General features: G+C 64.3%; 57 protein-coding genes (2 of these 57 only partly in view). 35 read left to right on the top strand and 22 right to left on the bottom strand.

The features are described from left to right. From FJ949_RS13585 to FJ949_RS13610, 6 genes are all read left to right on the top strand, one after another. Positions 1–604: the 3' portion of a flagellar hook-associated family protein gene (locus tag FJ949_RS13585; RefSeq protein ID WP_140496231.1), read on the top strand. It extends 440 nt beyond the left edge of the window; the window shows 604 of its 1,044 coding nt (coding positions 441–1,044); its start codon lies off the left edge, out of view; the stop codon is at positions 602–604. A gap of 30 nt (positions 605–634) precedes the next feature. After that, positions 635–982, top strand: a complete 348-nt coding sequence (gene flaF / locus FJ949_RS13590; RefSeq protein WP_140496232.1) for a flagellar biosynthesis regulator FlaF — start codon at positions 635–637, stop codon at positions 980–982. Further along, positions 979–1,419, top strand: coding sequence for a flagellar biosynthesis repressor FlbT (gene flbT, locus FJ949_RS13595; RefSeq protein WP_140496233.1), 441 nt, complete (start codon positions 979–981; stop codon positions 1,417–1,419). Before flaF ends, flbT begins: the two co-directional genes overlap by 4 nt. Further along, positions 1,419–1,826, top strand: coding sequence for a flagellar hook assembly protein FlgD (gene flgD, locus FJ949_RS13600; protein ID WP_140496234.1), 408 nt, complete (start codon positions 1,419–1,421; stop codon positions 1,824–1,826). The genes flbT and flgD overlap by 1 nt, the downstream gene beginning before the upstream one ends. Positions 1,827–1,847: 21 nt before the next feature. Next, entirely contained in the window at positions 1,848–2,114 is a 267-nt protein-coding gene (gene fliQ, locus FJ949_RS13605) for a flagellar biosynthesis protein FliQ (protein WP_140496235.1), read from the top strand. A gap of 272 nt (positions 2,115–2,386) precedes the next feature. After that, on the top strand, positions 2,387–4,030 hold the full coding sequence (locus FJ949_RS13610; protein WP_140496236.1) for an MFS transporter: 1,644 nt from the start codon (positions 2,387–2,389) through the stop codon (positions 4,028–4,030). Positions 4,031–4,083: 53 nt separating this feature from the next. Here FJ949_RS13610 and FJ949_RS13615 read toward each other — a convergent pair whose 3' ends face one another. The 3 genes from FJ949_RS13615 to FJ949_RS13625 all read right to left on the bottom strand — a co-directional run bounded on the left by FJ949_RS13615 (position 4,084) and on the right by FJ949_RS13625 (position 7,144). Further along, the gene (locus tag FJ949_RS13615) at positions 4,084–4,821 is read right to left on the bottom strand and encodes a DUF4336 domain-containing protein (protein ID WP_140496237.1); all 738 of its coding nucleotides are present in this window, start codon (positions 4,819–4,821) and stop codon (positions 4,084–4,086) included. A 96-nt stretch (positions 4,822–4,917) separates the two neighbouring features. Next, positions 4,918–6,714: a chloride channel protein gene (locus FJ949_RS13620; RefSeq protein ID WP_140496238.1), complete on the bottom strand. Its 1,797-nt coding sequence runs from the start codon at positions 6,712–6,714 to the stop codon at positions 4,918–4,920. 130 nt (positions 6,715–6,844) lie between these two features. Continuing rightward, a complete protein-coding gene (locus FJ949_RS13625) occupies positions 6,845–7,144 on the bottom strand; it encodes a putative quinol monooxygenase (protein ID WP_140496239.1) in 300 nt (99 codons plus the stop codon). 113 nt (positions 7,145–7,257) lie between these two features. Here FJ949_RS13625 and flhA point away from each other — a divergent pair, with 113 nt between their 5' ends. Genes flhA through FJ949_RS13640 form a run of 3 tightly spaced genes read left to right on the top strand, consistent with a single transcriptional unit; the run spans position 7,258 to position 10,479 of the window. Beyond that, the gene (flhA, locus tag FJ949_RS13630; RefSeq protein ID WP_140496240.1) at positions 7,258–9,345 is read left to right on the top strand and encodes a flagellar biosynthesis protein FlhA; all 2,088 of its coding nucleotides are present in this window, start codon (positions 7,258–7,260) and stop codon (positions 9,343–9,345) included. Next, positions 9,342–10,094 (top strand): flagellar biosynthetic protein FliR, encoded by a 753-nt coding sequence (fliR, locus tag FJ949_RS13635; RefSeq protein WP_140496241.1) that lies wholly within the window; start codon positions 9,342–9,344, stop codon positions 10,092–10,094. The genes flhA and fliR overlap by 4 nt, the downstream gene beginning before the upstream one ends. A 1-nt stretch (position 10,095) precedes the next feature. Then, positions 10,096–10,479 (top strand): hypothetical protein, encoded by a 384-nt coding sequence (locus FJ949_RS13640; RefSeq protein WP_140496242.1) that lies wholly within the window; start codon positions 10,096–10,098, stop codon positions 10,477–10,479. Between the two features lie 175 nt (positions 10,480–10,654). On the opposite strand, the gene FJ949_RS13645 is transcribed toward FJ949_RS13640, so the two are convergent. Further along, positions 10,655–11,113 carry a nuclear transport factor 2 family protein gene (locus FJ949_RS13645; protein ID WP_140496243.1) on the bottom strand — a complete coding sequence of 153 codons (459 nt, stop codon included), beginning with the start codon at positions 11,111–11,113 and terminating at the stop codon, positions 10,655–10,657. A 90-nt stretch (positions 11,114–11,203) separates the two neighbouring features. Continuing rightward, positions 11,204–11,566 carry a hypothetical protein gene (locus FJ949_RS13650; protein ID WP_140496244.1) on the bottom strand — a complete coding sequence of 121 codons (363 nt, stop codon included), beginning with the start codon at positions 11,564–11,566 and terminating at the stop codon, positions 11,204–11,206. A gap of 80 nt (positions 11,567–11,646) precedes the next feature. On the opposite strand from FJ949_RS13650, the gene FJ949_RS13655 reads away from it, so the two are divergent. Both FJ949_RS13655 and FJ949_RS13660 read left to right on the top strand, forming a co-directional pair. Beyond that, positions 11,647–12,225: a TetR/AcrR family transcriptional regulator gene (locus FJ949_RS13655; RefSeq protein ID WP_140496245.1), complete on the top strand. Its 579-nt coding sequence runs from the start codon at positions 11,647–11,649 to the stop codon at positions 12,223–12,225. Between the two features lie 472 nt (positions 12,226–12,697). Further along, positions 12,698–13,492 (top strand): SDR family oxidoreductase, encoded by a 795-nt coding sequence (locus tag FJ949_RS13660; protein WP_140496246.1) that lies wholly within the window; start codon positions 12,698–12,700, stop codon positions 13,490–13,492. Between the two features lie 234 nt (positions 13,493–13,726). Here the strand turns inward: FJ949_RS13660 and FJ949_RS13670 are convergent, their stop codons facing one another. The 3 genes from FJ949_RS13670 to FJ949_RS13680 all read right to left on the bottom strand — a co-directional run bounded on the left by FJ949_RS13670 (position 13,727) and on the right by FJ949_RS13680 (position 16,407). Next, on the bottom strand, positions 13,727–14,662 hold the full coding sequence (locus tag FJ949_RS13670) for a DUF1194 domain-containing protein (RefSeq protein WP_318013624.1): 936 nt from the start codon (positions 14,660–14,662) through the stop codon (positions 13,727–13,729). After that, on the bottom strand, positions 14,656–15,297 hold the full coding sequence (locus tag FJ949_RS13675) for a hypothetical protein (RefSeq protein ID WP_224646435.1): 642 nt from the start codon (positions 15,295–15,297) through the stop codon (positions 14,656–14,658). Before FJ949_RS13675 ends, FJ949_RS13670 begins: the two co-directional genes overlap by 7 nt. Positions 15,298–15,408: 111 nt before the next feature. After that, positions 15,409–16,407 carry a DMT family transporter gene (locus FJ949_RS13680; RefSeq protein WP_140496248.1) on the bottom strand — a complete coding sequence of 333 codons (999 nt, stop codon included), beginning with the start codon at positions 16,405–16,407 and terminating at the stop codon, positions 15,409–15,411. Positions 16,408–16,558: 151 nt separating this feature from the next. Between FJ949_RS13680 and FJ949_RS13685 the strand changes: the two genes are divergently transcribed. The 5 genes from FJ949_RS13685 to FJ949_RS13705 all read left to right on the top strand — a co-directional run bounded on the left by FJ949_RS13685 (position 16,559) and on the right by FJ949_RS13705 (position 20,818). Continuing rightward, positions 16,559–18,532 (top strand): BTAD domain-containing putative transcriptional regulator, encoded by a 1,974-nt coding sequence (locus FJ949_RS13685; RefSeq protein WP_140496249.1) that lies wholly within the window; start codon positions 16,559–16,561, stop codon positions 18,530–18,532. Positions 18,533–18,706: 174 nt separating this feature from the next. Continuing rightward, positions 18,707–19,306 (top strand): rod-binding protein, encoded by a 600-nt coding sequence (locus FJ949_RS13690; protein WP_181172115.1) that lies wholly within the window; start codon positions 18,707–18,709, stop codon positions 19,304–19,306. A 13-nt stretch (positions 19,307–19,319) separates the two neighbouring features. After that, positions 19,320–19,745: a hypothetical protein gene (locus FJ949_RS13695; protein WP_140496250.1), complete on the top strand. Its 426-nt coding sequence runs from the start codon at positions 19,320–19,322 to the stop codon at positions 19,743–19,745. A 30-nt stretch (positions 19,746–19,775) separates the two neighbouring features. Beyond that, positions 19,776–20,297: a hypothetical protein gene (locus FJ949_RS13700; protein WP_140496251.1), complete on the top strand. Its 522-nt coding sequence runs from the start codon at positions 19,776–19,778 to the stop codon at positions 20,295–20,297. A gap of 236 nt (positions 20,298–20,533) precedes the next feature. Further along, the gene (locus FJ949_RS13705; protein ID WP_140496252.1) at positions 20,534–20,818 is read left to right on the top strand and encodes an SCP2 sterol-binding domain-containing protein; all 285 of its coding nucleotides are present in this window, start codon (positions 20,534–20,536) and stop codon (positions 20,816–20,818) included. Positions 20,819–20,901: 83 nt separating this feature from the next. Here FJ949_RS13705 and FJ949_RS13710 read toward each other — a convergent pair whose 3' ends face one another. Further along, on the bottom strand, positions 20,902–21,459 hold the full coding sequence (locus FJ949_RS13710; protein ID WP_224646477.1) for an N-acetyltransferase: 558 nt from the start codon (positions 21,457–21,459) through the stop codon (positions 20,902–20,904). Between the two features lie 266 nt (positions 21,460–21,725). Continuing rightward, positions 21,726–22,859, bottom strand: a complete 1,134-nt coding sequence (odc2, locus tag FJ949_RS13715; protein WP_140496253.1) for an ornithine/lysine decarboxylase — start codon at positions 22,857–22,859, stop codon at positions 21,726–21,728. A gap of 685 nt (positions 22,860–23,544) precedes the next feature. On the opposite strand from odc2, the gene FJ949_RS13720 reads away from it, so the two are divergent. The 3 genes from FJ949_RS13720 (at position 23,545) to FJ949_RS13730 (ending at position 26,361) form a co-directional block, all read left to right on the top strand. Continuing rightward, positions 23,545–24,444, top strand: a complete 900-nt coding sequence (locus FJ949_RS13720; RefSeq protein WP_140496254.1) for a LysR family transcriptional regulator — start codon at positions 23,545–23,547, stop codon at positions 24,442–24,444. 88 nt (positions 24,445–24,532) lie between these two features. Next, on the top strand, positions 24,533–25,201 hold the full coding sequence (locus FJ949_RS13725) for a DUF1007 family protein (protein WP_140496255.1): 669 nt from the start codon (positions 24,533–24,535) through the stop codon (positions 25,199–25,201). Next, positions 25,198–26,361: a nickel/cobalt transporter gene (locus tag FJ949_RS13730; protein WP_140496256.1), complete on the top strand. Its 1,164-nt coding sequence runs from the start codon at positions 25,198–25,200 to the stop codon at positions 26,359–26,361. The genes FJ949_RS13725 and FJ949_RS13730 overlap by 4 nt, the downstream gene beginning before the upstream one ends. Before the next feature lie 153 nt (positions 26,362–26,514). Here FJ949_RS13730 and denD read toward each other — a convergent pair whose 3' ends face one another. The 4 genes from denD to FJ949_RS13750 are packed head-to-tail and all read right to left on the bottom strand — an operon-like array spanning position 26,515 to position 29,517. Beyond that, on the bottom strand, positions 26,515–27,489 hold the full coding sequence (gene denD, locus FJ949_RS13735) for a D-erythronate dehydrogenase (RefSeq protein ID WP_140496257.1): 975 nt from the start codon (positions 27,487–27,489) through the stop codon (positions 26,515–26,517). Between the two features lie 12 nt (positions 27,490–27,501). Further along, positions 27,502–27,714 (bottom strand): SoxR reducing system RseC family protein, encoded by a 213-nt coding sequence (locus FJ949_RS13740; RefSeq protein WP_140496258.1) that lies wholly within the window; start codon positions 27,712–27,714, stop codon positions 27,502–27,504. Between the two features lie 60 nt (positions 27,715–27,774). Further along, positions 27,775–28,803 (bottom strand): cation diffusion facilitator family transporter, encoded by a 1,029-nt coding sequence (locus tag FJ949_RS13745; protein ID WP_140496259.1) that lies wholly within the window; start codon positions 28,801–28,803, stop codon positions 27,775–27,777. A gap of 27 nt (positions 28,804–28,830) precedes the next feature. After that, positions 28,831–29,517: a GNAT family protein gene (locus FJ949_RS13750; RefSeq protein WP_140496260.1), complete on the bottom strand. Its 687-nt coding sequence runs from the start codon at positions 29,515–29,517 to the stop codon at positions 28,831–28,833. Between the two features lie 83 nt (positions 29,518–29,600). On the opposite strand from FJ949_RS13750, the gene FJ949_RS13755 reads away from it, so the two are divergent. Beyond that, entirely contained in the window at positions 29,601–30,785 is a 1,185-nt protein-coding gene (locus FJ949_RS13755; RefSeq protein ID WP_140496261.1) for a pyridoxal phosphate-dependent aminotransferase, read from the top strand. A 148-nt stretch (positions 30,786–30,933) separates the two neighbouring features. Further along, positions 30,934–31,308, top strand: a complete 375-nt coding sequence (locus FJ949_RS13760) for a YciI family protein (RefSeq protein WP_140496262.1) — start codon at positions 30,934–30,936, stop codon at positions 31,306–31,308. Positions 31,309–31,395: 87 nt separating this feature from the next. Here the strand turns inward: FJ949_RS13760 and FJ949_RS13765 are convergent, their stop codons facing one another. From FJ949_RS13765 to FJ949_RS13775, 3 genes are all read right to left on the bottom strand, one after another. After that, positions 31,396–32,148 (bottom strand): SDR family oxidoreductase, encoded by a 753-nt coding sequence (locus FJ949_RS13765; protein WP_140496263.1) that lies wholly within the window; start codon positions 32,146–32,148, stop codon positions 31,396–31,398. A 480-nt stretch (positions 32,149–32,628) separates the two neighbouring features. Continuing rightward, entirely contained in the window at positions 32,629–33,369 is a 741-nt protein-coding gene (locus tag FJ949_RS13770; protein ID WP_140496264.1) for a tellurite resistance TerB family protein, read from the bottom strand. A 116-nt stretch (positions 33,370–33,485) separates the two neighbouring features. After that, positions 33,486–34,415 carry a rhodanese-related sulfurtransferase gene (locus FJ949_RS13775; RefSeq protein ID WP_140496265.1) on the bottom strand — a complete coding sequence of 310 codons (930 nt, stop codon included), beginning with the start codon at positions 34,413–34,415 and terminating at the stop codon, positions 33,486–33,488. Positions 34,416–34,602: 187 nt separating this feature from the next. Here FJ949_RS13775 and FJ949_RS13780 point away from each other — a divergent pair, with 187 nt between their 5' ends. Continuing rightward, positions 34,603–35,241 carry a 2-dehydro-3-deoxy-phosphogluconate aldolase gene (locus tag FJ949_RS13780; protein WP_140496266.1) on the top strand — a complete coding sequence of 213 codons (639 nt, stop codon included), beginning with the start codon at positions 34,603–34,605 and terminating at the stop codon, positions 35,239–35,241. Positions 35,242–35,252: 11 nt separating this feature from the next. Here FJ949_RS13780 and FJ949_RS13785 read toward each other — a convergent pair whose 3' ends face one another. After that, a complete protein-coding gene (locus tag FJ949_RS13785; RefSeq protein ID WP_140496267.1) occupies positions 35,253–36,011 on the bottom strand; it encodes an SDR family NAD(P)-dependent oxidoreductase in 759 nt (252 codons plus the stop codon). Between the two features lie 219 nt (positions 36,012–36,230). On the opposite strand from FJ949_RS13785, the gene FJ949_RS13790 reads away from it, so the two are divergent. Further along, entirely contained in the window at positions 36,231–37,124 is an 894-nt protein-coding gene (locus tag FJ949_RS13790; RefSeq protein WP_140496268.1) for an AraC family transcriptional regulator, read from the top strand. A gap of 86 nt (positions 37,125–37,210) precedes the next feature. Here FJ949_RS13790 and FJ949_RS30340 read toward each other — a convergent pair whose 3' ends face one another. The 3 genes from FJ949_RS30340 to FJ949_RS13800 form a co-directional block, all read right to left on the bottom strand. Continuing rightward, positions 37,211–37,387: a hypothetical protein gene (locus tag FJ949_RS30340; RefSeq protein WP_181165230.1), complete on the bottom strand. Its 177-nt coding sequence runs from the start codon at positions 37,385–37,387 to the stop codon at positions 37,211–37,213. A gap of 195 nt (positions 37,388–37,582) precedes the next feature. Continuing rightward, positions 37,583–39,409 carry a DUF882 domain-containing protein gene (locus FJ949_RS13795; RefSeq protein WP_181172116.1) on the bottom strand — a complete coding sequence of 609 codons (1,827 nt, stop codon included), beginning with the start codon at positions 39,407–39,409 and terminating at the stop codon, positions 37,583–37,585. 469 nt (positions 39,410–39,878) lie between these two features. Further along, entirely contained in the window at positions 39,879–41,414 is a 1,536-nt protein-coding gene (locus FJ949_RS13800) for a sigma-54 dependent transcriptional regulator (protein ID WP_140496269.1), read from the bottom strand. Between the two features lie 169 nt (positions 41,415–41,583). Between FJ949_RS13800 and FJ949_RS13805 the strand changes: the two genes are divergently transcribed. The 12 genes from FJ949_RS13805 to FJ949_RS13860 all read left to right on the top strand — a co-directional run bounded on the left by FJ949_RS13805 (position 41,584) and on the right by FJ949_RS13860 (position 55,776). Beyond that, complete coding sequence (locus tag FJ949_RS13805) at positions 41,584–43,422, top strand: M3 family oligoendopeptidase (RefSeq protein ID WP_181171971.1); 1,839 nt, start codon at positions 41,584–41,586, stop codon at positions 43,420–43,422. Positions 43,423–43,798: 376 nt separating this feature from the next. Continuing rightward, the gene (locus FJ949_RS13810) at positions 43,799–44,524 is read left to right on the top strand and encodes a proton-conducting membrane transporter (protein WP_140496270.1); all 726 of its coding nucleotides are present in this window, start codon (positions 43,799–43,801) and stop codon (positions 44,522–44,524) included. 193 nt (positions 44,525–44,717) lie between these two features. After that, positions 44,718–45,863 carry an aminodeoxychorismate synthase component I gene (locus FJ949_RS13815; RefSeq protein WP_140496271.1) on the top strand — a complete coding sequence of 382 codons (1,146 nt, stop codon included), beginning with the start codon at positions 44,718–44,720 and terminating at the stop codon, positions 45,861–45,863. Next, positions 45,812–46,474: an aminotransferase class IV family protein gene (locus FJ949_RS13820; RefSeq protein WP_140496272.1), complete on the top strand. Its 663-nt coding sequence runs from the start codon at positions 45,812–45,814 to the stop codon at positions 46,472–46,474. Before FJ949_RS13815 ends, FJ949_RS13820 begins: the two co-directional genes overlap by 52 nt. 3 nt (positions 46,475–46,477) lie before the next feature. Further along, entirely contained in the window at positions 46,478–47,401 is a 924-nt protein-coding gene (locus tag FJ949_RS13825) for a DUF3445 domain-containing protein (protein ID WP_140496273.1), read from the top strand. Between the two features lie 109 nt (positions 47,402–47,510). Further along, on the top strand, positions 47,511–48,956 hold the full coding sequence (locus FJ949_RS13830) for a homospermidine synthase (RefSeq protein WP_140496274.1): 1,446 nt from the start codon (positions 47,511–47,513) through the stop codon (positions 48,954–48,956). A gap of 186 nt (positions 48,957–49,142) precedes the next feature. Further along, positions 49,143–49,520, top strand: coding sequence for a hypothetical protein (locus FJ949_RS13835; protein WP_140496275.1), 378 nt, complete (start codon positions 49,143–49,145; stop codon positions 49,518–49,520). A gap of 203 nt (positions 49,521–49,723) precedes the next feature. Further along, positions 49,724–51,748 (top strand): bifunctional metallophosphatase/5'-nucleotidase, encoded by a 2,025-nt coding sequence (locus FJ949_RS13840; RefSeq protein WP_140496276.1) that lies wholly within the window; start codon positions 49,724–49,726, stop codon positions 51,746–51,748. Between the two features lie 134 nt (positions 51,749–51,882). Next, positions 51,883–52,947: a ferrochelatase gene (hemH, locus tag FJ949_RS13845; protein ID WP_140496277.1), complete on the top strand. Its 1,065-nt coding sequence runs from the start codon at positions 51,883–51,885 to the stop codon at positions 52,945–52,947. Between the two features lie 55 nt (positions 52,948–53,002). Next, positions 53,003–54,247: an FAD-binding oxidoreductase gene (locus tag FJ949_RS13850; RefSeq protein ID WP_140496278.1), complete on the top strand. Its 1,245-nt coding sequence runs from the start codon at positions 53,003–53,005 to the stop codon at positions 54,245–54,247. 89 nt (positions 54,248–54,336) lie between these two features. Next, the gene (locus tag FJ949_RS13855; protein WP_140496279.1) at positions 54,337–55,287 is read left to right on the top strand and encodes an SPFH domain-containing protein; all 951 of its coding nucleotides are present in this window, start codon (positions 54,337–54,339) and stop codon (positions 55,285–55,287) included. Between the two features lie 24 nt (positions 55,288–55,311). Further along, complete coding sequence (locus FJ949_RS13860; protein ID WP_140496280.1) at positions 55,312–55,776, top strand: NfeD family protein; 465 nt, start codon at positions 55,312–55,314, stop codon at positions 55,774–55,776. A 114-nt stretch (positions 55,777–55,890) separates the two neighbouring features. Here FJ949_RS13860 and FJ949_RS13865 read toward each other — a convergent pair whose 3' ends face one another. Beyond that, a protein-coding gene (locus FJ949_RS13865) for a KpsF/GutQ family sugar-phosphate isomerase (protein WP_140496281.1) crosses the window boundary here: on the bottom strand, positions 55,891–56,358 show its 3' portion. Its footprint extends 534 nt past the window's final position; only the last 468 of its 1,002 coding nucleotides appear in the window; its start codon lies beyond the right edge, outside the window — the gene reads right to left on this strand; the stop codon is at positions 55,891–55,893.

The following is a 56,358-nucleotide window of genomic DNA, read 5'->3' on the forward strand; positions in this document are numbered from 1 at the left end:
AGCGGCCGGATCACCCGCCAAGGCTGCCTTCGACGCCTCCTTTGTCGCCAATTTCGGTTTCACGCCGGATGACCCCGCCGCGGCAAACATCACCGCGGCCCAGATGGACGATTTCATCACCAACGACGTCGAGCCGCAGTTCTTCGGTTCGGGCTGGCAGGCCAACTGGTCGAACGCCACCGACCAGCAGATCGTCAGCCGCATCGCGCTCAACGAAACCACCGCGACCTCGACCAGCGCCAACAGCGACGGCATCAAGAAGCTCGCCATGGCGGCGGCCATGGTCTCCAGCCTGATGTCGACCAACATCAGCCAGGCGGCGAAGGACACCATCGTCGGCCGCTCGCAGTCGCTGGTCGGCGAAGCGCTGAGCGGCATCGGCCAGGTTCAGTCCGAAACCGGCATCGTCCAGAAGCGCGTGTCCGACGCCGTCGACCGCATGAAGACGCAGGTCGACCTGTTCGAGCGCCACATTCTCGATCTTGAAGCGGTCGACCCGGCCGAAGCCGCGACCCGCGTCGCCGACCTGACGCAGCACATCGAGACCTCCTTCGCATTGACGGCGCGGCTCCAGCAGCTCAGCCTGTTGAATTACCTGACCTGACAACTCTGAACCGGAACGGTAGAGCCAACGATGTACCAATTCTCCTACGCCGACATCCAGAGCACCTCTGTCGCCGACGCGAAGGACCGTGAACGGGAGCTGCTGACCCGCTCGATCGACATGCTGGCGGCGGCCGCCGCCCTTGGCCCCGCTTCGATGGAGGCAGTGGAGGCGCTGCATTTCACCAACCGCGTCTGGACCGCCTTTGTCGAGGATCTCGGCTCCAACGACAACGCGCTTCCCAAGGAACTGCGCGCCAACCTGATTTCGATCGGCCTTTGGCTGCTGCGCGAGGCGGAAGACATCCGCCAGGGCCGCACCCAGAATTTCGAGGGACTGATCGAGGTATCCCAGATCATCCGCGACGGCATTCAATGACCAACACGCTGAAGATATCGCTGAAGCCGAACGAGAAGATCTACATCAACGGTGCGGTCATCCGCGTCGACCGCAAGGTCACCGTCGAATTGATGAACGACGTGCAGTTCCTGCTCGAAAGCCATGTGATCCAGGCCGATGACGCCTCGACGCCGCTCAAGCAGCTGTATTTCATCCTCCAGGTGATGCTGATGAACCCGGCCGGCGCCGGCGAGGCGCGCGAAATGTTCCGCCGCTCCCTGCCGCTGCTGCTTGCAAGTTTCGAGGACGCCGAGATCGGCAGTGCGCTGAAACAGATCGACCGCATGGTCGGCGAGGACCACATCTACGAGGCGCTAAAGGCGATCCGGTCGCTCTATCCGCTCGAACGCCGCGCGCTGGGCGGCAATGACGACGTTCCGGGCGCCTCGCGTCCGCTGGCTGTGGGAGCACGCTGATGACCGTGGACATGACGACGACGATACCGGTTGGCGCCAATCAGGCCAGCCAGCAGACCTCCAAGACCGCTGTCGACTACCAGTCCTTCCTGAAGCTTCTGATCGCCGAGATGAAGAACCAGGATCCGACCAAGCCGATGGATTCGACACAGTACGTCGCCCAGCTCGCCACCTTCTCGCAGGTCGAGCAGTCTGTGCAGACCAATACCAAGCTGGACCAGATCATGCAGTCCTCGGCGCTGTCGCAGGCCGATGCGCTGATCGGGCGCTCGATAACGTCCGCCGACGGCAACACGACGGGCACCGTCGCGTCCGTGCGCCTTGCCAGCAGCGGCCTCATCGCCGTGCTGGGCAACGGCACCGAGATCGCGGTCGGCCCCGGCGTCTCGGTCAAGGCGGCAAGCTGACGGCTCCGGCGGGCCGATCCCATGAACGAGGCCGACGCACTCGACATCGTCCAGTACGCGGTGTGGACGGTGCTGACCGCATCCGCCCCGGTGGTGCTGGTCGCCATGGCGGTGGGTATCGGCATCGCCTTGATCCAGGCCCTGACACAGGTCCAGGAGATCACCTTGACCTTCGTGCCGAAGATCGTCGCCATCATGCTCGTGGCGGCACTGACCGGTCCCTTCATCGGCAGCCAGATATCGGCCTTCACCAACGTCGTCTTCGAGCGCATTGAAAACGGGTTCTAGCTGCTTGCGGCGAGCCCGCCCGTTCTGTCCCGACGACTTACCGGCAGCAGCCCGGCCCTCGCCGACGGCGGATCGTGTACGGCATAGGCTGCATCCGCGGCGCGGCATCGAAGCAAAGCCGCACGGCTGCGTGGTCCTCCTCTATCCCCTTGTTGGACCATGATCTTTTTTTCGAGACGGTCGCTCTTTGCGGCACGATGCCATAGTTTCGGCAAACCATCCGGGGAAACGGATCACCGCAACGATCGGCAAGCCATGGCAGGGCCTTTCCTATGATTGACGAAAAGCCGGAGAGCGAGAGCGTTTCAGCGCTGGCGCCGTTCCGGCACGGCATCTTCCGCGCCGTGTGGTCGGCCAGCCTCGTGTCGAATTTCGGCGGCCTCATCCAGGGCGTCGGCGCCGCCTGGATGATGACCACGATCGCCACCTCGCCCTATCAGGTCGCGCTGGTGCAGGCCTCGACCACCTTGCCGATCATGCTGTTCGCGCTCGTCGCCGGCGCCATCGCCGACAGCTTCGACCGGCGCAAGGTTATGCTGGTCGCCCAGACCTTCATGCTGGTCGTCTCGGTGCTTCTGACCCTGTTCACCTATTCCGGCTTGATGACGCCGTGGACGCTGCTTGCCTTCACCTTCCTGATCGACAGCGGCACGGCACTGAACAGCCCGTCCTGGCAAGCCTCCGTCGGCGACATCGTGCCCCGCAACAAAGTGCCGGCCGCCGTCGCGTTGAACTCGATGGGCTTCAACCTGACCCGCAGCGTCGGTCCGGCGATCGGCGGCATCATCGTCGCCGCAGCCGGGGCGGCGGCCGCCTTCGCGGCCAACGCGGTGAGCTATATCGGTCTCATCGTCGTGCTGGCGCGCTGGAAGCCGCAGGTTCAGCCATCGACGCTGCCGCGCGAATCGCTTGGCGCGGCCATGGGCGCAGGCCTGCGCTATGTCGCCATGTCGCCCAATATCGGCAAGGTGCTGGTCAGGGGCTCCGCCTTCGGCTTCAGCGCCGGCGCGGTGCTGGCGCTCCTGCCGCTGGTGGCACGCGACGTCGTCAAGGGCGACGCCCTGACCTACGGCATCATGCTGGGCGCCTTCGGCATCGGCGCGGTCGGCGGCGCGCTGATCAGCGTGCGGCTGCGCCAGCTTTTGTCCAGCGAGACCATGGTGCGCTCGGCCTTCGCCGGCTTCGCCGTCTGCGCCTTCAATGCCGCCGTCAGCCACGACGCCTGGCTGACATCGCTCGGCCTGCTGGTCGGCGGCGCGTGCTGGGTGATCGCGCTTTCGCACTTCAACGTCACCGTGCAGATGGCAACGCCGCGCTGGGTCGTCGGCCGGGTGCTGTCGGTCTATCAGACCGCGACCTTCGGCGGCATCGCGCTCGGCAGCTGGATCTGGGGCATCGTCGCCGACGCGCATGGCGCCGGGACAGCGCTGATTGCGGCGGCCATCGCCATGCTGGCTGGCGGCGCCATCGGCCTCGTGCTGCCGCTGCCGCAGCAGCAGGTGCTGAACCTCGATCCGCTCAACCGTTTCAAGGAGCCGCACCTCGCGCTCGACCTGAAACCGCGCAGCGGCCCCATCGCCATCATGATCGAATACATCATCCGCGACGAGGACGTGCCGGAGTTCCTGGCCACCATGGCCGAGCGCGGCCGCATCCGCCGTCGCGACGGTGCCCGCAACTGGACGCTGGCGCGCGATCTCGAAAATCCGGCGATCTGGATCGAGCACTACCACACGCCGACCTGGCTCGAATATGTCAGGCACAATGGCCGCATCACCCAAGCCGACGCCATGGTCGGCGAGCGCCTGCGGGCACTGCACAGCGGCGACGAGCCGCCGCGGGTGCGCCGCGTGATCGAGCGCCCGACAACCGCGGGCACGGCGCTGGTCATGGCAAAGGGGCCGATCGAGCATTAGGAGTGCAGGAAAGCGCGAAGACGTTTTCGTCCGGGCTTGCATCAGACAAAGCGTTAGAGCGGACCCAGCCAGCGGAACGCGCGCTTCAGTTCGGCGACGCCATCGTGTTCGTACCAACGGCCGTGCGCCATGATCACGCGTTCCGGATTCCATTCTATCATCTTTTCGACTGCCGCCTTGAGTTGCCCCCTGGGGAAGGTCAATCGCAAATCGCGCGGCGTCTTGCCATCCGGATCAACGACACCAGCCGCCCTGGCAAGCCAGCGCCACGGCCAGCCAAGCTTCCGCGGTTCGAAGTTCTCGATCACGTCTGTCAGGATCAATGTTCGGCTGACGGAATGGAAGAAAACCATCTCTGTCATGAAGCTGCCTTCCACCGGCAGCGACTTGAGGTCATCGTCCCACGGGTAGCCGCTCTCGGCACCAAGCTCGTTCGCCTCGAAATCGATCCTGTCGCCCGCCTGCTCGCGAATCCGCGGTGCCAGCCAGATGCCCGCATCCGCAAAGGCCCTGCGCCACATCGGAATCCACCAATAGTGGATCCGGTTCGGCCCGATGATGTAGCGGACCTTGCCCAATCCAGCGATCTCGGCCTCGAGGCTCTCTGTCAGCAAGGTGGGTGAATGGACGAACAAATCGCCATCGTTGACGCGGATGACGGTCATCCGCGTCGGAAACCGCATTTTCGGCCAAGGCATGCCGAAGCGGATGACCGGGCCATCCACGATCCAGATGTCCTTCGAAACCAGCTTTAACGTGTTGAGCGGCGGATATGGTGTGCGGTCGGCCATGGTCTGCTGATGTAGGGTGGAGAACAAGCTTGGCCACGGCAGCTTCGTCTTGCACGAGTTCAGCCGGGCCGGCTCGGCAGCCTACCTTCGCCCGACCTACCCTTCGCCCGACAAGTCCCGGCGCGCTTTTTCCAGCTCCTCGGCATAGCGCCGCATCAGATGGCCCTCGGTCAGCAGTCCGAGCACGATGTGGTCGGTGAAATCCTCGACCACGGCCAACTCCTCGGCGCCGGCCCGCTGGAAGGTCTCGGCGGCCGACTGCACGTTCATGCTCGGCACCAGGACGGCATCCTTGTATTGCGCGAGGTCGCGCACCGCCGTCTCGCCGTCGGACAGGTCGCTGTGCAGTTCGGCAACGATCAGCACGCCGACATATTGATCGCCGGCGTCGACGGCAATGACGCGCTGGGCCGAACCCAGCGGCACCTGCTTGCGGAAGGCCGCAAGCGTCGTGTCGGCATTGATGGTCTTGATGTCCTTGCGCATCATCGAGCCGACGGTCAGGCTGCGCATCCAGCCGACGTCATGGGCGCTGCGGATCGTCTCGCCGCGCAGATGAAAACGCCACGTCGAGAAGGAGTAGCCGAAGGTCTCGCGCACCAGGATCGCCGCCATGATCGAGGCCGCCAGGACGACGCCGGTTAGCGTCAGGTCGCGGGTCGATTCCAGCGCCAGGAACGTCATCGTCAGCGGCCCGCCGACGACGCCGACCGCCAGCGATGTCATGCCGACGACGGCAGCGACGGCGGGATCGATGCCGGTCGACGGCGAGATGAAAGCCATCACATCGGCGAATGCCTTGCCGAGCAGGGCGCCAAGAAACAGAGAAGCGAAGAACAGTCCGCCGCGAAACCCCGAACCCAGCGAGATCGCGGAAGCTGCCAGCTTCAGCACGAAGACGCTGGCCACCACGCTCAGCCCATAGTTCATGGCGAATTCGCGATGCAGCGCGCCGTGGCCGCTCGACAGCACCTGTGGCGTGACCAGCCCAAGCAGGCCGACGATGACGCCGCCGATGACGGGACGCAGCGAGGCGTCGACCGACAGTTTGGCAAAGGCGCGCTCGACCAGCGTCACCAGATGCATGATGGCGATCGAGGCGGCCCCGCCAAGAAGCCCAAGCAGCAGGAAGGGCACGTACTGGCTGGCCGTGAGTGCCGGCAGGCCCGCAAGCTCCAGCGGGAACGGCACGCCGCCGAACATCTCGGCGGTGAGCGAGGCGGAGATCGCCGCGGTCATGACAGGCACCACATTGGCGACCGAATAGATGCCGATGACCAGTTCGAAACCATAGAAAGCGCCGGTCAGCGGCGCGTCGAAAGCCGCCGCGATGGCGCCGGCCGCGCCGCAGCCGACCAGGATGCGGACATCGTTGCGGCGCAGCTTGAAAAGCCGCGCCAGCCGCGAAGCCAGGCCGGAACCGACCTGCGTATAGCCGGCTTCCAGCCCGACAGAGGCGCCGAAACCGCTGGAGATCATGGTCTGGCCGGCGATGATGAACGTATCGGTCAGCGACATGCGACCGCCATAGAGCGCGTTGGCCTCGATCGGGTCGACAGGCGTGCGGAATCTCCGCTTTCTCAGCCAGATCACCGTCAGCCCGAGCAGGATGCCGCCGATCGCCGGGATCAGGGCCTGCATGGGGTGGGCGAGGGAGAACATGCCGGAAAGCCGGCCGCCGGGCTGCACGCCGAACAACAGTCCGTGCAGGTCCTGCACGATCTGGCTCATCGCGGTGACCAGTATGCCCGCCATCACGCCGACGATGCCGGCAAGGACGACAACCGCGATGCCTCGCGCTTCGAGCAGCGGGATCGAATTGATGAGCACCGCGCGCAGCCGGCGAGCGTAGACTTGCGGTTGATTCCTGGGCGATTGGTTTTTGGTAAGCACCGGAGCGGCTCGCCGACATCAGCAAGGCATTGAAAACACTGCCGTGCTGATACGCCGAGCGGCACCGCATGGCAACCACAATGACGGCGCCCGCGCGCCCTTTGGAGGGAGCCCGTCCGGCCGCCGATGGTCAGGTCGGCTTCGGGTCGCCGGCCTCGTAGAGCACGAGATTGCGCTCGCCGATGCCGAGCGACGGCCAGCTTGCGCGCCAGTCCACAAGGTGTGGCGCGGCGAAATGCGCATCGAGCGCCGCCCTGTCATTCCAGACTTCCGTGACCCGGATCAACCCGGCATCGAGGACATCCTGCGCATAGGAGTATGCGAGGCAACCGGGCTCGGCACGGCTGGCAACAACCATGCGTTCCATCGCTGGCCTTGCCTGTTCGAGCTTGTCGGGTGGCAGACGAACCGTGCCGATGACCAGCAGCATGAGATTTCCTTTCGATGGTTGGGCAGGCCACTCTCCCACCCTCGCGCAAGCTTGGCCAGCTACCCTCGCCGGGCTGTCGCATGCTCGGCAGCCCACGGTTTTCGAGGACTAGAATGGCGATAAGCGAAAGCATCCAGCCCGGCGCCGTGGCCAAGAACGGTCGCGACGTCTTCTTCGCGCTGGGCATCGTCATCATCCTGGCCGTGCTGTTCCTGCCGATCCCGGCCTTTCTCATCGACGTCGGCCTTGCCTTCTCGATCGCCCTTTCGGTGCTGATCCTGATGGTGGCACTGTGGATCCAGCGGCCGCTCGACTTCTCCTCGTTTCCGACCGTGCTGCTCATCGCCACCATGCTGCGGCTATCGCTCAACATCGCCACCACGCGCATGATCCTGTCGCACGGCAATGAAGGCACGCACGCCGCCGGCTACGTCATCGCCGGCTTCTCCAAACTGGTGATGGCCAGCGATTTCGTCATCGGCCTGATCGTCTTCATGATCCTGATCGTGGTGAACTTCATCGTCATCACCAAGGGCGCCACCCGTATCGCCGAGGTCGGCGCCCGTTTCACCCTCGACGCCATCCCCGGCAAGCAGATGTCGATCGACGCCGACCTCTCCGCCGGCATGATCGACGACAAGACAGCGCAGTTGCGCCGCCGCGAGCTGGAAGAGGAATCCTCCTTCTTCGGCTCGATGGACGGCGCCTCGAAATTCGTCCGCGGCGACGCCATCGCCGGCCTCATCATCACCGCCATCAACATCGTCGGCGGCATCGCCATCGGCTATATCAGGCACGGCATGGGCATGGGCGAGGCCGCCGACGTGTTCATCAAGCTGTCGGTCGGCGACGGTCTGGTCACCCAGATCCCGGCGCTCATCGTCTCGCTCGCCGCCGGCCTGCTGGTTTCCAAGGGCGGTACACGCGGTTCGACGAACCAGGCCGTGTTCGGCCAGCTCGGCGCGCATCCGCGAGCGCTATATGTGGCGGCGGCGCTGCTGGTGCTGCTCGGCCTGATGCCCGGCCTGCCGTTCTTCCCCTTCTTCGCGCTCGCCGGCGGCATGGCCGGCCTCGGCTATGTCATTCCGATGCGCCACAACCGGGCCATGGCCGAGGCCGAGGCGCTGAAGAACCAGGAGAAGGCGACCAAGGCCGAGGAAGAGAAGAACTCGGTCAAGGCCTCGCTCGCCACCGCCGAGATCGAGCTTCTGATCGGCAAGCAGCTTTCGACCCGGCTGCTGGTCTCGCATCAGGAGCTGGTCTTCCGCATGGCCAAGATGCGCAAGAAGTTCGCCCAGCAATATGGCTTCGTCGTGCCCGAAGTGCGCGTCGCCGACGATTTCGCCATCCCGCCGAAAAGCTATCAGATCAAGGTGCACGGAACGGTGGTCGCCGAATATTCGATGCGCGTCGGGGAGATCATGGTGCTGCTCGGCAACCGCGACGTTCCCGAAATTCCGGGCGAGGAGATCCGCGAGCCGGCCTTCGGCATGCGTGCCTATTCCGTCATGGAAACATTCGCCGAGGATCTGAAGCGCGAGAACTACACCTTTGCCGACAACATGTCGGTGCTGCTCACCCATCTCTCCGAGGTCATCCGCAACAACCTGCCGCAGCTTCTGTCCTACAAGGACATGAAGGCGCTGCTCGAGCGCCAGGATCAGGAATACCGCAAGCTCGCCGACGAGATCTGCACCACGCACATCTCCTATCCCGGCCTGCAGGCAGTGTTGAAGCTGCTGCTGGCCGAGCGTGTCTCGATCCGCAACCTGCACCTGATCATCGAGGCCATCGCCGAGATCGCGCCGCATGTGCGCCGCACCGAGCAGATCGTCGAGCATGTCCGCATCCGCATGGCGCAGCAGATCTGCGGCGATCTTTCGGAGGGCGGCGTGCTCAAGGTGTTGCGTCTCGGCAACCGCTGGGACCTCGCCTTCCACCAGAGCCTCAAGCGCGACGCCAAGGGCGAGGTGCGCGAGTTCGATATCGATCCGCGCCAGCTGGAAGAATTCGGCCAGGACGCCACCAAGGCGATCAAGAAATTCCTCGAAGCCGGCGAGCGTTTCGTCCTCGTCACCGCGCCCGACGCGCGCCCCTATGTGCGCATGATCATCGAGCGGCTGTTCACCACGCTGCCGGTGCTCTCGCATGTCGAAATCGCCAAGGGCGTCGAGATCAGGGTGCTCGGGACCATATCGTGAGCGTTCTCTCGCAAGCGGTCGTCATCGCGGCGTTCCTCGCCTTCTGCCGCATCGGCGCCTGCTTCATGCTGATGCCCGGCCTGTCCAGCGCCCGCATCCCGGTGCAGGTCAGGCTGTTCGTTGCGGTCGCCGCCACCGGCGGCCTGCTCGCCTTCCTGTGGGACAAGATCTTTCCCTTCGTCGATCCGCGTCCGCAGATCCTGGTGCCGATGATCGTTTCCGAACTCCTGGTCGGCGGCCTGATCGGCGCCATGACCAGGCTCTACATGGAAGCCCTGCGCTTCATGGGGTCGGCCATCGCCATGCTGATCGGCTATGGCGGCTCGGGCGGGCCAGCGATCGAGGAGCCCGAACCGCAGGCGGCGCTCGCCGCCATGATCTCGTTCTCGGCACTGCTGCTGCTGTTCGTCTTCGACTTCGACCATGAGATCATACGCGCGCTGGTGACGTCCTATACGGTCGCGCCGGTCAACGTCTTCTTCAACCCGCAGGCGGCACTGGTCGATGTCGCCGACACGGTGTCGGACACCTTCTTCCTGGTCATCCGCCTCGGCAGCCCTTTCGTCGCCTATGCCATTCTCGTCAACCTGACGATCGGCTTCGTCAACAAGCTGACGCCGCAGATCCCGATCTATTTCATCTCTCAGCCCTTCGTCATCGCCGGCGGCATGCTCATCTTCTATTTCGCCGTCGGCTCCATGCTGTCGCTGTTCGTCGACGGCTTTGTCGACCTGACGCTGGCGAGGTGACATGAGCACGCGCAAGGACCGCCTGAAGAAGCTGGTCAAGGTTCAGGAACAGTTGAAGGCGCTGCACGAGACGCGCCACGCCACCCTCCTCGCCGCCGCAAATGCCGCCGAAGCCGAGGCCAAGGAACTGGTCGAGCATTTCGACAAGGACAATTCCCTCTCCGGCCTTTTCCCCGATCTCTACCACCGCCGCATCGCCCAGGCCGTCGTGCGCCAGGAGGCGAACCTCGAAAGCGCCAGGAAGGAGGCCGGCCTCGTCGCGTCGGCAACCGCGCGCACCAACATGGTCGAGCGCGCCTACAAGGACGTGCGCAACCGCGACGAACGCGAACGCTCCGACCGCGAGCGCCTCGATCTGATCGCGCAGAAGCGGGGACAGGAGTAGAGGAGGAGGTCTGGACGCAAAGCAAGCCTTCGCAGCGGAATCCTGACTGACCGCTTTGCGCCTCGTACGGGCTATGGATGCAATTTCGCGTCTACCCAGAAGCCGCCCGTACAGCCTGTCGAAGAATGTGCCGAGCCTCCGCATTGCGGAGGATCGTAAAAAGGCGACGTTTCAGCTAACTTGTTATCTGCTCGGCGGCAGCTTCCTCGAGGCCAGCTGCCGCTTGGACGGCAAGACCGCGAGCCGCTGCCTGTGAATCGTAAAATTCCTCCAGCGCATGGACCCTGCCCCACCGCAGGGTAAACACGTGGAGACCTCGGTTGATGTACGACGTGTCGCCGTTGAGCAGGGTCGCGGTGCCATCCCACTGGGCAAACACAGTGGTATGCCACGGCCAGCCCTCCACCCAGATGTGATTGACCCTGAGACGGAGGGTGGGCAGAACACGGCCGAGGCGTTCAAACCAGCGGCGCAGGGCTTCCTTGTCGTGGCGCTCTCCACCAAGCGCGTGGGCGCCGCCAACCCGATGATGGACATGCGGCGCGAGTGCTTTCACCGCCGCATCCCAGCGATGATTGTTGACGTCATCGAAGCTCTTTCGGATCGATTTCTCGACAAAATAGCTATATAGCATATCACTCTCCTCCAACTCATTCGGTAGCGCGATCGAAGGTACCTGTGGCGAGCTGTTCGGACGCAGCCGACGCCACGCAGGGTCTGCGCGTCAGCGCATTGTCGCGTCGGCTCGCAGGTATGTGTCGGTCTCGGTCGAGATCGTGACCTCCTCGCCCGACCTTGAGAACGCGTAAAGCGAATCCTGGTGGCCCGGCATGGAAAAGGCCACGGAGTCGCCGTCAGCAAGGCCCATGACGAAGCGCAGCGGATCACCTCCGATCTTCGGCGCGAAGGTGGCGGTGACCTCCAGCAGGCCGCCGTTGACCGGGACGTAGTAGACCACCATGTCGAGCTGTCCCTCGTGCAGGCTGGCAGCTTCGATCGGGCGTCCGATGGTCGCTTCCTCGGCAAAAGCCGGTTTCGCAAGAAACATCGCGGCCAGAACGGACGCACTCAGGGTTTTGCGGATCATCTCATATCTCCTTTTTTGGATTGCGTTCGACCTCTATATAATGTATAGATTACGAATGCAATCTAAAAAAGGAGATGGCGATGCGCGTAAGTCGCACTCAGGCCGCGGAAAACCGCGAAACCGTGATCAATGTGGCAAGCCGCCTTTTTCGGGAGCGAGGTTTTGACGGCATTGGCCTCAAGGATCTGATGAAGGGCGCCGGGCTGACCCAGGGCGCCTTTTACAAGCAGTTCGAGTCAAAGGACGACCTGGCGGCGCAGGCATCCAGGCGCGCGATGGAAAGCGCCACCGACAAGTGGTCGGCCGCGACCGCGGCAAACCCTGGGAAACCGCTCGACGGGGTGATCTCATTCTACCTCAGTATGGATCATCGCGCGGAAAAGATGGACGGCTGCCCGGTCGTCGCGCTCGGCTCGGATGCGGCCAGGCAAGGCGCCGAGGTGAAGGCCTCATTCGAGGCCGGCATCAAGGAGTACCTCGAGATGCTCGGCAGTTGGGTTGGCGAGGACGACAGCGAAAAGGCCGGCGACAAGGCAATGGCCGTTCTCTCGACAATGGTCGGCGCGGTCATGCTCTCGCGGGTGGTCAACGACCCCGACCTCGCGCAGGCTTTTCTGGATGCGGCGGCCGATCAGGTTCGCGAGACAGTCGCCATCTGAACCATGCGGGCAGCGGCGCCTGATCCATCGCTCACCGCTCGGACCGAACCGCCGCGCGCGACTGCGAGGAAGTAACGGATAGTCGTCCCAGCCGGTCGATCATGGAGAAGTTCGCGTCGTCACGTGAAGCCTCCGGTGCGATTTCGCACCACCGTAATGCGTATCTTCCGACTGCATGGCGCGCCTGGGCATGCCTACCTCTTGGCGTGAGGCAGCGGCGATGCGTCCGCCCGAAGGAGAAGCGCGATGAGCTATTCCACCATGAGATTTGGGGCTGTTGGCCAGGCATTGGCCCGTATGTTCGGCCGCCAGGAAATGGCGGTGTGCGTGGCAAGCACCCGGCTCGGCGCCCTTCGGCACTAACATCGGAACGCCTGCGCGCGCTCGCGCGGCTCATCTAGCTGAGCGGCATCAGCTGACCTCCGGGCCATCTGTCCGGTCGTCCGGCCATTTATAATCGGAGATCAAGGGCATGAACATCGAACTCAAGGGCCGCAAGGCCATCGTCACCGGATCGACCGCCGGCATCGGCCGCGCGATCGCCGAAGGGCTCGCGCGCGCAGGCTCCGCCGTCGTCGTCAATGGACGTACGGAAGAGCGGGTCGCCGCGACGCTCCGGGAACTGCGCGCGCTGCTGCCTGACGCCGACCTCACCGGCATTGCCGCCGATCTCGCGACGGCCGAGGGCTCGGCGGCGCTCGCGGCGCAGGCGCCGGATGCCGACATCCTCGTCAACAATGTTGGCACTGCACGTCCCAATGGCTTCTTCGAGCAGGACGACGCCGCATGGCTCGACCTCTTCCAGCTCAACGTGATGAGCGGCGTGCGCGCCGCGCGCCACTATATGCCGGGTATGGTCGAGCGCGGGTGGGGACGGGTCGTCTTCATCAGCAGCGAGTCCGCGCTCGCTATCCCCAAGGAGATGATCGACTACGGCATGACCAAGACCGCGTTGCTGGCCGTGTCGCGCGGGCTGGCCGAACTTGTCGGTGGCACCGGCGTCACGGTCAACGCTGTCCTGCCGGGGCCGACCGACTCCGAGATTCTCGGCGGCTGGATGAAGGCCACCGCGAAGGAGCAGGGCATCACGCAAACGGACGCCGAGCATAATTTCCTGAAATCGCTGCGTCCGACCACGCTCATCAACCGGTTCGCGACAACCGAGGAAGTCGCGAACATGGTCGTCTACACCTGCTCCGAGCAGGCCTCGGCGACCACCGGCGCCGCACTGCGCGTCGACGGTGGTGTGCTCCGCTCGATCGGATGAGCCGCGTCCCACCGCCGCGGTGGCATGAGGGTCGCCGCGGCTGAGCCGGCCTCAAATCGGCGCCGGCTCGGGTGACTCATATCGGCGGCGATTATCGGATCGTCGGAGCCGCCTGGGGTGCCCCGATCAACCGGGCCGAGGTCAAGATCGACGAGCGGCCGTGGATAGATGCCAGGAGCCGCCGTCTGCTCTCGGCCCCTACGCGGACGTGCAGCAATGCGCCACTGTCCGGAATTACGGTTGAGAAGAGCGCCCGTCCGCCGGTTGCGGGAATTGCCCTTCGTTGTTCATGCTTACTTCCGTGACCAGCTTGCGGCGAAGCGCCGTGCTGTAGTCGTTTGGCCCTTTTGGCGTCATGACGAAGGCCTGGGAACCGCCAATGACCGATTTGGCAAAATAAGATGCCAGCGGATTGCCGGGATCGTCGTCTTCGGTGGGAATGGCGATCGCGTTGATCGTATATCCCTTGGCAATGGCGTTCAGCCTGCTCGGCTGAACAGGAAGTCCGTCGTTGTTCTCACCATTGGAGGAGATATCGATGACCTTCTTGGCGGCATTTCCAGGAAACTGGTCCAACAGAAGACTGCCAATGTCGATAGCCGAGGAAACCGATGTTCCGGATCGCCCTCGACGGATGACGCCGGTATCCCCTTTCCTGCTGATCTCCGCCGCCGCCGCTCTTGCATCTTCCAGTCCGCAGATGCTTGTCCACGGCAGTATGGTGCGTGCGTGTCCGGGGCTCGACCATTCAAAGTAGGCCACGCCGATGCAGCCGACGTAATTCCGGCCGATGGCGGCGATGATCTCGGGCGAAGTGAGTGCCGCGGCATGTCCCTCGCGTTGCAGATCGGCGATCTTTGGATCAATCGATGCCGAGAAGTCGACCGCGAACACGATGGCGACGTCGACATTCGCTGCATGCGCCGGGAGATTCCAGAACGCAGAAGCTGCAAGTATCCCCGCCAGCCTCAGGAGTGAATTGGCTCGGCTTGCCAGCCCCCTTCCCGATGTCTTTGTCGGCGAAAAAAGATTGCCCCGGCCTATCGACTGCACCCGCCCGCGAAAGGAGACCGCTCCAGAAGAGGGACCGGCGTCCTGATACATATCTGTAAACATGCCCATTCTCCATCTCGACAACCGATCGTTGTCAAAGCCGCCCATTTTCAACATGTGGAAATTTGACGAGGGACCTTGGACCCAACGCCGAACAGCAGCAGATCGGCCTTGGTCCACAAAAGATAACAGCCGAGTAACGTCAGCGGCATGATGAGTGCCGCGAAGGACTCGCCCGACCAGACCACCGGCAAAGCCTGGCCGAGGGCGACGGTTGTCGCCACCACTGCCGGCAACCTGCTGGCGAGCACCGCACTGCGGAACGGATCGGGCCAGGCGGTCGGCCACACCGGAACCGGCCTGCCCGGCCTGTGAAAGGTGCTGCCGAACTTGCCGAGCGCATGCAGCAGGCCGGAGGTCGCCGCAAGCAGCGGGTCGCCGAGCAGCAAGAGCGCGATGCCGAGCCCGATTGCGCCTAATCCCGAGAGGAAGTCGCCCAGACGATTGAGGGTGGGATCGGGAACATCCGGCTTTGCCCAAGCCCGGTGGTAGGCTTCGCCGCCGCAGAAAAAGACGAGGTTAGCCAAGGTGAGCGCAACAGTGCCATGGCTGCCTGCGAAATAGTCCGTCACCGCCGCGATGACAGCGCTTTCCTCATGCTGGCCGACTGGCGCGGCCGCAATTTGGGTTGCAAGACCTACGACGAGGCCAAGCGCGTTGCCACTGTTGTAATAGCCGCCGGGTCCCTTCATGCGGGCACCAAGGGCCGATCTCAAATGTGCGAGCGGAAGAAGGACTGTCCACGCGTTCATCGCAGCGCCCCCGCGGCCTGTCCGGCCGCGCTCGACACGGCGACGTTCGCATCAGCGGCAGTGGTCATCGCATTCCTCCACCGGACCTGAACTGTTGACGCGGCGTTCGCCTGCCCCGCTTGCCGGCGCTGTTGCAAAGGCAGGGGCAATGTCGAAGCGTTGGTTCGAAGCGGTCCGCAAGGACGCACGTGCCTGCGGCGCTCGGTTCGATCGTGCCACGGAAAGGATCGCACCGAGAATGATCGCTGCTCCCAAGGCGCCCGGCCACGAACTCCGCTCGCCCAGAAAGATCGTCGCGCCCAGCGCCCCGAAGACGCTTTCGGCACTGACGATCACGGCGGCGTGGCTGGCCGGCGTGAAGCGGAGGGCAGCCGTCTGTATGCCGAAGGCTATCGCGGTGGAGAAGACGCCGAGTATCGCCAATTCCGGGCCGGCTGCGAATGCGGCGGCCAGCGACAGGTTGCCTTGCATTGCCCCGAGCGGCAGGGCGAAGACTGCGGCGCCGAGGAATTGTGCCGCGGCGGCGGTGAACGGCCGCGCATGGGCCTGCATGTGCCGGCCGAGCTCGACCGCCCAGAGCGCATAGCAGGCAGCCGACAGGATGGCGGTGAGATCGCCGCTGCCGAGGCCGCCGATCCCATCCGACAAAAGCAGGGCTCCGACCAGGGTCAGCCCGGCAGCGATCGTGAGGCCAGCTGTCGGACGCTCGCCGACGAGCAACCAGGCGGCCAGAGGTGTCATTACGGTTGCCGTGCTCACCAGAAAGCTTGCATTGGTGACCGAGGCTCCGACATAGCAAAGCTGCTGAAGCGTGATGGAGATGGCGAACAGCGCGCCCACCCTGGCCAGGCTCGGAAAATAGCCCGCCCCGATCGCCACTCGCCTTTCGGTCAAGACAAAGGGCAGCACCAGCAGCCCGCCGATCAGGCAACGCAGACTTACCGCGCTCATGGCGTCGAGATGGACCAGCACCGTCTTTTGCGAGACGTTGCCGAAGCCCCACAATGCGGCTGCAAGGAGCAGCAGCAAATTGGCTCTTGTTCTGGACACGCGCCCCCCTTGAACCAAGCATTGCGTTGACTTGGCCGCCTAATTTAGCGAAGTCTAAATGACCTGCCGTCACGGGAGCGCTTGAAGCGCGGTGACGGACGATTGCGGAACGTTAGATTTGCGTTAGAATTTCGTCAGGCTGAGGCAGCAGATGCAAAGTGACGACGGCGGCGCTGCAAATAGAATCTCACTCTTCGGCGGCTTCCGTATTGAAACAACTGGCCCGCTTCGACTGGTCGGGAAACGCGGCCCGGCAATCGTTGCTTATCTGGCCCGATGTCCGGGCATGGCAGCGACGCGGGAGAGACTGGCTGATCTGCTATGGGGCGACAGCGATGGCGAACATTCGCGCAACAGTCTTCGCCAAGCGCTCAGCGTCCTGCGCCGCGATCTCTCGGGTGTCGATCTTATCCATTCCACCGGAGAGTTGATCCACCTCAGGCCAGAGGCGTTCCGGGTCGATGTGGAGGAGTTCGAGACGGGTTTATCGGCCCGCTCCGCGCAGGAACTCGAAAAGGCTCTGGCGAACTACACCGGCCCGTTCCTCGACGGTCTCCATGTGGGAAGCAATGGCTTCGACGACTGGGTCGCGTCGGAACGCGACAGGTTGCTCGGTCGTGCGCTTGAATCGTTCGAGAAACTGGCTCGCCTCGTCGACGCTGAAGCGGGCCTCGTCCTGGCCGATCGCGTCCTGGCTATGGATCCGGCGCGGGAAGAATCCTATCGGCTCAAGATGGAATTGCTCCTTGCTTGTGGTCAACGCGACAAGGCGCTCAGGACATACGAGGCTTGCAGAAGCATGCTGAAGAAGGAGTTCGGCGTCGAAGCCGGCCCTGAGACGCGGGCACTATGGCAGTCCCTGCTGCTCACTTCCGACACGGCGTCACACGCACCGTCGGCAAGTGGTGTTGCGGCCAGCCATCGTCTCGGACACCCCTCCATCGGCGTTGCCGACTTCACCAATCTGACCGGAAAACAAGGCGACAATTTTTTCTCCAAGGGACTGGTCCAGGACATCACGACAGCCCTTTCCGAGGTGGCCGACTATGTCGTGCTCTCCGCGGTTCCCCCGACAGATAAGATCGGCCCGCGCCAGGAAGGTAAAGCGCCGGGAGCGCTGCGCGCACAATATGTGCTCAGCGGCAGCATCCAGAGATCCGGCAATGGGCTGAGGGTGAACATCCAGCTTGTCGATGCCGTCGGCGGTCATCATGTCTGGGCCCAGAAGTTCGACGGCCAGTCCGAGAATGCGCTCGAATTCCAGGACAGGATCGCCCAGTCCGTCGTTCTGGCGGTGATCCTCGAACTTCAACTGACCAACTGGAAGGTCCGCGACAAGAGTCCGCCTGGTCCCCCTGAAGTGCGCAGGTTGGTGAACGAGGCGCTCATGAAATATTTTGAGATGACCCAGGACTCGCTGCTGGTCGGGATGGAACTTGCGACGAAGGCGCTCTCGACAGGGCCCGACAACGCCCGTGCGAAGCGGACGCTCTCGATCATGATTTCCATGGGCATCGCGTTTGGCGCGCTGCCCCGCGAGCAGGGCAATATCGAGTATACGCTGGCGCTTGCCGAGGCCGCGGTGCGGGCGGTGCCGGACGATGAAATTGCCCGGTGCATCTTGTCATTTGCTCTCGAAAGTTGCGGTCGTATCGACGAGGCGATCGTCGAATGCCGGCACGCGATCAGCCTCAACCCAAATTATCCGAGCGGCCACGGCGATATTGCGATGCTCTTCGCGCTGCGCGGGCAGGTCAGCGAAGCCGTGCGCGAGGCGAACGAGGCGATCCGGCTGGGAACCCATGACGTCATCGACTACTGGCGTCACCACGGGCTCGTTATGGCGCTGTTTGCCGGCGGAGACGATCAGCGGGCGCTCGAGGTCGCGCGCAAGGTGGTCAGGACAAAGCCGGGCTTCGTTCGTGGCGCGCTTTATTGGGCCGCAGCCGCGGCCGCAACCGGCAATCGCGATGAAGCGTCGCGGGCCATCCATCATTGCCTGTCACAACTTCCACATCTCAATCTGAGCAATGTCTGCCCTGGCTTTGTGCCGCGCTATGTGAAGGATCATCACCATTCCCGGTTCCTTGAAATGCTGTCGAGGGCCGGTCTTCCTCCGTCCTGAAGCCCCTCGCGTTCGAACGGATTCGGGCGAGACGCCGTCTGCAGGTCGTTCTCGCAAAACCGGAAGCCACTTTTTACGCGACATGCGTTGTTGAAATCTGGCTACGCGGCTTGGATGCAGAGAACCCTGACCTTGCTCCCTCCCCCCGCAAGCCTGCCACAAGCTTGTTGAGGCATGGTCTGGCCAAGGAAAACCGATAAAAGGCGGACTTTCTTGGCGATCTCTCCACCCAGCGACATCGTGATGGATGTTGTCCGAGCAGCCGAGCCGGCGGATCTCGCGGCCGCGCGCGCCGCACTGACCAGGCATGCGGGCGGCGTTGCCGGCAGCTTTTCGGTCGAGGCCGCTTCGGCCGGGACGATGCTCTCGCGCGCCACCGCCGACCAGGCCCTGGCGGCCGATCCATCCAAGAAGTTCAAGAAATTCGAAGCCATGGTGCTCCAGACCTTCATCCAGAACATGATGCCCAAGGACACCGAGGGCGTGTACGGCAAGGGCCTGGCCGGCGACATGTGGAAATCGCAGCTCGCCGAGCGCGTCGCCGACGTCATGGCCGAGCGTGGTGGCATCGGCATCGCCAAGTCGCTGCTCGCCGACCATTATCTCGAAGGCAAGCGCAAGGTGCCGATCGGCCCGGTCTCCGGCGGGCCTGAAAAGACCGAGATCGACCGGCAGAGCCGTCTGTCCACCTCGCTCGTCCAGGAGCTGCAGCGCAAGGCCGCCAGGTCCATGACCGGCGATGAAACGACCACAAAGACAGACATCAAGATCTAGACTGGGAAACGCCATGGCCGACTTTTCGGAATTCACCGCCAACCTGCCGGCGCGCACGGCCACATCGGAAGCCCCGGTCGCACTCGCGCGGCCCGGAAACCTTGCCGCCATCATCGGCCGCATCGAGGAAGTCGTCGAGCAAGAAACGGCCGGGCTGCGCAGCGACACCGGCTACGACCTCAAGGCATCGAACGCGCGCAAGAGCCGCTATCTCTATGAACTGACCCGTGCCATGCGCGGCGGCAGCGAAGCCGAGTTCCTCGAACAGCACCGCGAAGGCCTTGTCCGGCTTCGCCAAAAGCTTGCGAAGAACGAGGCAGCGATCCTGGCGCATCTGAGCGCCGTCAACGAGGTCGCTGGCCTGTTGCGCACCGCCATCCAGCGCGCCGAAACCGACGGCACTTATTCCGCCGGCGAGTTCGGCCGGGCGCGCGGTTAGCGCGCGGTGGTCGCCGGCTCGGGTGCCTGAATGGTCAAGGTCATCGCCATCGCGGTCTGGATCTGCGTCGCCACCCTCGGCGCGGTGTTCTATTCGTTCCAGGCCGCCGGCGAACGCGGCGTCGGCGAAAAGCCGAAGCCGATGCTGGGCGGGCTGGACTACGTCAAGACCGAGGTCATCTCGGTGCCGCTGATCCGCAACGCCAGGATCGACGGTTATTTCCTGACCAAGTTGGTCTACACGGTCGAACCCGAGCAGATCAAGAAACTGTCGATCCCGGCCGAGGCACTGATCACCGACCAGGTCTATTCCTACCTGTATTCCAATCCGCAGATCGACTTCACCAAGAAGGAGACGATCGACCTCGACGCCTTCCGCGCCGCGATCCGCGATACCGTCAACACACGCGTCGGCGCCACACTGGTGCATGAGGTTCTGGTCGATCAGGTCAATTTCCTGAGCAAGGATGAGATACGCGACAACTGGTTGCGCCGCCGGCAGGAAGCCGGCGCCACTGCGTCCGAGATGACCAAGGCCTTCAAGTCGCATTGAGCCCCCGGGCATGCCACTGGCCAGGCACGGTGATCCGGTCCTCGCCCGGTGCGGCGATAGGAACCAGGCCCTGCAATTCGCGTTGACGTAAACGTCAATCCAAAGCTATATGCGGCAGCGACCGTGGCCGCGAAGATGCATGGCCCTCGGGCGGATCGATGTGTCGTGGCGCGACAGATGCAACCAGATAAGCAGATGCAACCGAACAGGCAGATGCAACCAGACAGGAGAACAGCGTGAGCGTTCAGGAGATTGCCGACAAGATCAGGTCGCGCGTGGCCAGCAGCGGGTTCGATCGTTCCGTGAAATTCGACACCGGCAGCGATGGCGTCATCGTCATCGACGGCGCCGATGTCTCGACCGCCGACGGCCCCGCCGACTGTACCATCAAGCTCTCGCTCGACGATCTGGACTCGCTGATATCGGGCGATCTCAACCCGACCATGGCGTTCATGACCGGCAAGATAAAGGTCGAAGGCGACATGTCTGTCGCCATGGCGCTCAGCCAGTTGATCGGCTGAGACAGAAGACCGCCGAGACTGTTCTCGGGACGAAAACGCCGCCGTTTCGGGCGGCGTTTTTCGTTCGTTTGGGGCTCAGCGCCTCAGGCCGCCAGCGTCGGCGCCTTCAGCTTGCGCCCCGCGGCCTTCAGCGTGCCATGGACGCCGTCGAGCGCGCCCTCCACCAGTTCCACCGCGAGCAGCCGATGCCGCTCATACGGGCCCGGCATGGCCAGCGAACCGGTCTTTGCGGCTGAGAAGCCGAAGCGGCCGTAATAGGGCGCGTCGCCGACCAGCAGGATCGCCGCGTGGCCGAGACGCGCGGCTTCGGCGACCGCATGGCGCATCAGCGCCGAGCCGATGCCGGCACTCTTGAGCGAAGGAGCGACCGCCAGGGGCCCAAGCAACAGTGTTGCCGGACCGCCCTCGCCCAGCGTGACGTCCCAGAGCCGCACCGTGCCCATCACGGCGCCCGATGCGTCGCGCGCGACGAAAGCCAGGCCTTCCGAGGGCCGCCGGCCCCGCCGCAGCTTCTCCGACGACTTCGTCTTGCGCTTCGGCCCCATGGCGGCATCGAGCAACGCCTCGCGCGCCGCGATGTCATCAGGCGTTTCGGCAACGATGGCGAAAGCACGGGCACTCTCCCCCCTCGAGGGGGAGATGTCGCCGAAGGCGACAGAGGGGTTCGCCGCGCGTGAAGCGCTAGCCCCATGCGGTCCAAGAGACGTCGAGGCGGCTGAGACAAACCCCTCCGGCCACTTCGTGACCATCTCCCCCTCAAAGGGGGAGATGTCGCGCGCAGCGCCTTCGACAACGAAATTTGCAATGTCCATTTCCGCGATCCCTTCACGAGCGGAGACTGTTCCACAGGCGAGCCCGGATGGGCGACAAACGCCCACCTGGGATGATCCGACGGTTCTTTCGACCGTCAGATCACGTAGGATCGGAGAGGCTCGAAACCGTTGAAGGCGACCGCCGAATAGGTGGTCGTGTAGGCCCCGGTGCCTTCGATCAGCACCTCGTCGCCGATGGTCAGCGACAGAGGCAGCGGATAGGGCGTCTTCTCATACATCACGTCGGCCGAATCGCAGGTCGGGCCGGCGAGCACGCAAGGCGCGGTTTCTGAGCCGTCATGCGCGGTCACTAGGGGATAGCGGATCGCCTCGTCCATCGTCTCGGCCAGGCCGCCGAATTTGCCGATATCGAGGAACACCCAGCGCACATTGTCGTTGTCCGCCTTCTTCGAGATCAGCACGACTTCCGACTTGATGACGCCGGCATTGCCGACCATGCCGCGGCCCGGCTCGATGATGGTCTCGGGAATGGCGTTGCCGAAATGCTTGCGCAGCGCCGAGAAGATGGCCTGGCCGTAAGCCTGGGCCGCCGGCACGTCGCGCAGGTAGCGCGTCGGGAAGCCGCCGCCCATATTGACCATCTTCAAGACGATGCCTTCCTCGGCGAGCGTCGAAAACACGGTCTTGGCGTCGGCCAGCGCGCGATCCCAGGCCGTCAGGTCGGTCTGCTGCGAGCCGACATGGAACGACACGCCATAGGCGTCGAGCCCGAGCGCCTTGGCATGGCGCAGCACGTCGACGGCCATCGCAGGCACGCAGCCGAACTTGCGCGACAGCGGCCATTCGGCGCCCTCGCCATCGGTCAGCACGCGGCAGAACACGCGGGCGCCTGGAGCGGCGCGGGCGATCTTCTCGACCTCCTCGACGCAATCGACGGCGAACAGCTTGATACCGAGCTGGTAGGCGCGCGCGATGTCGCGCTCCTTCTTGATGGTGTTGCCGAAGGAGATGCGGTCCGCCGGCGCACCGGCGTCCATCGCCATCTCGACTTCGGCAACGGAAGCGGTGTCGAAGGACGAGCCCATCGCAGCAAGGAGGCGCAGGATTTCCGGCGCCGGGTTTGCTTTCACCGCATAGTAGATCCTGGAATCGGGGAGCGCCTTCTCGAAGGCGCGGAAATTGTCGCGCACGACATCGAGGTCGACGACGAGGCAAGGACCGGTCGGACGTCGGGTGGCGAGGAAGTCGAGGATGCGCTGCGTGGCCATCGGGTTTCTCCATCACGCCTTTCGGCGCGCACAAGGGTGCGGACGCGGGCTGTCGGCCTCGCGAACACGCGGTGGACAAAGGCGGGACGGAAATCCATGGAACCAGCCGGTGGAGACCCCGGAACCATGAAACGCCGTCTCGCGGCGATGAACCTTGGCCTTGCCCGGCTTCGGTTCGCTTTGTCTGCCTTGGCTTGGATTGGGAGAACCCCGTTCCGCACTGCCGGCAATGATGGTGTGCCTCTTCAGTAACCCCGGTCTTTGGACAACCGGCAGAGAACCAGAAAGGCCCGCACCGTCGTTGCTTCAAGGTGTCCTCGGTCTGGCGGTTGGCCGCTAAACCGACTGGAGGGGTTGGCTCCAGTTACCTTACCGATTTCCCTCACCATTCAGAGGATCGGCGGACACCCACAGGCACGTGCGACTTTGGGCAAGCGCGATATAGGGGCAGAGAGATTCACAATCAATAAAAATCGTATCGTAGGTTGTAAAAATTCCGGCATCGAACAATGTTGGTTTCACCGTATCCGGATATCGAACGATGACAGGCACGCACGACCCTCTCGACCCCCTTCTGCACCCTCGCAAGATACCGGTGGGCCGGCCTGTCGCTGGCCCTTCCGGCGGCGACATTGCCCTGATACGGCTCGGCCGAAATCTCGACGCCGCACGAAAGGCCTGATTCATGGACACACTGACCCGCATGCGCGCCTTCATCGACGTGGTCGAGGCCGAGGGCTTTTCGGCGGCGGCGCGCAAGATCGGCCGCTCCAAGGCGCTGCTGTCGAAATATGTGCGCGAGCTGGAGGACGAGCTCGGCGCGCTGCTGCTCAACCGCACCACCCGCCAGTTCTCGATGACCGAGGCCGGCCACACCTATTATCGCCGAGCCTCCGAGATCGTGCGCGAGGTCGACAGTCTTGCCGACGCCGTGCGTGAATCGTCCGGCGACGTGCGCGGCAGGATCAAGCTGTCTGCGCCGCGCACCTTCGCCGACGCGCCGATCGGCCAGTCGCTGATCGACTTCGCCAAGCAATATCCCGACATCGTGCTCGACATCCAGCTGGACGACCGCTTCGTCGATCTCGTCGAGGAAGGCTTCGATCTCGCGGTGCGCATCTCGCGCCTGGAGAACTCGTCGCTGATCGCCAGGCGTCTGGCGCCGTTTTCCACACGGCTGTGCGCATCTCCCGAACTCATCGCAAAACATGGCATGCCGGTGCGCGCGCAGGATCTCGGCCGCATGCCCTGCATCGTCGACACCAATGGCCGCGGCTTGAACAACTGGCAATTCAAGGGAGACGGCGAGGATACGGTGAGCGTCTCGGTCTCCGGGCCGATCGAAGTCAACAGCCCGATGGCGGCGCGGGCTGCTGCCCTGTCGGGGTTGGGATTTGCCATCCTGCCGGATTTCATCGCCGTGCCGGATATTGCGAGCGGCCGGCTGGTGACGGTGCTGGATGACCGCACCCTGTCGGGTGCCGGCATTTTCGCCGTCTATCCGCACCGGCGCTATTTGCCCGCCAAGGTGCGTGTCTTCGTCGATTTCCTGGTCCAGTGGTTCAGGACGCGCGAAACCGCATGACCGCCTTCAATTGCGGCGCGGTCCCATTTTCGCCCCCTTTCTGGTAACTGTCCACTTCTCTCCGAAGCCAAGGGAATCGCGACCGCGAATGCATCTAAGACGGCACGCAATCATGCTGGCTTCGGCCCTGGCGGCGACATTGGCCGCCGTTGGACCGGCAGAGGTGCATCCGCACGTTTTCGCCGAGGCCCGCCTCGACGTGATCCTCTCCCCGGATCACCAAAGCGTGAAAGCGCTGCGCCATCTCTGGCGCTTCGACGATCTGTTTTCCAGTACTGTCATGATGGAGTTCGACAAGAATTCCGACCTGAAGCTTGACGACAAGGAGTTGAAGGAGGTCGCCGACACGGTCCACGCCTCGCTGGCCGAATTCAACTACTTCCAACTCGTCACCCAGGACGGCAAAGACGTGCCGATGACGCCGCCGCCGCATCTGATGGCCAATTTCGACAACGACCAGCTGATCATCCTGTTCGAGTCCGAACCGAAGGCGCCGATCAAGCTCGCCGGCAAGATCGATATCGGCGTCTACGATCCGACCTTCTACACGGCGATCGATTTCACCGAGGACGCCAACATCACGGTCGAGGGCCTGCCCCCGAACTGCACCGACAAGGTGGTCCGCCCCGACCCGGATGAGGCCATCAAGGAAAACCAGAAGACCCTGACGGACGCCTTCTTCAACGACCCGACAGGCACCGACATGAGCAAGATCTTTGCCACCAAGCTCGAACTGACCTGTCAGCCAGAAGGATGAACCCGGTGATGAGACCGTCCCTGCGTTTGGCATTCGGCCTGTTGGCCATCAGCTTCGCGATGGTGCATTTCGCCGGCTCGGCTCATGCCCAGAGCTCGCTCGGCATCGGCGTCAACGATGGCATGGCGCCGACCACCGGCCCGTTCGCCCACATCCTGATGTGGATCAATCTGCGGCAGCAGGAGTTCTATCGCGCGCTCGCCACGGCGATGAAGGCGATGCGCCAGGACAACAGCAAGCTCTGGGTGCTCATCGGCCTGTCCTTCGCCTACGGCATTTTCCACGCCGCCGGCCCCGGCCACGGCAAGGCGGTGATCTCGTCCTACATGGTCGCCAACGAAGTGGCGCTGCGGCGTGGCATCCTGTTGTCGTTTGTCTCGGCCCTGCTGCAGGGCCTGACCGCGGTCGCGGTCATGGCAGTCGCCTATTTCGTCCTGCGCGGCACCGCCGTCTCTATGACCGACGCGGCCTGGTTCATGGAGATCATGAGCTTCGTCTTCGTCACCCTGTTCGGCGCCTGGCTGCTGTGGCGCAAGCTCGGCCCATCCATCCTGCGCCTGTTCGGCAGAGGTCCCGCCTACAGCCTGTCGGCGGCTCACGCCGGGCATTCCCATGCGGGCCATTCGCATGCCGCTCACAGCCATTCGGCGCACGCGCTGCATCAGCATGATCATCATGACCACGGGCATGAGCATTCGCACGATCATCATGACCACGGCGCGCATGACCATCACCACGATCATGGCGCGCACGATCACGCGCACGCGGCGGGCGAGGTCTGCGAGACCTGCGGCCACTCGCATGCGCCAGATCCGGCGCTGCTGTCGGGCGACCGCTTCGACTGGCGCACCGCCTGGACGGCGGTGGCCGCGGTCGGTATCCGCCCCTGCTCCGGCGCGCTGATCGTGCTCAGCTTCGCCCTGCTCAATGGCCTGTGGCTCGGCGGCCTGCTGTCGGTGCTGGCGATGTCGATCGGCACCGCCATAACCGTCTCGGCGCTGGCCACGATCGCGGTGACCGCAAAGAACTGGGCGGTGTATTTCGCCGGCGACGGCCGCATGGGCAACCGCATCCATTCGATCGTCGAGATCGGCGGCGCCGCCTTCGTGTTCCTGTTCGGACTGCTGCTGCTGTCGGCGAGCCTGACGGGCGGCGTTTGACCCGGAAGTAGCGCCCGAAGGTGTGTTGAGATTCAGGTCAGGCCGCGCCGAGAACGGTTGATATCGAGAACCGGAGCGGAGCGTACTTACTTAAAGTACGTGAGCACCGGAAGCGCAGGTATCAGCCGTTCGCAGGCCGGCATCACCTGAATATCAATACACCTTGCCGCCCAGTTCATCCTCGATATGAGCGCGGATAATCTCGTCAAAACTCTTCTCGGCGCTGAAGCCGAGTTCCCTTGACCGCCGCGCCTCGAACCGCGTCGGCCAGCCCTTGACGATCGCCCAGATCGTCTCGTCCGGCTCCTCGCGGATCAGGCTCACCGCCTTCGGCCCGGCGATGCGTTCCAACGCCTCGATCTGCTCGCCGACGGTGACGGCGACGCCTGGCATCGTCAGGTTGCGGCGCGGCCCGACGGCGGCGCCGTCGATCCCGGCCGCATGGATCAGGAAATTCACCGCCGAGCGTGGGCTGGCGTGGGTATGGACGACGGTGCGCGGCACCGGCAGGATCGCCTCCTGACCGTTCAGCGGCTCGCGGATGATGCCGGAGAAGAAGCCGGAGGCCGCCTTGTTCGGCTTGCCCGGCCGCACGCAGATGGTCGGCAGCCGGATGCCGATGCCGTCGAAGAAGCCGCGCCTGGAATAGTCGGCCAGCAGCGCCTCGCTCATCTGCTTCTGCGTGCCGTAGGAGGTCAGCGGCGTAGTGTGGAATTCATCGGGAATGACGTCCGGGAACGGCGCGCCGAACACCGCGATCGACGAGGTGAACACGACGCGCGGCGCAAACCCCGCCAGGCGGATGGCATCGAACAAGGCGCGCGTGCCGTCGAGATTGACGCGGTAGCCGAGATCGAAATTGGCTTCCGCCTCGCCCGACACGATGCCGGCGAGATGGAACACGACGTCGGGCCGCGACGCGACCAGCCTCTCGGCGGCGCCCGCCTCGGCGAGATCGCCGGTATGGCTGTGGATGCTGACGCCATCGATGGCCGGCGCCTGTGGCGGTACGATGTCGTGCAGGTCGAGCGCGGTGATCTTCTGGCCGCGCAGCCTGCCGTCCTTCGCCAGCCGTGCAATGAGCTTGCGGCCGACCATGCCGGCGGCGCCCGTGATCAGAATGCGCATGTCGAACTTCCCTTATTTGCCCTGATTTTTGCGTTGGCTGCGCGCGCGCAGCCAGAACACCAAGAAAAACGCCAGCACGAACGCGGTGCCGAAGATGCCGGCCAGCACGGTCGACAGATCGCCGAGGGCCAGCATGATGTTTGGCAGGAAATAAACGGCAATGCCGAACAGCAGCATGATCGACAGCGCGGCGATGGCGGCGTTCTTGCTATCGCGATCCATTATGCTGTCCCTGCGTGGCCAGGGGTCGTCGAGCTCGGATTCAAGGCGCTTGGATTCCCTGCGTCAGTGATGATGGCCATGATGCAAAGCCGCGTCATGCCCCTGGTGGTGATCATGGTCATGACCATGGTCGTGCTCGTCGCCGTCGTCGGCGCACTGGCCGAATTCAGGTTCCACCGTGGCATGGCTGATGCCATGCTCCGACGCAAGCCGCTTCTTGATCGCGCTGACCGCCTTGTGCGCGTCCACGCCCTCGTTGAGGCATGCATGCAGCGTCGCCATGCTGCTGGTGCCGTCGATCGACCAGATATGCATGTGGTGCACCTCGCGCACCCCCTGGACCGTCGTCGCGATGTCGCTGGCGATCAGGTCCCGGTCGAGGCTCGGCGGCACCCCTTCGAGCAGGACGTGGGCGGCCGCGCGCATCAGCGACCATGCCGTGGACAGGATCAGCAGCGAGACCAGCACCGACAGGATCGGATCGATCGGGGTCCAGCCGGTGGCCAGAATGACGATCGCCGCCACGATTGCCGCGGTCGAGCCGAGCAGGTCGCCGAGCACGTGCAGGATGGCGCCGCGCATGTTGAGGCTCTCACGGTCGCCGCCATGCAGCACCAGGAAGGAGCCGATGTTGACCAGCAGGCCGAGGATCGCCACCACCAGCATCGGCCCGCCCAGCACCGGCGCCGGCGTCTGCAGGCGCTCCCACGCCTCGTAGACGATCCACAGCGCGATGACGAAGATGGCGATGCCGTTGGTGTAGGCCACCAGCGTCTTGACCCGGCCGAAGCCATAGGTCAGGCGGACGGTCGCCGGCCGGTCCGCAAGATGAAACGCATACCAGGCCAGGCCGAGCGCAATGGCGTCGGCAAGCATGTGGCCGGCATCGGCCAGCAGCGCCAGAGAGCCGGTGAAGAGGCCGCCAAGCGCCTCGGCCACCATGAAGCCTGCCGTCAGGTAGGCCGCGATCAAAACGCGCTTCTTGTCGGTCGAGCCATGACTATGCGCGCTGTGGCCGTGCCCGCTGTAGCCGTGCCCGCTGTGGTCGTGCCGGCTGTCGTCGTGCCGGCTGTCGTCGTCACTGTGCGCCAATGGCAAACTCCCATGCCCGGATTCAGCTCAAGCGCCGAATTCCGCGCGAAAATCCTCGAGCCGTCGTTTCTGCTGGCCGGCACCGTCGAAATTGGCCGGATCGAGCCACGCCTCGTAGGCTTTGCGCAAGGCCGGCCATTCCTTGTCGATGATCGAATACCATGCGGTGTCGCGGTTTTCACCCTTGACGATCAGGTGCTGGCGGAAAATGCCCTCGAACTTGAAGCCGAACCGTTCCGCTGCGCGCTTCGACGGCTCGTTGCGGTTGTTGCATTTCCATTCGTAGCGGCGATAGCCGAGCTCGTCGAAAATGTATTTCATGAACAGGAATTGCGCCTCGGTCGCCGCCGGCTTGCGCGCGATGAGCGGCCCCCAATAGATGTTGCCGATCTCGATGACGCCATAGGCCGGATTGATGCGCATCAGGGTCTGGCGCCCGGCGACCTTGCCGCTCGCTTTGTCGATGACGGCGAAGAACAGCGGATCCTCGCTCGCCTCCACCTTGTCCAGCCAGGGTTGGAAGGCGGCGCGGGTTTCCGGCGGATAGTCGGGCAGCCAGGCGAAGCGGCCATCGACGTCGGCCACGGAAGACGCTTCATAGAGGCCATCGCCGTGCTTGGCGGCGCTCAGCGGCTCAAGCCTGACATAGCGGCCCTCCAGCACCTTGCGCTCCGGGCGCGGACGCGGTTGCCAGTCCTTGAGATTTTCCGACACCGACAGCTCCAATCCGTTTGACTTTTGCGGGCCGAAGCTCACAAAAACGCAACCGCATAGCAAGAACCACACGGACGGGAAAAATGCTCCACACGATTTCGGCCTTCGATCGTCTCGGCGAGGAAAACGCCTTCGCCGTGCTCGCGAGGGCCACGGCACTCGCCCAGCAAGGCCGCGACATCGTCAATCTCGGCATCGGCCAGCCCGACTTCAAGACGCCGCAGCACATTGTCGAGGCGGCGATCAAGGCGCTGCGCGACGGCCACCACGGCTACACGCCGGCGAACGGCCTGTTGGCGACGCGCGAGGCGGTGGTGCGCCGCACGCTGACCACGACCGGGGTCGAGGTATCGCCCGAGGCGGTGATGATCCTGCCCGGCGGCAAGCCGACCATGTTCGCCGCCATCCTGATGTTCGGCGAGCCCGGCGCCGAGATCCTCTATCCCGATCCCGGCTTTCCCATCTATCGCTCTATGATCGAATTCACCGGTGCGGCACCCATCCCCGTGCCGATGCGCGAGGAGAACGGCTTTGCCTTCTCGGCCGAGGAGACGCTGGCGCTGATCACCTCTAAGACACGGCTCCTGATCCTCAACTCGCCGGCCAACCCGACCGGCGGCGTCACACCGCGCGCCGAGATCGAGAAGTTGGTCAAGGGACTGGAGGCACATCCGCGGGTGGCCATCCTTTCCGACGAAATCTACGACGTGATGACCTATGACGGCGAAAAACACTGCTCGCTGCTCGGGTTTCCCGAAATCCGCGACCGGCTGATCGTGCTCAACGGCTGGTCGAAGACCTGGGCGATGACCGGTTGGCGCATGGGCTGGTCGATCTGGCCGAACGGCGACAAGGGCGCCCATCTCTATGACAAGGTGCGCAAGCTGGCGGTCAATTGCTGGTCCTGCGTTAACGCGCCGAGCCAGTTTGCCGGCATCGCGGCCATCGACGGCCCGCAGGACGACGTCGACAAGATGATGCGCGCCTTCGATCGCCGCAGGAAGATCGTGGTCGAGGGACTGAACGCCCTGCCAAACATATCCTGCATCACGCCCAAGGGCGCCTTCTATGCCTTCCCCAACGTGTCGAAGACCGGCTGGAAGGCGAAGAAACTCGCCTCCGCCCTGCTCGACGACGCCGGCGTCGCGTTGATCGGCGGCCCCGATTTCGGCATTCTCGGCGAGGGCTATGTCAGGCTCTCCTACGCCAATTCCGAGGAGAACATTTTGCGCGCGCTGGACAGGATCGGAGCGTTCCTGGCCAAGTGAGGCCTCCGGCGTTCGCCGCGAGCCCGCATCGATTGCCGCTGGCGGCATGGCAATGTCATGATGCGTCGGGAGGCGCATGGCCAAAGACTGTGCCTGCGTGCGGGGAGCCGCTACGATCGTTGGATCAGGATCGAAATGGGGTGCCTCGATGTTTTATGCAATTCTTGCCTATCACGTGGAAGACGCGATCAAGGCACTGACGCCGCAGGAAGATGCGGCACTGATGACCGACCTGCTCAAGATCCACGACGGGCTCTATGCGAACGGCAGCCTCGGCCCCTCGGCGCGGCTTGGAGCGACCCAGTCGGCCTGCACCTTGCGCGGACCCGGCGACGGGATCGTCATCGACGGCCCCTTCGCCGAGACCAAGGAACAGCTTCTCGGCCTCTATGTCGTCGATTGCGCCAAGCGCGATGACGCGATCGCCATCGCGCGCGATCTGCGCCGCGTCAACCCGACCGCCGTCTACGAGATCCGCCCGATCGCGCTCTATCTGCCGGGCGTGGCGCTGGCGGGGGCCTAAGGCAACTCCAGAAAAAGTGCGTAGAGGTTTTCCCGGGAAAAGCGCGTAGCGCTTTCCCTTGGGAATTGCGCAAAAATAAAGGCTTCGTCAGCCTCTGCCCACGAACGGCATCTTGGTCGCCATCACGGTCATGAACAGCACATTGGCCTCGAGCGGCAGGCTGGCCATGTGGACGACGGCGTCGGCCACGTGCTGGACGTCCATCACCGCTTCGGCGGCAATGGAGCCGTTGGCCTGTGGCACGCCGACCGTCATCGGTTGCGCCATGTCGGTCAGCGCATTGCCGATGTCGATCTGGCCGCAGGCAATGTCGTAGGGGCGGCCGTCGAGCGCCAGCGTCTTGGTCAGCCCGGTGATGGCATGCTTGGTCGCGGTATAGGGCACCGATCCCGGGCGCGGCGCGTGGGCCGAGATGGAGCCATTGTTGATGATGCGGCCGCCCATCGGTTTCTGCTTGCGCATGGCGCGGAAGGCCGCGCGGGCGCACAGGAACGAACCGGTGAGGTTTACGCCCACAATATCGTTCCACACCTCGACCGGGATCTCGTCGATCGGCGCCGACTTGTAGCCCATGCCGGCATTATTGAAGAGCAGGTCGACGCGGCCGAACGCCTCCGCCACCGTCTCGAACAAATCATCGACCTCGCCGGGCTTGCTGATGTCGCAGGCGACAGCCAGTGCCTTGGCATCCGTCTGCTCGGCCGCGGCGATCGCCGCGTCCAGCAGTGCCTTCCGGCGTCCGCAGAACACGGTGTTCCAGCCGGCTTTGAGCAGCGCGGTGGCGACGCTCTTGCCGATGCCCGTGCCGGCGCCGGTGACGATGGCGGTTTTTTCGGTCATGGCAGATATCCTCCGGCTGCGCCGCATTTGCTCGACTGATTTTCAGGTGGTCCAGGGACAAAAGGCATCGCAAATGACGGCGGCGATGGCAAGCGGGACACTGGTATCCAGGGCAACGAATCCAAGCTGACAGGTCTTCGGGCCTTCGGCCCCGCGCTGTCGAGGGAGCATTGAACGGAAAACCCGCCTGTGCGGCGGGTCCCTGGCGCAACTCAGCACCATAACCAAATATCTACCATAGTTGCCTTCACCCAGTCAAGGAAAAAATTCCTATCACGGGTTCGGAGCCTGCCCGGGTGCCGAAAGTGCAATTCGTTTTTGGGAGAAACCCGGAGGGCCGACAAAAAGGGCGGTCATTGGCGACCGCCCTGATCTGGACCGGACTTGGGAGGAGGAAAGCCGATCCGACTGTTTAGAATCATGCGCTTCCTGGGTTAACGAGAGGTTAACGCCACGAAGGCCCGCCTGTTCCGTTTTGGCCTACCAGCGTGGATTGGGTGAGGTCCCGGCCTTGGCAGCCGGCACTTTGACCGCCGAAACCGTTGCCTCGACATGGTCGATCAGCGCATCCGGCAGGCCGAGCCGGCCCGCGAGCAGATCGAGATAGCCGCGCTCGGCGCGTGTGTCGGGATCGATTGTAAGGCGCGACGCGGTGTAGAGCTCAAGCTTCTGCGCGTCGGTCTTGGCGCCGGCCACCAGCGTGTCTAGGTCGATCGGGCTCTCCAGCTCCGCCATCAGGAATTTTTCCGCATCGGAACCGATCCCCGCGAGGCTCAGCTTGCCGGCGATCTTCTTGCGCTCCTCGTCGTCGACATGGCCGTCGGCCTTGGCCGCCGAGATCATCGCCCGCACCAGGGTCAGCGTGAATTCGTCCTCGCCCTGCGGCGCTTGCGACGGGTGGAAGGCAGTGTCTTTCGGCGGCGGCAGCAATTCCGGTTCGCCGGCCGCCGGCGCCTGCTCGGGTGCATTGCCGGCCTTGTAATTCTGGTAGGCCTTGTAGGCGAGGCCACCGATCGCTGCCAACCCGCCGAGCTTGACGGCGGCACCGGTGACCTGGCGCCCGGCGCCGGTTCCAAGCAGCACCGCGGCCAGCGCGCCCGCCGCAAGAGGATTGTCCTTGGCCATCTGCACCGCCTGTCCGGCCTTGTCGCGGACCGTGCCGCCGGTGCCGGGAATTTGCGAGCCGAGCAGATCGTCGAGAAGCTTCTTGGGATCGAACATCAATGCCTCCAGGATTGCCCGGCCGAACGGGCAGGTTTCGAACGCCGAAGACGTAGGTCCCGAAACCTGGCATTGCAATGACGGGCGGCCGCTTTGCCCCGGCCCAGGCGCCTTGATCAGGACCCGATATGCGGTCCCCTGCCCCGCGCCTGCGCCAGCTCGACCTGCCGCTGGCGCTCGGCATAGCGCTGGCGGTCGTCGTCCGACCGAGCGTCGAAACAACGCGGGCAGGAGACGCCGGCGGCAAATTTCGGCGATGTCAGCTCGTCCAAGGTCAGTGGATGCCGGCAGGCGCGGCACAGCTCGGCGTCGCCCTCGGCGAGGCCGTGCGACACCGAAACCCGTTCGTCGAAGACGAAGCATTCGCCTTGCCACAGGCTGTCTTCGGCCGGCACCTCTTCGAGGTATTTCAGGATGCCGCCCTTGAGATGGAACACCTCCTCGAGACCAAGCGACCTGACATAGGCCGTCGCCTTCTCGCAGCGTATGCCGCCAGTGCAGAACATGGCGACCTTGCGGCCTTCCAGTTCCGCGCGGTGCTCTTCCACCCAGGCCGGGAATTCGCGAAAGCTCGCGGTCGCCGGATCGATGGCGCCCTTGAAGGTGCCGATCGACACTTCGTAGGCGTTGCGCGTGTCGATGACGATCGTGTCGGGTTGGGAAATCAGCGCGTTCCAGTCGGCCGGCGCGACATAGGTGCCGGCACTCTTCGCCGGGTCGATGTCTTCGACACCCATCGTGACGATCTCGCGCTTCAGCCGCACCTTCATGCGGTGGAAGGGCGTTTGCGCGGCGCTGCTGTATTTCACCTCGAGGCCGGACAGCCCGTCGATGGCTTCGAGATGGTCGATCAGTTCGGCAATCGCCGCATCGCTGCCGGCGACCGTGCCGTTGATACCTTCATGCGCCAGAAGCAGCGTACCCCTGATGCCGCGCCCACAGCAGAAGGCAGCCAGTGGCGCCCGCAGCACCTCGAACGCGTCGAGCCAGGCAAATTTGTAGAGCGCGGCGACGCGGACAGGCTGGGATGGCGCGGACGGTGTCATTGCCAGAGCAACTAGACGCTCGTAAAAGCCGTTTCAAGGTGAAACGGGTTTGACGGCCTGCCATGGCCCTGTTCCGGAAGAGCCCGTAAGCTACCCGGCGTGCGTGACATCACGACACGCCCGGTTGCGTGGACAGGAAAATATCAGTCTGCTAATCGGTTGAATCGACAACGATATGGAGAAGAAGATGCCTAGCAAGACCGAAAAACTCCTGTCGCTGCTCAATGGCCAGCCGGTCATCCCGGTGCTGAAGATCGCTGAAGTTGCCAATGCCGTGCCCTTGGCCCGCGCTTTGGCACGCGGCGGCCTGCCGGCGATCGAGATCACGCTCAGGACCGCGGATGCGCTGGAAGCGATCCGACGCGTGGCGGGCGAGGTCGAGGAAGCCATCGTCGGTGCCGGCACCATTCTGGATGCGCGCCAGTTTGACGAGGCGGCCGCCGCCGGCTCGCAATTCATCGTCAGCCCGGGCATAACCCGCGAGCTTCTGGCCGGCGCCGCCGACAGCGAGGTTCCGCTGCTGCCCGGCGCCATCACCCCCGGCGAGATCATGGCCGCGCGCGAAGCAGGCTTGCGCTTCCTGAAGTTCTTCCCGGCCGAGCAGTCGGGCGGCATCGCCTCGCTGAAGGCATTCGCCTCGCCGCTCGCCGATGTGAAATTCTGCCCGACCGGCGGCATCACCGGCAAGAACGCGGCCGACTATCTCAGCCTGCCCAATGTCATCTGCGTCGGCGGCTCCTGGGTCGCCCCCGACGACATGGTCAAGGCCGGCAGGTGGGACGAAATCGAAGCTCTCGCACGCGCCGCGAGCAAGCTCGCCGGATAGCGCTTTCGCGTTCACCAGCGCAGCGGGCCATTCTCGTCGAAATAGCCGGCAGTCGGACCATCGGCATCCAGCGTCGCCAGGCGCACGATGATCTCGGCTGCCTGCCGCACCGTGCGACCGCCCCTGTGCCCGTTGAGATCGGTCGCGGTGTAGCCGGGAGCAGCCGCATTCACCTTGATGCCGCGCGGCGCGAGCTCCCTGGCGAACGCCACCGTAATCGCGTTGAGCGCCGTCTTGGAGCTGCCATAGCCCATTATGTTGGGCGACTGGTTTTCGCCTGTTGCGTCCTGCGCGCGGGCGATCGAGCCGATATAGCTGCTCACCATGACGATGCGGCCGGCGGGCGATGCCAGCAGAAGCGGCAGGAATGCCTGGGTGACGCGGACCGGGCCGAAGACGTTGACATCATAGGTGGCCTTGATGTCGGCGATATTCTCCCGGCTCGGCGGCAACTCATACCGCCCGTTCGAGCCGAGCGCGTCGACATATCCAGGAGCAATGCCGGCATTGTTGACCAGCACGTCGAGGCTGGCTACCCGCGCCGCGACGGTCCTGGCGGCGGCCGCCACGCTTTCGTCATCGACGACGTCGAGTTCGAGCCACTCGACGTCGAGCCCTTCGCTGCGCAGCGCCTGTGCCGCTGCGGTGCCGCGTGCGGCGTCGCGGGCGCCGAGCCAGACCTTGAATCCCGTTGCCGCCAGGCGCCGTGCGGTCTCCAGGCCGATGCCCTTGTTGGCGCCGGTCACCAGTGCGCGCTTCGATGTCGTCATATCCAAATCTCCTTTGTGGAGGCCTGACGCCTGTCGCCTGGAAGTGGCCCGGTCCGGGAAAACGACATGCATAAAACAAAGGCCCAAGACGCGTCGCCAAACGCGACGCGCCTTAGAGATGGCGGATTGCGGCCCGCCTCGCGCGCCGAAAACTCTCTTGCTCTTGCCTGATCCTCTCACCTGGTTGCGCGGCCCACGCGGATCGGCAATGCTGAAACGATGAGAGAGGCGCTGCTGGAATTGATCGCCATCGCCGGCCGCCATGCGCATGGGCGGCGGACAAGGACGGCGATCCCTCGCGTTACGATCGGCCGCAGCGAGGTCCCGACGCCGCCTATGCCCGAGCTTTGTCAGCCGACGGCGCTGTTCGTGCTGCAAGGCACGAAATCGGTGCTGATCGGCGAGCGTACGCTTCGTTATCAAGCCGGCAGCTATTTCGTCTACGCAGTCGAGACACCCGCCACCAGCCAGCTGATCGAGGCGAGCACCGCGCATCCCTATGTGGCCATCGGCTTCGCCCTCGATGTCAAGGCGATCGCAGCCCTGCTCATCGAGCACGAGCCGGCCGTCGGTGGCGACGATTTCATGACCTACCTGGCCAATGACGACCTGCTCGACGCGTGGCGCCGGATGCTGCGGCTGCTCGACAGGCCCGCCGAGATTCCCGTGCTCGCTCCCCTGCTCGAGCGCGAGATATTGTTTCGCCTGTTGCAAGGCCCGCAAGGCGCGAAGTTGCGCCAGCTCGCCGGCGCCGACAGCCGCTTGTCACAGATCCGCCGGGCGACCGCCTGGATCCGGGCTCACTATGACGAGCCTATCGAGGTGCGGCGGTTGGCCGAGCTCGCCAATATGAGCAGCGCTGCGTTTCATCGCCACTTCAAGGCGGCGACGGCGATGAGCCCGATCCAGTACCAGAAGCAGGTCCGCCTGCTGGAGGCCCGCCACCTGCTGCTGGCCCAGCCGGGAAACGCCGCGCGGGTTGCCTTTACCGTGGGCTATGAAAGCGCTTCGCAGTTCAGCCGGGAGTATGCGCGTCAGTTCGGGTTGCCGCCTGCACGCGATGCCGCGCGGCTTCTGGCGCGGGGCGAAGCGGCCGCGCTGGACATCGACTGAACCATCCCGGGCGGCACGAAAAAGCCCGGCCGGCTTGCGCCGATCGGGCTAGTCTGGTGCCATGATAGTCAGTGGTGTCTTGGCGGTCAGTTGCAGACCCTGACCTTCTCGACCGCCTTGTGGCGATGCTTCCAATGCGTGACCATCTTGGTCCGGCAGTGATGCTTGCCATTTTTGATGATCACGGTTTCGGCTTGCGAGGGAGCAAAAGCCGCCGATGCCGCCACCAGCGCCAGGACGGATGCCAACAGGATCTTCTTCATGAATATCCCCGGGGTTGGAACGCAGCCATTCTAGCCGGGAAACAGGCAGCTTTTACCTTTTCACGAGAAGTTCAGGCACCCGTGATCCCGCGGGGCCGGGGCCGGCTTCATGCATGCCGGTTGTGCCCGCACACAGCCGGCTGACAACGAAAAGCCGCGCCGGTTGCCCGGCGCGGCTTTCGGAATGCCCGGTCTTTACTTCGTCTGGAAGCGCGCGACGGACAGGAATTTTACGGCATTGCCGGTGAAACGGTTGGCATCCGCCATCTGGTCGCCCTGCTGGAAGCCGGCCGTGTAGACCTCGCTCGGCGGCGTGTGGACCACGTTGTAGGCGTAGCCCGGCGCCGTCGTGGCGCTCGAAACCGTCGCGACATTCTCGCCGCTGGTCAGCGCCCAGCGGGCGGCCTGCGGTGCGGCGGCAACCACGATGGCCTTGGGACCGGGTTTCAGGTCGCGGGCGGTGGCTCTGGCCTCCTTGCGGGTCGTCTTCACGCCGGCGCCGATCGCGGCGACCGGATCGGAACCGGCAGCGCGGGCGACGACGGCCTCGCGCGGCGATGCGGCATCGACGCCGGACGGGTCGTTGAAAGCCGAACGAGGCTCGGACAACGACGCAACCCGATAATAGTCAGCCTGCACGGGAAGCGCCTCGGCCTCGTCGAGCACGGCCTTGACCGCATCGGGCTTGACCGCATCGGGCTTGGCCGCATCGATATTGGTCATATCCGGCCGCGCGCTCGGCAGCACCGAGAAGGCATCGGTCGCGGTCTTGCCACGCTCGGCCGTCTCGGCCAGCGCCATCAGCACATCCTTGCTGGGCGCAGGCGCCAGCACCGCCGGCAACGTGTGTTCGGGGCGCCATGTCGGCAAAGGTATGTTGTTGGCGGCAACCTGCGCTGCATCGGCGGCGACCGCCGAGGGATCAGCCTTGCCGAAAGGCATATTCGCCGGCGTCTGCACGGTTGCCACGGTCTGTTCGGCGCTGGCCGTCGCATCCGCCATGCCGAAGGGAACATTCTCAGGCGGCTGTGCGCCGACATCGACTTTCGGCCGCGGCGCAAAATCGGGCAGCGGGATGCTGCGTGCCGGCAACGCCGCGATGATGGTCTCGGGCGTATCCTTTTCCGGCTCCGGAGCCTGCTCCTCGGCGACCTGCGGGATCTCGGCGCGCTTGGCGTTCTCGGGCGCCACGATCGCGATCCCCGGCAGGGTGTCGCTCTTGGCGGTGCTCGCCGGTGCCGGCTTCACGCTTCTCGGCTTGGGCGCCGGCTCCGCGGATGCGACATCGGCGCTGTCGTCGGCCTCGTCGTCGCCGCCGCCGAAAAAGGCAGCCAGCAGTCCGCCGGACCTCTTGGAACCGCCGCCGGCGCTGGCCAGCTCGATGGCGGCGCCGCCGGAACCCTTGCGTGCCTTGTACGAGGCAAGCGCCTGCTCAAAGCCGGGCAGCGGCCGGCCGTCGCTCGGCACGTGCAGCGTCTTGCCGTTCGGGAACAGGCTCACCAGTTCCTGTCGGCTGATGCCGGGCCAATGGCGCACATTGCCGACGTCCATGTGGACGAACGGCGAACCGGATCTCGGATAGTAGCCGACGCCGCCGCCCTGCATCTTGAGCCCGATATTGCGCAGCTTCTTCAGCGGCACGCCCGGAATGTAGAAGTCCATCGCCTTGCCGAGCATGTGCTGGCTCTTCTCGGCGACACCCTTGCTGCGGCTGCGCAGCATCGAGTTCGTCGACGGCGAGCGATAGCCGCAAACCACCTGGATATAGTCGGTGGCGCCGCTTTCCCGATAGGCTTCCCAGACCAGGTCCAGCAGGCGCGGGTCCATCTTGGTCGGCTCGTTGCGGCGCCAGTCGCGCAGGATGATGTTGATCTTCCTCAGCCCGGCCTGATCGTAACGGCCGTTGCGCTTGTAGACGATCTCCGCTTTCTCGTGCGTGTGGAGGTGGTAGAGCTTCAGAGAACGGACTTCGGCCCTGGCGCCGGTTGCGGCAGCGGCAAGAAAACCAAATGCGACAATCATGGCCACCAGCCACTTCGGCCAGACGCTCAGATGATAGTGCCGCCCGTTTGTGTGTCGTTCGATTCTGTTCAAATCAAAAGGCCTTGCAGGCTGCCGTTTGTCCCCGGATTTGCCCAAACGGACGTGTCGTTGTCACATCCGAATATCGATCCTAATGGTTAATCATCGCTTATTGAAGCCGAAATGCGGTAAGACCGTGGCGATATCCCGCCAAAAATTGTCCACAAGGTTTCTTGGTAAACCGCTGGTTTAGATCATGATTCCTCGTTTGGCCGAAACACGATCTGTTACCGTTAGCCTTAATGCGTGAACGGGACCGTCGGGGACGTCGCCATCGGCGCGCCACTCTCCGGTCCAGTCAATGCACCGGCGACATGATGGCAGCGCAAGCTGGTCCCGGCCTTGCGTGACCGCACTCGGGCCGACCGCTCTCAGGCCGGACATCGGGCGGCTGTGCGCGATAGCGCCCTCAGGAAGCGAGCCGGTCGAGCCTGCCGGTTTCCGGATCGATGCCGTATTCCTTGAGCTTGCGGTAAAGCGTCGAGCGGCCGATGCCGAGGCGGCGGGCGACTTCGCTCATCTGGCCGTTGTAGTGATCGATGGCGAGCTTGATCATCTCCAGTTCGACATCCGCCAGGGCGCGCACATTGCCGCGTTCGTCGAGCGCGCGCAGCGTGCCGAAGCGTGGCTGAAGCCGCGTCGGCGATTCGGGTTCGGCAGCCGGAACGATCTCGCCGCTCAGCGCCGGCTCATCGCGCGGTTCTACGGCCAAAGCCGGGCCGGCCGGCGCGATGTCCACATCGAGACGGACCGTGCCCTCCACCTGGGCGCGGATTTGCGGGAAATCCTCGACGCCGAGCACATCGCCTTCGCACAGCACCGAGGCGCGGAAGACGGCATTTTCCAGCTGCCGGATGTTGCCGGGCCAGTCATAGGCCTGGAGCACGGCGAGCGCCGCCGCCGAAATGCCCCGCAGGCGATGGCGCGGGTCCGCCGGAGCCACCTTCTCCATGAAATGCGCGACCAGATCGGGAATGTCGTCGCGGCGGTCGCGCAGGGGCGGCACATAGATCGGGTAGACGTTGAGCCGGTAGAACAGGTCCTCGCGGAACTTGCCGTCCTTGACCTGCTGCAGGAGATTGCGGTGCGTCGCCGAAATCAGCCTGATGTCGACCCGGACCGTGGCGCGGCCGCCGACCGGATCGACCTCGCCATCCTGGACGGCGCGCAGCAGCTTGACCTGCACGTCGAGCGGCAGGTCGCCGATCTCGTCCAGGAACAGCGTGCCCGAATGCGCTTCGACGAATTTGCCGGTGTGCTTCTCCGTGGCTCCGGTGAACGAGCCCTTCTCATGGCCGAACAGGATCGATTCGACCAGATTGTCGGGAATGGCGCCGCAATTGACGGTGACGAAAGGTTTCGAGCGGCGGTCGCCGCTGCCCTGTATGGCGCGCGCCACCAGTTCCTTGCCGACGCCGGATTCGCCCTCGATCAGGATCGGGATGTTGGATGCCGCCGCTTTCTGGCCGAGGCGGATCACCTTGTCCATGGCGGGACTGTGCGTGATCATGTCCCTGAAGGTCAGCAGCCCGCCGCGCCGGCGCGACGTGCGCTTGACCTCGCCTTCGACAGCCTCGACCTTGAGTGCGTTGGCGATCGAGGCCTGCAGCCTGTCGGGAGAGGCCGGCTTGACGACGAAGTCGAAGGCGCCGTGGCGCATCGCCGAAACCACGGTCTCGATGCCGCCCTGGGCGGTCTGCACGATGACCGGGATGGTGATGCCGCGCTCGCGCATCGCCTTGAGCACGCCGATGCCATCGAGATCGGGCATGACCAGATCGAGAATGACCACCGACACGTCGCGGGCGCCGGGTCCGTCGAGGACGTCGAGGCCGGCAGCGCCCCCGTCGACGACGATTGCGGTGTGGCCGAACCGCGTCACCGCCGCCTCGAGCAGCCGGCGCTGCACGGGATCGTCATCGACTATGAGTATGGAACCTGTCATGACTGTCTTGAGCCGCCCGCCTGATATCCCCATGGACCATCTTGGCACAGGGTTCTAAATAAGGTTTCAAAAAACCCGGTGAACGAATTCCTTAGGATTTGACCGGCTTCTCCGTTCTCCTGATTCTGGCCCTGGGCCCGGCCACTCGATTCAAAAGAAGGTATTGTCGATGCGCGTGATGTTTGATCGGCGGCTTGCGGCGCCAGCTTCCGGTCAGGGCGCCGCCGAGCTTGGCGATCTGCCGGAATGGAATCTTGCCGACCTCTATGCGGGCATGGAGGCGCCGGAGCTGAAGCGCGACATCGCGAAAGCCGCCGCCGATGCGGTCGCCTTCGAGAGCCGCTGGAAGGGCACGCTGTCCGCCGAGGCCGAGCGCGGCAGCGCAGGCAGGCTGGGCGAGGCGCTTGTCGCCTATGAGGCTCTGGAAGAGCTGATCGGCCGCATCGTCTCCTATGCCGGCCTCATCTATGCCGGCAACACCGCCGATCCGCAGCGCGCCAAGCTCTATGGCGACATCCAGGAGAAGATGACCGACGCCAGCGCGCATCTTCTGTTCTTCGCGCTCGAACTGAACCTGATCGACGACGCGGCCATCGAGGGTGCGCTCGCCGCCGACCCCGCCTTCGGTCATTACCGGCCCTGGGTGCTCGATCTGCGCCTGGACAAGCCCTATCAGCTCGAGGATCGCGTCGAGCAGCTCTTCCACGAAAAATCGATCACCGGGCGCGGTGCCTGGAACCGGCTGTTCGACGAGACGATGACGGACTTGCGCTTCGACGTCGACGGCGAGGAGCTGACGTTGGAACCGGCCCTGAACCGATTGCAGGATGCCGACGGCGAGGTGCGACGCCGCGCCTCCGAGGCGCTCGCCCAGACCTTCCGGAGGAATTTGCGCACCTTCACGCTGGTCACCAACACGCTGGCCAAGGACAAGGAAATCTCGGACCGCTGGCGCGGTTTCGAGGACATCGCCGATTCACGCCATCTCGCCAACCGCGTCGAGCGCGGTGTGGTCGATGCGCTGGCTTCGGCGGTGCGCGAGGCCTATCCGCGCCTGTCGCACCGCTATTACCGGATGAAGGCGCGCTGGCTGGGCATGGAGGTGATGAACCACTGGGACCGCAACGCGCCGTTGCCGGAGACGCCGCAGGCGGTGATTGGCTGGGACGAGGCCAGGAACACGGTGCTGTCCGCCTATCAGCGCTTCTCGCCCGAGATGGCCGAGATCGCGCGGACTTTCTTCGACCGCAACTGGATCGACGCGCCGGTGCGCCCAGGCAAATCCCCCGGCGCCTTCGCCCATCCGACCGTGCCTTCGGCGCACCCCTACGTGCTGCTCAACTACATGGGCAAGCCGCGCGATGTGATGACGCTGGCGCATGAGCTTGGCCATGGCGTGCATCAGGTGCTGGCCGGCGGCCAGGGCGCGCTGATGGCCTCGACGCCGCTAACGCTGGCCGAGACGGCGTCCGTTTTCGGCGAGATGCTGACCTTCCGCTCGTTGCTCGAGCAGACCACCGACAGGCGCGAGCGCAAGGCCATGCTCGCCCAGAAGGTCGAGGACATGATCAACACGGTCGTGCGCCAGATCGCCTTCTACGAATTCGAGCGCAAGGTGCATGCGGAGCGCCGCAACGGCGAACTGACATCCGACAGGCTCGGCCAATTCTGGCTGGAGGTGCAGGCGGAAAGTCTGGGCCCGGCGATAAAGTTGCGCGACGGCTACGAAGTCTTCTGGACCTACATCCCGCACTTCATCCATTCGCCCTTCTACGTCTACGCCTATGCGTTCGGCGACTGTCTGGTGAACTCGCTCTACGCGGTCTACCAGAACGCCGAGCGCGGCTTCCAGGACAAATATTTCGAGATGCTGCGCGCCGGCGGCACCAAGCATCATTCGCAGCTTCTGGCGCCTTTCGGCCTCGATGCCACCGATCCCGCCTTCTGGCAGATCGGGCTTGGCGTGATCAGCGGCTTGATCGACGAGCTGGAAGCGCTCGACAACTGAGGCGTCTTCTGTACGTCGTCCCCACCTGCTCAGAACAGTTTAGCCGGAATGCATATTGGGCCCACACTATTCTTGGTCTAAATATCTGTTCTTGAATAACTCTCTTTCGTAGTTTTCCCATAGCTTTCCGTAAGCTCTATGATAGCCTCCCCGCCAAGCTCAGCCGGAGCATGCGGGTCGGGCGGGGAAGTCTCAGCCGATCGCGGCGTTCCGGTGCACGCGACGACGGCCATTGGCCATGGCTTGCAAAGCCGACGCCGACGGCTCGACTGAGGCCGGCTGTTCCGCAGGCGGCCGAACCATCATCGAGTAGTCCTTCGCCGAAGGTCATTAAGTCCAATGCCGCGGCAGACGGATCTGACTGGAGAGAGAGACAATGGGCACTTTTTTCTACATGCTCCTGGCGTTCCTTGTGGGTGTGCTGGTTGGCTGGTTCATCTGGGGACGCCTGCGCGGTGAGCTCGACAGCTTGCGCGGCGACCTCGACCGCACACGCAGCGAGCGCGACCGGCTGCGGGCCGACAGCGATCGCCTGACCGGCGAGTTGGATGCCTGCGGGCGCACCCGCGCCGATCTCGAGCGCCAGCTGCGCGAGGCCTCGACCGGCTCCGGCCCGGCAAAGGCGGCGGCGCCGGCGCCGGCCGCCTTGATGTCGACGCCCACCCCTGCCAAATCCGCTCCGGCGGCCAAGCCGGCGCCCAGGAAGCCGGCTGCGGCCAAGGCCGCTTCCAGCGCCGCGAAGACTGGCGCGCCGAAGGCCGCTGCCGCCAAGGCGGCACCCAAGGCCAGCGTGGCGCCCAGGAAGGCGGCACCGGCGAAGGCCGCGCCGGCCAAGGCGGCTTCCGGCAAACCCGACAATCTGCGCCGGCTGATCGGTATCGGCCCGGTCAACGAGAAACTGCTCAGGGCACAAGGCGTCACCAGCTTTGCCCAGATCGCCGCCTGGACAGCCGCTGATATCAAGCGGATCGAGGACGTCATGAATTTCGACGGCCGTATCGCGCGCGAGCGCTGGATCGAGCAGGCCAAGCTGCTCGCCGCCGGCAACGAGGCGGAATTCGCCAGGCAGTTTCCGTCGGCTGGAACCGCCAGCAACACCTGAGCGACAGGGCAGATCCGACGATTGCGGCCGGCGGCGCGAACGAAGCGCCGCCGGTTTGCTTTTGGCCGCAAGGTCTGCCCACGGATCGGGCGACAGGTCGGGTTTAAGTGGCAAGGTGCCGCTCCCTCGATTGCGCGCGGCTGCCCCCCCATATAGAGCCATCATTGGCTTCATCGATCCACGCCCGAGTTCCATGCCCCTGCCCGCCGCAATTTTCCGCAATGACGAAAGCGCGCGCCAGCTCGTTTTCGACCGACCGGACGACATCATCACGGCGCACGAGGCCCGGGATTTCTCGGCCGCGCTGCAGGCGGCCCAGGCCGCGCATGATGCCGGCAAGTGGCTTGCCGGCTACTTCTCGTACGAGGCGGGCTACCTGCTGGAGCCGAAGCTGGTTCCGTTGCTGCCGGCCGGGCGCCGCGCCCCGCTGGTCTGCCTGGGCGTCTTTGACGCGCCGGTGCAAGAGCCGGTGCCGCCCCGTAAGGCGGCGGCGACCAACGGCCCGATCTTCGATGCAAGGGCGACATGGTCGTTCGAGGATTACGAGAAGCGGTTCTCGCGGCTGCACCGGCACATCAGGCAAGGCGACTGCTACCAGGGCAACCTGACCTTCCCGGTGCATGCGCAATGGTCGGGCGATCCGCTCGCCGCCTTCGACGCGCTGACCGAACGCCAGCCGGTGAAATATGGTGCCCTGGTTTCGCTTGGCGATCCGGTCGTGCTGTCGCGCTCACCCGAACTGTTCTTCGAGATCGACGCCCAGGGCATGGTCGAGACCCATCCGATGAAGGGCACGGCGCCGCGTGGTGCGACGGAAGCCGACGACGAGCGCCAGAAAACCTTCCTGCGCAATGACGAGAAGAACCAGGCCGAGAACCGGATGATCGTCGACCTGCTTCGCAACGACATCTCGCTGATCAGCGAGGTCGGCACGCTGGAAGTGCCCGAGCTGTTCCGCATCGAGACCTATCCGACCGTCCACCAGATGGTGAGCGACGTCAGGGCGAAGCTGCTGCCGGGCCTCACGATCCGCCAAATTTTTGCCGCGCTGTTTCCCTGCGGCTCCATCACCGGCGCGCCGAAAATCCGCGCCATGGAGATCCTGCATGACCTTGAAGGCACGCCCCGCGATGTCTATTGCGGCGCCATCGGCTGGATCGCGCCCGGCGGCACGATGCGCTTTTCCGTGGCGATCCGCACCATCTCGCTCTTTCCCGGCGGCGAGGCCGTCTACAATATCGGCGGCGGCATCGTCTTCGATTCAACCGCGCAGGAGGAGTATCAGGAGTGTCTCTTGAAAGCCCGCTTCGCGACGGGAACGCCGCCGGTTTCGAATTGATCGAGACCATGCGCTGGGAGCCGCCCATGGGCTTCCTGCGCTTCGAGCGGCATCTGGCGCGCCTCTATGGTTCGGCGGCCGAACTCGGTTTTGCCTGCGACCCGCAAAGGATCGGCGACGTGTTGGGCAAGGCTGTCGATGGCGCGCGCAACGCCTTGCGCACGCGCCTGGCTTTGGCGCGCAGTGGCGACGCGGCCGCCTCGGTCCAGCCCTATGAGCCGCTCGCCGCCGATAAGGTCTGGACGCTGCGGCTGGCGCGCACAAGGCTCGATTCGAACGACATGCTGCTGCGCCACAAGACCAGCCACCGGCAGGTCTACGCGCATGCCCGTGCCGAATACCTCATCACCCAGGCCGACGAAGTGCTGTTGGCCAACGAGCGTGGCGAGATGTGCGAAGGCACCATCACCAATGTCTTCGCCGATTTCGGCGACGGCATGCTTTTGACGCCCCGCCTCGATTGCGGGCTGCTGCCTGGCGTGTTGCGCGGCGCGCTTCTGGATGAAGGCCGCGCCCGCGAGGCGATCTACAGCTTTGACGACTTGAAATCCGCCAGGGCGCTCTATGTCGGCAATTCACTCCGCGGCTTGATCCCGGCAAAACTGATCTGAAGCATGACATCGCTGCCCACCCACACGCCCTATGATGGCTCGTCCAAGCTGTTCACCATCGGGCTGAAGCCGCTTGCCCTGGCCGACTGGATCGAAGTCGACGAACATCTCCTGCCGTTCCTCGCCGAGAAGCAGCGGCTCTATGCCGAAATGCCCGGCACCGTGTTCGTCGAGGAAGACGGCACGCGCGATGCCCAGCGCGAAGTGCTCGACCTGCTCGAAGCGCACTTGCCGCGGGTATTTCCCGAGACCCATCGGCGTGCCAGTGGCGGGGTCGAGGTGATCGCCGCCGGCGGCAATCCCGAGGGCGACTTCGCCAAGGCGCCGCTTGTCGCGGCCTCGCTGCTCGTCCAGGAAGACCTGATCCTGATGCGCCGCGGCGAAGACGGCTGGCGGCTCGCCGCCGGCTCGCTCTGCTTTCCCTCGTCCTGGTCGCTGCTCGAAAAATTCGGCAAGCCGTTGCAGCAGATCCATGCGCCCGTGCCGGGTTTTGGCCCTGGCACGCGGCCGGCCGAGCTGATCAACCGCATGTTCGACGGCCTCCAGGGCCAGGCCGTGGAGCGCTACAACTGGTCGATTCAATCGGGCGATGCGCTCTACCATCCGCTATCCAATGTCGAGCGAATCGAGCGCGCCGCCAGCCGCCCGTCGCGATTTGCCGATGGCGACGCCAATGCCCACGCCTTCATCCGCGTCGAGCGGCAGACGCTTCGAAAATTGCCCGTCTCGGGCGACATCCTGTTCACCATCCGCATTCATCTCGACCCGCTGGCGGCGTTGGCGCATCACCCCGACCGGGCAACGCTGGCTCCGGCTTTCGCTGCCCAGCTCGAAGCGCTCGACATCGCCCAGCTCGATTACAAGGGCTTGACATCAGACCGCGACCGGCTGGTCGGCGTCCTTAACCAAATGGCGAACGCCGCCTGACCGGCGGTTGGCGCTTTTCACTGGTTTATGACAATGATCTGTGATGTAGCGCATGCCCGTTGGGCGAGAATGCCCGGGTTTGCACCTGTCTGAAGGAGTGCTCGATAAAATGGCGAATGAAAACTGGCCCGTTTACGGTGAGATCACCGGCCCTGTGGTGATGATCGGCTTCGGCTCGATCGGACGGGGCACGCTGCCGCTGATCGAGCGCCATTTCAAGTTCGACAAATCGCGCATGACGGTCATCGACCCGCTCGGCACCGACCGCGCGCTGCTCGACGAGCGCGGCATCACCTTCATGCAGGATGCGGTGACCGAGAAGAATTACAAGAAGCTCCTGACCCCGCTTCTGACCAATGGGGGCGGCCAGGGTTTTTGCGTCAACCTGTCGGTCGACACCGGCTCGGTGGATCTGATGCGGCTCTGCCGCAAGCTCGGCGTGCTCTACATCGACACGGTCGTCGAGCCATGGCTCGGTTTCTATTTCGATGCCGAGGCCGACAATGCCAGCCGCACCAACTATGCGTTGCGCGAGTCGCTGCTCAAGGAAAAGCACGACAAGCCCGGCGGCGCGACCGCGGTCTCCACCTGCGGCGCCAATCCGGGCATGGTCTCGTGGTTCGTCAAGCAGGCATTGGTCAACCTGGCCACCGATCTCGGCCTCGAGTTTTCGGAACCCGCGCAGGAAGACCGCGAGGGCTGGGCGAAGCTCATGAGGAAGGCCGGCGTCAAGGGCATCCACATCGCCGAGCGCGACACCCAGCGCACCAAGAAGCCGAAGCCGATGGAGGTGTTCTGGAACACCTGGTCGGTCGAGGGCTTCATCTCCGAGGGCCTGCAGCCCGCCGAACTCGGCTGGGGCACGCATGAGAAATGGATGCCCAAGAACGGCAAGAAACACAAACATGGTTCCAAGGCCGCAATCTATCTGGAGCAGCCCGGCGCCAACACGCGCGTGCGCTCGTGGTGCCCGACGCCAGGTGCCCAATACGGCTTCCTGGTGACCCACAACGAGGCGATCTCGATCGCCGACTTCTTCACCGTGCGGTCCAAAAAGGGCAAGGTTCAGTACCGCCCGACCTGCCACTACGCCTATCATCCCTGCAACGACGCGGTGCTGTCGCTGCATGAAATGTTCGGCGCTGCCGGCAAGGCGCAACCGGTACACCATGTGCTGGACGAAAACGAACTTGTCGATGGCGTAGACGAGCTCGGGGTGCTGCTCTACGGCCATGACAAGAACGCCTACTGGTACGGCTCGCAACTGTCGCTCGCCGAAGCGCGCAAGCTGGCGCCTTACCAGAACGCAACCGGCATGCAGGTCACCTCGGCGGTTCTGGCCGGCATGGTCTGGGCGCTGGAGAACCCCGAAGCCGGCATCGTCGAGGCCGACGAGATGAACTACAAGCGCTGTCTGGACGTGCAGTCGCAATATCTCGGACCGGTGAAGGGCTATTATACCGACTGGACACCGCTCGATAATCGGCCCGGCCTGTTTCCGGAGGACCTCGACCGGAACGACCCGTGGCAATTCCGCAACATCCTGGTGCGATAGCGTCGCGCCAAGCATGCCTCACTGCCTTGCAATCGCCCGGAAATCGGGCGATTGAAGGATGCGGACGGGAGCAAGCCGCGTCCATCTGGACGCATGAACTACGCTCTTGAAACTTGGATGCATGCACCGTGCTTTCCGAAAGTCGTTTTCCGATTTCGGGCCGACGGGCGAGGAGAGGATTTTTACATGACCATTGCGCGCAAGATTCTTTCGATGAGTGTTGCGGCGGCCACGATGGTGGGGCTGGCCGCTTGTGCAACCAGCGGTCCCGACGAGCCGTCGATAGGGGCCGCGCCGAAGGGCGTCGAAGGCTCCTGGATCGACGCCAAGGGCACCGGTCTTTCGACCTTTGCCGGCGGAACCTTCACCACGGTAGCGACCGATACCGGCCAGAAGCTGTCCGACGGTACCTATACGATGACCGGCGCCACTTCGGTCGAGATCCACGGTACCTCGCTGATCCGGCAGACTCCGGTGAGCTTCAACTGCTTGCTGGTGTCCACCAGCCAGCTCAACTGCACCAGCGGCTCCGGCCAGAATTTCGTGTTGACCCGGCGCGCCTGAACCGCCAGGCATTCAGACATCCAAGGACGGCGGCCAATGGCCGCCGTCCTTTTTTGTGCCCCGCAGAGATCAACGGGGTTTTGCCCCGATTTTCCCTTGCATGCTCCGGAACGCGATGGGAACATGGCTGAAAAAGCCGGCTGTTAGAGACCGGTCAAGCAAGAGCGCTAAACGGCTCTGATCAGCCTATCCGGGAGACGAAGATGAAGAAGCTTGCCGCCATTGCCGCCCTTTCCGCGTCGACGCTGGGCCTGTCGGCCGGCGCATCTTTTGCCGATTACACGCTGAATATCCTGCACATCAACGACTGGCACAGCCGCATCGAAAGCAACAACAAATACGAATCCACCTGCTCGGCGGACGAGGAGACAAAGGGCGAATGCGTCGGCGGAGCCGGCCGGCTGGTCACGGCGATCGCGCAGGAGCGCAAGAAGCTGGAAGGCCAGAACGTGCTGTTGCTCAGCGCCGGCGACAATTTTCAGGGTTCGCTGTTCTACACGACTTACAAGGGCAAGGCCGAAGGCGAGTTCCTCAACGACATGAAGTTCGATGCCATGGCGCTCGGCAATCATGAATTCGACGACGGCGAAACGGCATTGGCGCCGTTCCTCGACATGATCAAGTTCCCCGTGCTCGGCGCCAATGTGAAAGCCAACGCGCAGTCCAAGCTCGGTGACCGCGTCAAGCCGTCCATCGTCGTCGAGGTCGGCGGCCAGAAGATCGGCATCATCGGCGCCGTCACCAACGATACGCCCGAACTCGCCACTCCCGGCCCCAACATCGCCATCGAGGACGACGTCAAGTCGATCACGGCCGAGGTCGAGAAGCTGAAGGGAGAGGGCGTCAACAAGATCATTGCCGTGACCCATATCGGCTACAACAGGGAGCGCGATGTCATAGCGAAGATCCCGGGCGTCGACGTGGTCGTCGGCGGCCACAGCCATACGCTTTTGTCCAACACCGATCCGAAGGCGGCAGGCCCCTATCCGTCCATGGTCGACAATCCGGACGGCTACAAGGTGCCGGTCGTGCAGGCGGCGTCCTATTCGAAATATCTCGGCGAGTTCAAGGTCGTGTTCGACGACAATGGCGTCGTCAAGTCGGCGAGCGGCGACCCGATCCTCCTCGACAAGTCGATCACGCCCGATCCCGCGGTGCTCGCCCGCATCAAGGAGCTCGGCGCGCCGATCGAAGCGCTGAAGAACAAGGAAGTGGCCGAGACGACCGACGTCATCGACGGCAGCCGCGAGAGCTGCCGCGCCCGCGAATGCGCGATGGGCAATCTCGTCTCCGACGCCATCCTCGACCGCGTCAAGGGACAGGGCGTCGAGATCGTCATCTCCAATGGCGGCGGCCTGCGCGCCTCGATCGACAAGGGCACCGTCACCATGGGCGAGGTGCTGACCGTGCTGCCCTTCCAGAACACGCTGGCGACCTTCCAGATCTCGGGCAAGGACCTCGTTGCCGGGCTCGAAAGCGGTCTCAGCCAGGTCGAGGACGGCGCCGGCCGCTTCCCGCAGGTGGCCGGCCTGAAATACGCCTTCGACAAATCCGCCCCGGCCAATGCCGGCCGCGTCAAGTCTGTCGAGGTGATGGAGAACGGCGCCTGGACGCCGCTCAATCCCGACAAGGACTATCTGGTCGCCACCAACAACTATGTCCGCCAGGGCGGCGACGGCTACAAGGTTTTCGCCGAAAAGGCCAAGAACGCCTATGATTACGGCCCCGGCCTCGAACAGGTGGTCGCCGACTATCTCGGCGCGCACCGGCCCTACACGCCCAAGCTCGACGGCCGCATCACCGAGATCGCCGCGACGACAGCGGCCGCGCCTGCGGCGGAGCCCGCCAAGCCAGCCGAAGCAATGCCCGATCTGCCTGCCAACTCCGGCGATATCGCCAACACGCCGCCGGCCGTGTCGACCGAGGCCGCGCCAGCGCCCGCACCGGCAACGCCTGCCGCTCCGGCAACGCCAGCACCTGCGGAACCGGCAAAGCCTGCCGAAGCCGCCCCTGCCCCGGCAACACCCGCGCCGGCTGAGCCGGCAAAGCCCGCCGAGGCCGCACCGGCCGAAACCAGCCATGTCATCGTCGCCGGCGATACCTATTGGGACCTGGCAAAGAAGGCCTATGGCGACGGCACCAGGTGGAAAGTCATTTCCGAAGCCAACAAGGGCTACGAGCCGCGCCGGCTTCCGGTCGGCGCCACCTTGACCATACCGCCGAGGTAACCGCCTTCGCCTTTGCGCGCAGGGACACCCGCCCGAAACAGGGCGGGCATCCTGTTTCGGGTAAGGTGCGGCCAGACGCTGCATTGAAAAGCAGCGCCGCATCGCTACTTTCGCGCCGTGTTCGGAGACCCGCAATGCCGCCTTCCACTCCTGTCGACGCCAAGCCCGCGAGAACCGTGGGGCCGAGACCGGCCGGACATTCGCCGGCCAAGGCGGGCAAGGTCGGCGTCATGCTGGTCAATCTCGGCACGCCGGACGGCACCGATTTCAGGCCGATGTGGCGCTATCTCCGCGAATTCCTGTCCGACCCACGCGTCATCGAACTCAACAAGGCGATCTGGTATCCGATCCTCTATGGCCTCGTGCTGACCACGCGACCGAAGAAGTCGGGCGCCAACTATGCCAGGATCTGGAATCGCGAGAACAACGAGTCGCCGCTGCGCACCTATACCCGCGCCCAGGCCGAGAAGCTGACCGTGGCATTGCGCGACCTGCCCGACGTGGTCGTCGGCTGGGCGATGCGCTACGGCAATCCCTCGACCGCGAGCGTCGCCGAAAGCCTGGTCGCGCAGGGCTGCGACCGCATCCTGACCTTTCCGCTCTATCCGCAATATTCGGCCACCACCACGGCGACTGCCAATGACCAGTTGTTCCGGGCGCTGATGAAGATGCGTGCGGCGCCTGCCGTCCGCAGCGTGCCGCCCTATTATGCCGAACCGGTCTATATCGAGGCGCTCGCCCATTCGATCGAACGGCATCTGGCCAGCCTCGATTTCGACCCGGAGGTGGTCATCACCTCCTATCACGGCATCCCGAAACCCTATTCCGACAAAGGCGATCCTTACCGCGAGCATTGCCTCGAGACGACACGGCTGCTGCGCGAGAGGCTCGGCTGGGACGAGAAGAAGCTGATCACCACCTTCCAGTCGCGTTTCGGCGCACAGGAATGGCTGCAGCCCTACACCGACAAGACGGTGGAGAAACTGGCCAAGGACGGCGTGAAATCGATCGCCATCGTCAACCCCGGCTTTTCCGTCGACTGCATCGAAACGTTGGACGAGATCGGCCGCGAGGCGGCGGAAACCTTCCATCATGCCGGCGGCGGAAGATTCGCGCACATCCCCTGCCTCAACGACAGTCCCGAAGGCATGGCGGTGATCGAGGCGATGGTGCGGCGCGAACTGTCCGGCTGGATCTGAAACCGGGAACAATGGACGTTCCGGGGCGTTGAGGCGCGCCTTCCGGAGACCATCGATGCCCCGCAAGCTCGACCTCAGAAGCGGGCGGCCAGTCTGGTCCGCCTATCGGGCACCCGCTGTCCCGACAAGCGCTCTGACCCGTGACGCCAAGGCCGATGTGCTGGTGATAGGCATGGGCATCAGCGGCGCCATGATCGCAGAAGCGCTGACGGCTGACGGCCATTCGGTGGTCTGCATCGACCGGCGCGGCCCGCTGAGAGGGTCGACGTCGGCGACCACCGCCCTGGTGCAGTTCGAGATCGACCAGCCGCTGACGGCACTCGGCAGGATGATCGGCAAGGCCTCGGCGGAACAGGCCTGGCGGCGCTCGCGTCTGGCCGTTTCCAACCTTGCCGGCCGCATAGCCGAGCTCTCCATCAACTGCCGCCTGAGCCGCGCCCCCTCCCTCTATCTGGCCGGTACCGTGCTCGGCCCATCGCAGTTGCGTGACGAGACCGAGGCGCGGCGACAGGCGGGCATCGCCGCGACCTATCTCGCCCCTGCGCCGCTGGCTGCGCGATTCGGCATCGAGCGCGACGGCGCCATCCTCAGCCATGGCAACATCGCGCTCGATCCGCGCAAACTGACCGCCGGATTGCTGCTGAAGGCGCTGGAGCGCAAGGCGCGCCTCTACGCCCCGGTCGAGGCGACCGCGATCGAAGACAGCGCCAAGGAGGTCGTCGTCGCCACCAGGGGCGGCCCCATAATCAGCGCGCAGCACGTCCTGCTCGCGACCGGCTACGAGTTGACCGACATCGTGCCGGCAGCCGCCCACCGCGTCATCTCGACATGGGCCATCGCCACACGCCCGCAGCCGCGAAAGATCTGGCCGGACGCGGTCCTCATCTGGGAAGCGTCGGACCCCTATCTTTATGCAAGGGCGACAGCCGACGGCAGGGTGATCTGCGGCGGCGAAGACGAGGATTTTATCGACAAGGAACGGCGTGACGCGTTGATCGCCGGCAAGAGCCTGAGACTGGCCAGGAAGCTCGGCCGCCTGTTCCCGGATCTGGACACCAGGCCCGATTTTGCCTGGACCGGCTCCTTCGGCACCACAACCACCGGCCTGCCCTATATCGGCGCCATCCCTGGGCATCCGCGCATCCAGGCCGTGATGGGCTATGGCGGCAACGGCATCGCCTTCTCGCAAATCGCATCCGAAATCGTTTCTGCCGCCATCGCCGGATCGGAAGATACGGACGCAAGCCTGTTCGCCTTCAGCCACCGGCAGCAGCGACACAAACAATCCCTCATCACCTGATTGTAACGTTGTTGAAACACACTTAAGTGTTTGCTGAAGTCGGCTGCGGGAGAATGGCTCCCATGGCTTGCCTCTTGAGGGAGAGCCAAATGGATTTCAGTGGTTTCGATATCGCGACTATTGTTCTGGTCGCTCTTGTCGTGCTGGTGCTGTTCAAAGGCATAAAGACAATCCCGCAAGGCTACAATTATACGGTCGAACGCTTTGGCCGTTACACGAAAACGCTGTCGCCAGGCCTCAACCTCATCGTGCCGTTCATCGATCGCATCGGCGCCAAGTTGAACATGATGGAGCAGGTGCTCGATGTCCCGAGCCAGGAGATCATCACCCGCGACAACGCCATCGTCGGCGTCGACGGCATCGCCTTTTTCCAGATCCTCAACGCGGCGCAGGCGGCCTACCAGGTTTCCGGCCTGCAGAACGCCATCCTCAACCTGACCATGACCAACATCCGCACCGTGATGGGCTCGATGGACCTCGACGAGCTGCTGTCGAACCGCGACGCGATCAACGAGCGCCTGCTGCGCGTGGTCGACGAAGCGGCCCATCCCTGGGGCATCAAGATCACCCGCGTCGAGATCAAGGACATCAATCCGCCCGCCAACCTGATCGAATCGATGGGCCGGCAGATGACGGCCGAACGCAACAAACGCGCGCAGATCCTTGCCGCCGAGGGCCTCAAGCAGTCGCAGATCCTCGAGGCCGAAGGCCGCAAGGAAGCCGCCTTCCGCGATGCCGAGGCACGCGAACGCTCCGCCGAAGCGGAAGCCCGCGCCACGCAAGTGGTGTCGGAAGCGATCTCCAAGGGAGATGTGCAGGCGCTCAACTACTTCGTCGCCCAGAAATACACCGAAGCGCTGGGCAAGATCGGTTCGGCCACCAACAGCAAGATCGTGCTGATGCCTTTCGAAGCGTCGTCGCTGATCGGCTCGCTGGGCGGCATCGGCGAGATCGCCAGGGAAGTGTTCAAGGGCGACGGGCCGTCCGGCACGCAGCGGCAGGTCTCACGACCTCCGGTCGTCAGGCCGAGCGACAACTAATGCCTTTGTGAGTGGATCAAAACCATGATCGACCGCATCGTTTCCGAACTCGGCCCGTGGAACTGGATGGTTCTGGGCTTCGTGCTTTTGGCGATGGAAATCATCGCACCGGGCATCTTCATGTTGTGGACCGGCATCGCCGCGCTGATCGTGGGCGCGGTATCGCTGCTGGTCTGGGATGCGGCCAGCTGGACCTGGCAGGTCCAAGTGCTCGTCTTCCTCGCGCTGTCGCTGGTCTCGGCATTGGTCGGCAAGAAACTCATCGGCGGACGCGACGAGCCGACCGACCAGCCGCTGCTCAACCGCCGTGGGGCGCAGATGATCGGCAGGATGGCGACGCTGGCCGAGCCGATCCGCGACGGCCGCGGCCGCATCAAGCTCGGCGACACGCTGTGGCGCGTCTCTGGCCCTGACCTGCCGGCCGGCACCCAGGTGCGCGTCACCGGAGCCGCCGACACCGATCTCGAATTGACCGTCGAGCGAGTGTGAAACCGGCTCCGCGCTAGCGCAATTCCAGGAAAAGTGTGTACGGTTTTCCGTCCGGAATTGTGCAGAAACAAAGAGATAGAGCAGTTCGCCGTTTCCGTGAAACGGTGAACTGCCCTACGCAGCGCCGATGCGCAAAAGATCGTGCAGGTGGACGAGCCCGACGGGCTTGTTGCCCTCCACCACCATCAGGCTGGTGATGGCTGAATTGTTGATCGTCTGCAGTGCGGTCGCCACCAGCGTGTCCGGCGCGGCGGTCTTGGGAGATCTCGTCATCACCTGATCGACGGTCATCGCCGTCAGGTTGCTGCCTATGTGACGCCTGATGTCGCCATCGGTGACGATGCCGATCAGCGCGCCGTCGGCGGCGGTGACCGCCACGCAGCCGAAGCCCTTGCGCGACAACTCCAGGATCGCGTCCTGCATGCCGGTGCCCGAAACGACCAGCGGCAATCTCTCGCCGACATGCATGATCTCGCGGATCTGCATCAGGTTGGCGCCGAGCTGGCCGCCGGGATGGAAGGTGCGGAAATGATCGGGCGTGAAACCCCGCGCCTCGAGCAGGGCGATCGCCAGTGCGTCGCC

It is taken from the genome of Mesorhizobium sp. B2-4-1 (assembly GCF_006442185.1).
Taxonomy (GTDB): domain Bacteria; phylum Pseudomonadota; class Alphaproteobacteria; order Rhizobiales; family Rhizobiaceae; genus Mesorhizobium.

Coding starts and splice junctions, on each gene's coding strand:
- flaF (WP_140496232.1), top strand. CDS start 635: ATGTACCAATTCTCCTACGCCGACATCCAGAGCACCTCTGTCGCCGAC.
- flbT (WP_140496233.1), top strand. CDS start 979: ATGACCAACACGCTGAAGATATCGCTGAAGCCGAACGAGAAGATCTAC.
- flgD (WP_140496234.1), top strand. CDS start 1,419: ATGACCGTGGACATGACGACGACGATACCGGTTGGCGCCAATCAGGCC.
- fliQ (WP_140496235.1), top strand. CDS start 1,848: ATGAACGAGGCCGACGCACTCGACATCGTCCAGTACGCGGTGTGGACG.
- FJ949_RS13610 (WP_140496236.1), top strand. CDS start 2,387: ATGATTGACGAAAAGCCGGAGAGCGAGAGCGTTTCAGCGCTGGCGCCG.
- FJ949_RS13615 (WP_140496237.1), bottom strand. CDS start 4,821: ATGGCCGACCGCACACCATATCCGCCGCTCAACACGTTAAAGCTGGTT.
- FJ949_RS13625 (WP_140496239.1), bottom strand. CDS start 7,144: ATGCTGCTGGTCATCGGCACGGTTCGTCTGCCACCCGACAAGCTCGAA.
- flhA (WP_140496240.1), top strand. CDS start 7,258: ATGGCGATAAGCGAAAGCATCCAGCCCGGCGCCGTGGCCAAGAACGGT.
- FJ949_RS13640 (WP_140496242.1), top strand. CDS start 10,096: ATGAGCACGCGCAAGGACCGCCTGAAGAAGCTGGTCAAGGTTCAGGAA.
- FJ949_RS13645 (WP_140496243.1), bottom strand. CDS start 11,113: ATGCTATATAGCTATTTTGTCGAGAAATCGATCCGAAAGAGCTTCGAT.
- FJ949_RS13650 (WP_140496244.1), bottom strand. CDS start 11,566: ATGATCCGCAAAACCCTGAGTGCGTCCGTTCTGGCCGCGATGTTTCTT.
- FJ949_RS13655 (WP_140496245.1), top strand. CDS start 11,647: ATGCGCGTAAGTCGCACTCAGGCCGCGGAAAACCGCGAAACCGTGATC.
- FJ949_RS13660 (WP_140496246.1), top strand. CDS start 12,698: ATGAACATCGAACTCAAGGGCCGCAAGGCCATCGTCACCGGATCGACC.
- FJ949_RS13670 (WP_318013624.1), bottom strand. CDS start 14,662: ATGTTGAAAATGGGCGGCTTTGACAACGATCGGTTGTCGAGATGGAGA.
- FJ949_RS13675 (WP_224646435.1), bottom strand. CDS start 15,297: ATGAAGGGACCCGGCGGCTATTACAACAGTGGCAACGCGCTTGGCCTC.
- FJ949_RS13685 (WP_140496249.1), top strand. CDS start 16,559: ATGCAAAGTGACGACGGCGGCGCTGCAAATAGAATCTCACTCTTCGGC.
- FJ949_RS13690 (WP_181172115.1), top strand. CDS start 18,707: ATGGTCTGGCCAAGGAAAACCGATAAAAGGCGGACTTTCTTGGCGATC.
- FJ949_RS13695 (WP_140496250.1), top strand. CDS start 19,320: ATGGCCGACTTTTCGGAATTCACCGCCAACCTGCCGGCGCGCACGGCC.
- FJ949_RS13700 (WP_140496251.1), top strand. CDS start 19,776: ATGGTCAAGGTCATCGCCATCGCGGTCTGGATCTGCGTCGCCACCCTC.
- odc2 (WP_140496253.1), bottom strand. CDS start 22,859: ATGGCCACGCAGCGCATCCTCGACTTCCTCGCCACCCGACGTCCGACC.
- FJ949_RS13720 (WP_140496254.1), top strand. CDS start 23,545: ATGGACACACTGACCCGCATGCGCGCCTTCATCGACGTGGTCGAGGCC.
- FJ949_RS13725 (WP_140496255.1), top strand. CDS start 24,533: ATGCATCTAAGACGGCACGCAATCATGCTGGCTTCGGCCCTGGCGGCG.
- FJ949_RS13730 (WP_140496256.1), top strand. CDS start 25,198: ATGAACCCGGTGATGAGACCGTCCCTGCGTTTGGCATTCGGCCTGTTG.
- denD (WP_140496257.1), bottom strand. CDS start 27,489: ATGCGCATTCTGATCACGGGCGCCGCCGGCATGGTCGGCCGCAAGCTC.
- FJ949_RS13755 (WP_140496261.1), top strand. CDS start 29,601: ATGCTCCACACGATTTCGGCCTTCGATCGTCTCGGCGAGGAAAACGCC.
- FJ949_RS13760 (WP_140496262.1), top strand. CDS start 30,934: ATGTTTTATGCAATTCTTGCCTATCACGTGGAAGACGCGATCAAGGCA.
- FJ949_RS13765 (WP_140496263.1), bottom strand. CDS start 32,148: ATGACCGAAAAAACCGCCATCGTCACCGGCGCCGGCACGGGCATCGGC.
- FJ949_RS13770 (WP_140496264.1), bottom strand. CDS start 33,369: ATGTTCGATCCCAAGAAGCTTCTCGACGATCTGCTCGGCTCGCAAATT.
- FJ949_RS13775 (WP_140496265.1), bottom strand. CDS start 34,415: ATGACACCGTCCGCGCCATCCCAGCCTGTCCGCGTCGCCGCGCTCTAC.
- FJ949_RS13780 (WP_140496266.1), top strand. CDS start 34,603: ATGCCTAGCAAGACCGAAAAACTCCTGTCGCTGCTCAATGGCCAGCCG.
- FJ949_RS13785 (WP_140496267.1), bottom strand. CDS start 36,011: ATGACGACATCGAAGCGCGCACTGGTGACCGGCGCCAACAAGGGCATC.
- FJ949_RS13790 (WP_140496268.1), top strand. CDS start 36,231: ATGAGAGAGGCGCTGCTGGAATTGATCGCCATCGCCGGCCGCCATGCG.
- FJ949_RS30340 (WP_181165230.1), bottom strand. CDS start 37,387: ATGAAGAAGATCCTGTTGGCATCCGTCCTGGCGCTGGTGGCGGCATCG.
- FJ949_RS13795 (WP_181172116.1), bottom strand. CDS start 39,409: ATGATTGTCGCATTTGGTTTTCTTGCCGCTGCCGCAACCGGCGCCAGG.
- FJ949_RS13800 (WP_140496269.1), bottom strand. CDS start 41,414: ATGACAGGTTCCATACTCATAGTCGATGACGATCCCGTGCAGCGCCGG.
- FJ949_RS13805 (WP_181171971.1), top strand. CDS start 41,584: ATGCGCGTGATGTTTGATCGGCGGCTTGCGGCGCCAGCTTCCGGTCAG.
- FJ949_RS13810 (WP_140496270.1), top strand. CDS start 43,799: ATGGGCACTTTTTTCTACATGCTCCTGGCGTTCCTTGTGGGTGTGCTG.
- FJ949_RS13815 (WP_140496271.1), top strand. CDS start 44,718: ATGCCCCTGCCCGCCGCAATTTTCCGCAATGACGAAAGCGCGCGCCAG.
- FJ949_RS13825 (WP_140496273.1), top strand. CDS start 46,478: ATGACATCGCTGCCCACCCACACGCCCTATGATGGCTCGTCCAAGCTG.
- FJ949_RS13830 (WP_140496274.1), top strand. CDS start 47,511: ATGGCGAATGAAAACTGGCCCGTTTACGGTGAGATCACCGGCCCTGTG.
- FJ949_RS13835 (WP_140496275.1), top strand. CDS start 49,143: ATGACCATTGCGCGCAAGATTCTTTCGATGAGTGTTGCGGCGGCCACG.
- FJ949_RS13840 (WP_140496276.1), top strand. CDS start 49,724: ATGAAGAAGCTTGCCGCCATTGCCGCCCTTTCCGCGTCGACGCTGGGC.
- hemH (WP_140496277.1), top strand. CDS start 51,883: ATGCCGCCTTCCACTCCTGTCGACGCCAAGCCCGCGAGAACCGTGGGG.
- FJ949_RS13850 (WP_140496278.1), top strand. CDS start 53,003: ATGCCCCGCAAGCTCGACCTCAGAAGCGGGCGGCCAGTCTGGTCCGCC.
- FJ949_RS13855 (WP_140496279.1), top strand. CDS start 54,337: ATGGATTTCAGTGGTTTCGATATCGCGACTATTGTTCTGGTCGCTCTT.
- FJ949_RS13860 (WP_140496280.1), top strand. CDS start 55,312: ATGATCGACCGCATCGTTTCCGAACTCGGCCCGTGGAACTGGATGGTT.